The sequence below is a fragment of the Halovenus marina genome (assembly GCF_051414115.1).
Classification (GTDB): Archaea; Halobacteriota; Halobacteria; order Halobacteriales; family Haloarculaceae; genus Halovenus; species Halovenus marina.
Genome location: NZ_JBLKNZ010000001.1, coordinates 109223 through 163702, shown reverse-complemented (window position 1 = coordinate 163702; position 54480 = coordinate 109223). Strand labels below are relative to the sequence as shown.

Here is a 54480-nt window from a genome sequence, read left to right as displayed (position 1 = left end):
TACGACAGGCGGGCGAGCGAGGCCGAGTCCGTCTACGAGGGGCCGTGGGCGGACGCGGCCGCCGTGCTCGCGAAGTACAATATCGATTACATCTGGGTCGGACCGGCCGAGCGAGAGCGGTTTTCCGACATGCGAGAGTTTGCCGACCGGCCAGCGCTTTCGGTCGCCTTCGAGAACAGCGCAGTCACCATCTACGAGGTCCAGCAGGACCGTCTGTAGGCGTTTCAGATCACCCGTCAGCAACGGCTGCGTGGAGGGAAACCATCATATTCCCGGCGGGTGTACCGGGGAGTATGGCAGACAAACCCACCTCGGGAGAACTCTTCGGCGTGCCGTACAACTTCGAGAAACCGAATCTCAGCCGCCTGCTCTCTGCGCACTGGCAACCCGGCGAGGGGATGCTCGTCGAGAAGGAGTTCGGCATCGGCTACACGCTGAACCTCGCCAACTGGCGGTCGTGGGTGGTACTTGGCGTCGCCGGACTCCTCTTCTACCAGCAACAGTCCGGAGACGAGGAAAGCGAGGACGAAGACGACGAGGCCGTCGAGGTCATCGTCGACTGAACAACTTCTCACAGTACCCCCTGAATCGACGCCTATTTTCACCGTCCGCGCCTGCGACCGGTATGGTCACCTTCGTCACGACGAACCCCGGTAAGGTCGCCGAGGCCGAGGAGTATCTCGACGAACCGGTCGAGCAACTCGATTTCGACTATCCCGAACGGCAGGCCGCTGACATCGCGACTGTCGCCGCACACGGCGCACGCGCCGCCTATCGGCACGCGAACGAACCGGTCATCGTCGACGATTCGGGGCTGACAATCGACGCGCTCGACGGCTTTCCCGGCCCCTACTCCTCCTACGTCGAGGACACCCTCGGGATCGAACGGGTCTGGAACATCGCCGCCGAGGAAGGGAACCGGGGCGGAGCCTTTCGGGGCGTCGTCGCCTACTGCGACGGCGACCCCTTCGAGGCGACGCCCGAACCGGTCGATACGGACCGTCGCGGAGACGACACAGCGGCCGACGAGCGCGCAGACGCGACGACCGACGAACAGGTCAGCGAAGGCGTGCTGCCAGTGAAGCTTTTCGAGGGCGTCGTTCCAGGGACGATCGTCGAACCCCGCGGGTCGGGCGGGTTCGGGTTCGATCCCATCTTCGAGTACGACGGACAGACGTTCGCGGAGATGAGCCGCGATGAAAAAAACGCCGTCTCGCACCGTGGTCGCGCTCTCGCGAAGTTTGCCGAGTGGTATCAGGGCCGATAAGCGGCGATAGCCTCTGTTGCAGTATCGATCAGATATCGTCGTCCAATTCCTATCAGTATATTATAAACATACGGATATTGAATGTTTGAAGTTCATACACAGAGACATATATATCACGTAACAAGATTGATTCTATGCCACTGTTTACCACACTAGTGATGCATCGGTTGAACCGCGATGAACTCGATAAGCGATAGCAGGTCGACGGACGAAGGCGAACCAAGCACCGATGTGTCCGGAACGGTGCAGCAACCAGAATCGTCGGACCGCCGACTGAGTAACAAACCGTTCAAACCGAACATGACAGACCAATCAGATAGAGCGGATCGAACCCGGAGCGATGCAGCGTTAATCGAACGAATCAGAACCAACGGTATCGATCGTCGGTCTGTGATGAAAGCACTCGGTGCCGGGACTGCACTGTCGCTCGGCGCCGGCACCGCTGTCGCCGGTCACGACCAACCACACACACCACATATTGATTCACACTACGGATACTCGGCGCCAACTGACGAGCGACTCCCGGGCAAACTCCGCCCGGATCACGAGGTGGGACTGCACATCCACGAAAACGCGCTTACAGACGAGGATCCGACCACCATCCCCTTTCACTTCGCGCCGATGGGTCTCAAAGTCGACGAAGGGGATATCGTCCGGTTTGATTTTGACACACCCGAACACACGATTACGGCGTATCACGAGGGGCAGGGTCGCCAGCAGCGCGTTCCGGACGACAACCCGCCGTTTTCGTCGCCCGTGATCAGCACTGGCGGGTTCTGGCTGTACGAGTTCGACTCAGCCGGGACGTACGACCTGTTCTGTGCCCCACACGAGTTCTTCGGGATGGTCATGCGAATCGTCGTCGGTGACCCAGGCGACCCGGCGTACGACGGAACGTTCGGCCCTGCGGGACCACCACCGCAACCACGTCCGCCGGTGTCTAGGCCCGAACTGACCGCGCTGGGGATAACCAGTTTCCCCTTCCCGACTGCTGCGGAGGTTCTCGGAACGAACGTACTCAGCGTATCCAATATCGTATCCAGTGGCTCAGTGTCCGTCTCAGCGGTCGAGGCTGACCTCTGACCCTGGTATTTGTCTCCTCTCTACACTACCCGGTGACGAACACAGCCACGGTTACGCACGCGGGTCCCGGTCGGGGCCGGGGTACGGGCCGTCGTGAATGCTCTCGTAGAGCGATTCGGCATCGAAGAGCGTGGCGAATGCGTCTGGCGGTCGGACGCTCACAGTCAGTCGCTGTCCGAGGGTTTGATTCGCCCTGGCGCTCGTGAGTTGCTCGTCGAACGTGAGCAGGTGCGCTGCGTTGCCCCGGTATGCGGATGCGAGCGCCGGATGATCCTCCTTTGGGTGCTCGACAGCGACTCGCTCGCTCTCGATTTTCTCGCGCCAGTCGGCCGCCAGGTCGGCGTCGGCACAGGTGGTAATGACCGCCTCGGCGTCTGCAAGCAACGGGTCGCTCGCGACGAGTTCGACCCACGAGTGTCGTCGCACGTGGTCGAGGGCATCGCGGGACGATCCGCCGACGAGCAGATCCGCGGCGAGTACGTCGGCGTCGGCGACGACGCGCGCAGGGTTCGTCTCAGTCATCTCGCCGGTGCTCGTTCAGTGCCGTCCGAACCGCCTCGATGCTCGTCTCGGGGGCCCGCTCGAACAAGTCTGCCCAACTCATACCGAAGGTATCGATTGCCATCGACAAAAGCCCACTCGTCGGTTGGCTTATCGAATTGAAACCCCACACCCGTCACGCGTCCGTCTGACGGGCGTTTAAGTGCAGTCCCGGGCTGGCTTCGGGTGGGCGCGCACTCGAACTCGTAACCACTCCCAATCCTCCCATCGACGCGCGCCCGGATTTCTGAACCCACTTCTCGCGGTGTGAGTCACCGTCAGGCAGGTGCCTCCTCACCGCGGAGCATCGCACGCACGGCCGAGAGGTCGTCGGGGTCGACCATGACTGCGAGCGAATCGCCAGCCTTGACTGTCACGTCCGGCAGCGGAATCGACATCGGTTCGCGTTCCGTGCCGTGTGCGTAGATGCGCGCGTTGCCGGGCAACTCGACGGCGATGACTCGCTGGCCGATCACGGGCGACCCCTCCGGGACAGTCACCGACGTGACCGACAGTTCTTCAGCCAGGTCAGCGATGACGCTGAAATCTCCACCCATCAGCGCCGTCTTGGCGCCTGCAGCGCCGAGTCGCTCGGGGTAGACGATTTCGTCCACGTCGGCGGCGTACTTCTGATAGAGGTCATCGCTGTAGTCTTCGCTGATCCGAAGGACCGTTCGACAGCCCCGGGCGTCGCCGATGACACAGACGGCGAGGTTGGTGCTGAGATCACCGGTCAACCCGCCCACTGCGTCCGCGTCGTCGATTCCCGCGGCCTCGAGTATCTCGTCTTCGTTGCCGTCGCCTTCGACGACCGGGAATCCCTCTTTGCCTGCCCGGTCGACCTTCGCGGGGTCGTTGTCGACGATAGTCACGTCGTGACCCTCGCCCTGCAGTAACCGAGCGGTACGCATTCCGACCCGTCCGAACCCGACGATGACGAATTTCATGTGACACACTATGTCACCCACCCTCAAAACTGTATGCCAGGATATCGATCGGTCGAGCGGGCCTGACCGCGATTCGACACGGGTTTACTGTTCGCGGACCGACCACGAATCGATGCGAGTGACGTTTCTCGGGACGAGCGGTGCCGTCCCGACGACCGAACGCAATCCGAGTGCGCTGGCAGTCGAACGCGAGGGGGACCGTCTCCTCTTTGACTGCGGTGAGGGGACCCAGCGACAGATGATGCAGTTCGGGACGGGGTTCGATATCGACCAGATCTTTCTGACGCACATGCACGGCGACCACGTGCTCGGCGTGCCGGGACTGCTTCAGACGCTCGACTTCAACGAGCGCGAGCGACCGATTTCGATCCACGCACCTGCCGGAACGCGAAGCCGAGTCGAGCAACTCATCGCGCCGACCGGAAACCGACCGTCCTATCCCGTTCGGATAGCGCAGGTCGAACCCGGCGACGTAGCGCTCGACAGAGCGGAGTACGAAGTGCGAGCGTTTGCCGTCGACCATCAGACCGACGCAGTCGGATACGCCCTCGTCGAGGACGAGCGCAAGGGTCACTTCGACCGCGAGACAGCCGAGGAGGAGTTCGGGATCCCGCCAGGACCGAAGTACTCGAAGCTCCACGCAGGCGAACCGGTCGAACACGAGGGGGAGACGATTCAGCCCGAGTGGGTCGTCGGCCCGCCCCGCCCGGGTCGGCGGCTCGTCTACACCGGCGATACCCGACCGACCGACAGCGTCCGTTCGGCTGCGACCGATGCCGACCTACTCGTACACGACGGCACCTTCGCCGACGAACACGCGAGTCGCGCTCGCCAGACCGCTCACTCGACGGCGCGCGAGGCGGCCGAGATTGCGGCGGCGGCAGGCGCGAAACGCCTCGCACTGACCCACCTCTCGACGCGATACACCGGTCGCGCCTGGAAACTCGAAGCCGAGGCCAGTGAGGTGTTCGAGGGACGCGTGTTTCTCCCCGACGACGGGGCGGTCGCGGACGTTCCCTATCCGGATTCCGACGAGTCATTTCGGCTCACCGCTCCGGACAGTCGGTGACCCGTGTTCAGTATCGCCGCGGGTCGTCGACGACCCACTCAGACTGTCGCGCAGGTTCTGACAGCCTCCGCCAACCGTTCGATCTGAGCGGCCGGAAGTGAGTCGGGAGCGACCTGCTGTATCGGCTTTCCAGCCTGCTGTGCTCGCTCGAGTTGGTCGGACTCCGGAATCTTGGTGACTGGGCCGCCGAGCGTATCGGCGAGTTGTACTGCCCGTTCTGTCTGCTGGTTCACGTGTTCGGGGTCGACGCGATTCAGCGCCACCCGGACGAGCGGCGTCTCCACCGCACGGGCGAGTTCCCGTGTTCGGATCGCATCGGCGAGCGCTGGCCGGGTCGGTCGGGTGACCAGCACACATCCCTCTGCGGCGAACACAGGCAATCCGGCGTCGCTCCGCAGACCCGCTGGCGTGTCGATGACCACGTGGCCGTACTGACGAGCAACTGCCTCGACCGTCTCGACAAGCGCGACCGGATCGGCGGCACGGGCACCGGTGAGCGAGCGCCCGCAGGGGAGCATCGTGACGGGTCCGGTCTCTCTGATCGCCTCAACCGCCGACGCTCGACCCGCGAGCACGTCGTGAAGATCCGGGCCACGAGACTCCGGCAGATCCGCCATCCCGAGGTCAGCGTCGACGACAACCGCGTCGAGTTGCGCCCCGAGGTTGTACGCGACCGTAGATTTGCCGACGCCGCCTTTGCCGCCGGTGACCGCCAGGATCATGTGAGTCGTTCGAGTGCGTCGATCGGAATCTCCACGCGGTCGATGCGGTCGGACACCGCCCGATGGCGCTGGTCGATCTGGTCGAGCGCTCGCCGGTCGGCCTGAATCTCGGCCGCGAGCGCTCGAACGGCATCGAGACCGCCCGCGGCCTCGACCACCTCCTGGGCCTCCTGAACAGTCCCGGCTGCCGCGAGTCGCTCGGCCCGGTCGAGGCGGCGCTCGACTGCATCGAACCAGGAGAGTGCCGGACACTCCCCGTCCACGTGCTCTGTCTGTCGTGGCGTGTTCGGTCCGGCATCTCGGTCCGTCGTGTGTCGCGTCGATTCCGTCTCGTGAGTGTGGTCTTGGGACCGCGCATGTCCCGACTCGTCGCTCGGGAGCGGTACTGCGTCCCGTGGCGGCCCCGATTCCCCCAGCGTCCGCGCAAGCGCTCGCGCAGTCACGTCCTCGGCCCTATCGTGACTCCCGTTCAGTCGACCCTTGGGGGAGGTGCGATTCGTGTCCGAATCTGAAGATGCTTTTGCCGTTCCGGCGGATACGGACGTCGTCTCAGCGATGACTGCTGGCGGATCTGCCGGGTCCGCTGGCGATGCGTATCCGACCGCAAGTGCTGACTCGTCAGAAACAGTTCCGTCAAAGGAATTCTCACCCCATCCTTCGGTTGGACGCCCCTGACTTCGTGGCGGCCACACCGGTTCGATCGTACTTTCGATGCAAACGCGCTCGGCTGTGTCACTCGTCACGAGCAGTTCGACGAGTGTCACACCATCGGCGCGTCTGCACTCCCAGTCGAGCGAGGCCATAGGCCGGTTGGCCGCGCTATTGCACTTAAACCTGCACGACTGGTGTGTCGATCCACTCCCTGACAGTTGCTGGCGAGTCGAACCGGTCGCAGGCGAGGACAACCGGCGCGTCGATATCGGCGACGCGAGCGACGGCAAGAGCGGCAGTAACCGGGTCGACCTCGAACGGTTCGGAACACTGCGATTCCGGGGCTCGCTCGACCGCAGTTGCGTAGCTGTTCCGAACTTCTTCGAGCAGGTGTGCGCGTGCCTCTCGCCTGCGGTTTTCGATGCGGTCTTCGAGGCGAAGCCGTCGCTCGCGGCGGTCGCGGCGCTTCCGTCGGTTCTCTCGGATTTGCTCGAGTTGCTCTCGCGTGGCTGCAGCCGTCGTCTCAACTTCCGAGAGGCGCCTGATCGCGTCCGTCCGTCGGTCTGCCTCCGCGTCTCCGTCTGCCTGGAGACGCCCGCGCTCGGTCGCCACCGTCTCGCGGAGTCGCTCGCGCTCTGTCTCGCTTTCTGCGAGCGTCTGTCGATGCGACTGGCTGGAAACCTCGTCGACAGATATCGACTGCAACTCCTCGCGAAGGGCGACGATTTCCTCGTCGTACGGCGTCGCGTGCCCACACGTTCGCGCCGCACACGCAAGCGCCGTGCGGATGCGAAGCCCCATCTCCGGTCGGATACAGCCGACGTACTCGTGGACGGGGGATGCTGGCGCGGCGATGATCTCGACGACGCCCGTCTCGCATCGACTCCATCCGCGTCGAACCGCTCGCGCGACCGAACGCGGGTCGACAGAGCGTGACACTGCGAGAGCTGAGCCGCGGTGAACCGTCCCGTCGATCCGACAGACGAAAGCTTCGTGACCCGTCACAGTTCTGTCCCCTTCATTCGCTCGGTCGATGGATGGTCGCTCCCGGATGCGAAGGCCCCGTACGGAACGGCGTCCTGCTCGCGGTTCTCGTAGGAGCGAGCGGCCTCGCGGACATCCTCCGGAACGACCGCGAACTCGTTGAACGGTCGGGTCCGTTCGATCTGTATCGCCTCGCCGTGTTTCTCCCGCAGGCGCAACGCCTGAAACGCGCCGAACTCCGTTGTCTCCAGCAGCGCAACCCGGCCGAACTGCCGAACGACACTGTCCCCGTGTGCCCGACAGACGTTTCGCAACGACTGCCGGGCCCCCCGTGAGTACGCGATGACCAGCAGCACATCTCCGTTTCCATCGGATCAACAGTTAAATCTAACTACATCTTCGCCGGGATGAGGGACGCTACAGCAGATCCCGAGTTCGAACCTCGGACCCGCTGACCGTCGCATCGAACAGCGAGGTGACGGCGGCGACTGTCGTTCCGTCGTGTGCGCCGGGGTCGATGTGAGCGTACGTTCGCGCACCGACAGCGTGACTCTTGCCGACGAGCGTCTGGAAGAACTCGAAGGTCGTCTCGAAGTCGACGTACTGGAGCATGTCCGTCACGGAATCGAAGCAGACGACCGGCCGGTCCCACCCCGAGATGACCTGATCGATGGCAACCGTCAGATCTGTCAGAGCGCTCGGTGCTGGCAGTCGCTTCGTCTCGACGGCGTACTCTGCTGTGTCTTCGGATTCAACTGACCGCTCTCCCGTGATTTCGTCGCCGACGAGGATGACCCCGATAGTGTCGACTCCCTCCTCGACCGCTTCGAGACACTCCGCGACAGAGCGTCGGTACGTGACGAACAGCACGTCGGGGTCGGCCACGCTCCCCAGCAGCGCGGGACAGGCGTCCCTGTCCGCCGGTGGCGTCGCGACCAGTACCGTCCGTGCGTCGTCGAGTTCGGTGCCGAACTCCGCCATCGTCTCGGCGGGATAGACGACTGTCGGCTATAAACCGCTTTGTGTTCCTGTCACTCCCCGTATGCGAAAAACAGATGGAGGAACGATTCGTCGCGGAGATGCTGTCGACGTGTCGTGGTCTCCTCTGGTACTCGTGGTCTCGGCGTCGCTTCCGGCAGCCACTGGGTCTCCGTGAGACCCTATCCGATGTGCATTTCCGGGTCGACCACGTTTCAGCCACTATGAACGCGAATTCGCTGGCGACTCGCAGCTGGAACAGTACAGAGCGTCCGGTGAGAGACACATGACTGGAAAGGACGACTACTACAACAGAGCCAAACAGCAGGGGTATCGCGCCCGCTCTGCCTACAAGCTACAGCAACTCGACGAGACGACCGGACTGCTCGGTGCGGGGCGAACGGTCGTCGACCTCGGTGCGGCCCCCGGTGGCTGGATGCAGGTCGCGGCCGAGCGCGTCGGGTCCGGGACGGTCGTCGGCGTCGACCGACAGTCCATCGACCCCATCGACGCGGCGGCGACCGTCGCGTACGTCCGCGGGGACATCACCGACGAGCGCACTCGCGAGGCGATTCGCGAGACGGTCGCAGACGCGACCGGGAACACAGACGACCGCCCCGTCGATGTGGTGCTCTCGGATATGGCACCGAACATGACCGGCGAGTACGATCTGGACCATGCCCGCTCGGTCCATCTCGCCCGGCAGGCTGTCGCCGTCGCAGAGGAACTGCTGACGTCGGGGGGCGACCTCGCAGTCAAGGTGTTCGACGGCCGCGACCTCGACGATCTGCAGGCGGACATCGAAGCCGAGTTCGAGTACGTCCGTCAGGTTCGCCCGGACGCCTCCAGAGACTCCTCGTCGGAGCTGTATCTCGTCGCGAAGAATCGCCTCACTGGCCCCGTTCGCGTGGGTGACAGACTCGACGTGGAAATCGTCGACGTCGGCGAGGAGGGCGACGGTGTCGCGAAAGTCGAGGACTTCACGCTGTTCGTGCCCGACGCGGAGACTGGCGAAACAGTCGAAGTCGAAGTGACCGACGTGAAACCGCGGTTCGGCTTTGCCGAACGCGTCGAGTGACCCTGGCGGTTACTCAGTTTTTGCAGCGCTCTCGCGCTCGAGTTTTCGTACGACTCCAACTGCGAGGTAGACGAAGGGTGTGTCGAGTCCAGCGAGCAGAAGTTTGAACAGGTACTGGCCGACGATCAACTCGAAGACGGTCTCGAGCGCGAATCCCTGAAAGATGTAGAACGCGACGGTGATGAAAATCACCGTATCGAGGAACTGGCTGGACGACGTCGAGAGGAGGTTCCGGAGCCACAGCGACCGCCCCGACGTATACGATTTAATACGGTGAAATACAACGACGTCCCAGTTCTGGCTGACGATGTAAGCAAGCAGGCTCCCGGCGACGATGCCGGTGCTGGCAGCGAGTGTATCCGCGAACGGGTCCTGTGCGACCCCAGAGGCCGGGGAGATCGGTGCCCAGATGGCAAGCCAGAGCAGTGCGAGCAGCACGAAATTCATCACGAAGGCGACGTTGATCAGAATCTGTGCGGCGCGCTTGCCGTACAGTTCGGTGTAACAGTCCGAAGCGAAGAAGGTGAGCGCGTATGCGAACACCGCGGCCGGGACGAGAATGACCTCCCCGGTCACCGGAAGTGACACGGGCAGCGAGACTTCGAGGACCTTCACGGCGGTCACCTGCGCGGTGATCAGCGCGGTGACAAACAGCGCCGCGAGCGACATCTGCGAGACGCCGAGCGCTGGCTCTGTCGTCGAATGCTCACTCGCCATCGGCACCACGCTCATCGGACTCACTCGCTCCGCCGTCACTAGCCTCGCTCCCGTCGAGTCGCCCCTGTCGCTCGTCGATCTCGTCGAGCATATCCAGCGTCTTCCTGATCGACGCCCGAACCGCCTCGCTTCTGTTGACGAACTTGCCGTCCTCGCCGACGTGGTCGGCCAAGTCTGCGAGCAACTCCTCGGGCACTTCGACACTTATCTTGGGCATACCTGAGTTCGGGGCGTCACTACGTCAATAATCCTTCGATACTCTTGAGAGAGTATACGGAGAATTCATCCAGCGCTGACGGTATCGTCTCGCTCGTGGGTTGTTGTCTCGATCAGAACGGACCGACTCGGCTACAATCAATCGCAGTGTGTCTATTTCCGTTGTGGGTGCGATTCTGACTCGACGTCGACGCCGGTGACCTCGAAGCGTGCGCCGCCATCCTCGCTGTCAGTAACCCGGATCTCCCAGTCGTGCGCTGTGGCGACGGTTTCGGCGATTCGGAGTCCGAGACCGTTCCCTCCGGCGGTCGAGTAGCCCGTCTCGAATATCTGTTCGCGTTCGTCGGATGGAATCCCCGGGCCGTCGTCTGCGACGTAGAATCCGGACGCACTCTCCAGCGGGCCGACCGTGACTGTCACGCTCTCCCCGGCGTGTTCGACGGCGTTCCGGACGAGGTTTTCGAGCAGTTGCGAGAGTCGAGTCTCGTCGGCACGGACCGAAATAGCGTCGTCGACGGCGAGTGACGCATCCGCTGTGTCGACGGTCTGCCAGCACTGTCTGGTCAGGCTATCGAGGTCGATCTCTCGGCGTTCGTTCAGTTGTTCGCCCTCGCGGGCCAGCGTCAAGAGATCGCTGATCAGTGTTTCCATCCTGTCGTGTGCCTGCTCGATATCTTCGAGATGGGGGCTGTCACAGTCGTCAGTGGCAAGTTCGAGTCGGGCCTTGGCCACGTTCAGCGGGTTTCGCAGGTCGTGGGAGACGACACTCGCAAAGTCGTCCAGACGCTCGTTCTGTCGCCGAAGTTCCTCCTTCGTTTCGACGCGCTCGGTGATGTCTCGCCCCTCGACGATGAGCGAAACCACGTCCTCCTCCTCGTCGCGCACGGGTCGGATCACGACATCGACGGTCACCTCTGTCCCGTCCGGCGCGTAGTGGTCGGCCTCGAACCGGGCGTACTCGCCGTCTGCGGCCTGCTGAATGTAGTCACGCAGTTGCTCCTGCAGATCCGTCGAGTGGTCCCACCACGGCGTGTTCCAGAACTGCTCGCCCTCGACCGCTGCAAGACCCGTCTCGATGAACTCGAGCGCCGTCTGGTTGATGTTTCTGATCGTTCCGTCGGGTTCCAGAATGCCGATGAAGGTGTTCGGCGTATTGAACGTCGCCTCGAACTGTCGCTGTTTCCGCGTGAGTCGCTCCTCTCGTTCCGTGCGCTCCGTGATGTCTCTGAATATCCAGACTCGGCCGTGATTGGTTCCGTCGTCTGCCGTCGCTGGAGCGGTGTAGCGCTCGAAGATGCGCCCGTCGGAGAGATAGATCGTGTCGCGACTCGTCTCGTCGGGGTGGTCGTAGAAGTACTCGACCTGTTCGCGGAACTGTTCGGGGCGTTCGAGCCTGTCGAGCACGGATTCGACCGCTCGCTGGTCGTCGCCCGTTTCGACTACCTCGTCGGGGATGTCCCACATCTCGACGAACCGCTCGTTGTAGGTGAAAAAGTCGCGAGTCTCGTCGACGACCAGAATCCCCTGTGGGACGGTTTCGACCACCGCGTCGAGGACCGACCGCTGGTGTTCGAGTTGTCGTTTCCGGTCGTTTCTGTACTGCGACACCGCGTTTTCGATCCGGTTTGCCAACACAGAGCACTGGTCTTGCTCCGACTGCTTTCGGATGTAGTCGGTCGCGCCCGCAGAGAGCGCTTCACTCGCGACTTCCTCGGACCCCTTGCCGGTAAACAAGATAAATGGCAGGTCCGGGTCCCGCTCCCGAACGCGTTCGAGAAACGCCAGCCCGTCCATCTCGGGCAGGTCGTACTCGCTGACGATACAGTCGACCGTCTCGCCGCCGTCGATGTGCTGGTCGAGCGCGTCGCGTGCGCTCGTCGCTGTTCTGAGCGAGATCTGTTCGTGTTCTTGCTCCAGAACATCCGCAGACACGTCGAGAAACGCAGGGCTGTCGTCGACGTAAAGAACCCGGATGGGTTCGAGCATGTGTCTGACCACAACACACGCGCTATTGAAACACAGTGTACACTATCTGATAGGATCGAGACAGGTGTATCTACGATTGGGTCCAGACGAGACACGCGCCCGGTTCACCGACCGTTCTCCGGTCGAACGCGGTTGACTCGTGCGCCAAACAGGACGACGAGAGCGACGAGCACGAACAGGCCGCCAAAACTCAGACACAGATACAGGGAGACGGCGGGATAGGTCTGGACGGTCTGAACTGGGGCCTGTGGAAACGCATCGAAGAAGTCCACCAACCCAGCCCGAAAGGCAAGGTACGAGAGCGCGACCAGCACCGCTCCCAACCCGGAGACCGCACCCAGATACAGGCCGAAGGCGCGTTTCGACGGCGGCGTACCCGCGTCCCCACTCATGGGATGCGATACGCGCTATCGGCGCAAAAGTCCACCGAGTTGCCGTGGCGTTACTGCACACCGGCAGACACTGGGCACTTTCCAAACCGTAATTGTCCGTGCCCGGTTCAGTCAGCGTGATGGACTGGCTCAGCACGCGACCGATCGCTCACCGCGGCCTGCATTCGGAAGGTGTCCCAGAGAACACGCCCGCTGCGGCCCGCGTGGCGATCGATGCGGGCTATCCGGTCGAGTGTGACGTTCGGCTCACTGCCGACGGCGTTGCCGTGGTGCACCACGACCCGACGCTGGAGCGGTTGACGGGCGATGATCGCCTCGTCTCCGAGACGCCGTGGGCTGATCTACGCGGTCTGTCGGTACTCGATACCGACCAGACGGTCCCCCGTCTCGTCGACCTGCTCGATATCGTTGATGGGCAGGTTCCGCTGCTGGTCGAACTCAAGGCGACCGGTCGACCGGGACGACTCGAAGCGGTCGTCGCCGGGATTCTCGACGAGTACGACGGCTCGTTCGCCGTCCAGTCATTCAATCCCCTCACCGTGCGATGGTTCCGACGACATCGTCCGTCGTGGCCCCGCGGCCAACTGCTCTGGGAGGTCGAACCGCGCGAATGGAGTGGGTTCGAGGACCGCTTTCCCGTCGTGTGGATAGGCCAGCCTGACTTCCTCGCGGTCGAACAGTCAGCCCTGCCGTCCGATTCGCTTTCCTGCCGACGTGGGCAACTGCCCGTGCTGGCGTGGACGGTCCGAACGGACGCAGAACTGGAACGGGTCAGCCCGCACGTCGACAACGTGATCTTCGAGGACATCTCGCCCTGAGATCCGCCTCGCGCCCGGGCCTCCCTGCTCGTACTGTCGGCTGTACCATCTCGAAAATAATTCGCCACCCGGGGTGGCGAATATTTGTACGTACGTACAGCCGACAGTATCAGACAGCCAGCAGTATCAGGCGAGTTCGGCGTCGCGAAAGCGGAGATAGCCGACAAGGAGCATTCCGACGACCCACGCCAGCAAGATTACTGGCATGAACTCCCCCTGCAGGTAAAACGGCGCGTCAGCGCCGGGGAGTTGTGCGCCGTTCTGTGCTCGCTCGAAGAGCACGACGTTGCTCAGTCGACTGTAGGCAAAGGAGGGGCTCAGATAGAAGACGAACTCGTAGAGATTTGGCTTGGCCGAGAGTCCGAGTAGTTCCTCGACGATATACGAGAGGCTCTCGGCGGGGCTGACGTTGGGGACGATCCAGAAGACAGTGAAGAACATGTAGACGCCAATAACGCCCGTCATCGAGCGTGCTCGGGTGCTCGCGAGAGCAGAGATACCGACAGCGATTGCGGTGTAGACGACCGCGAAGACAGCCATAAACAGCGCCATCCCGAGGAAGGTTTCGACTGGAACCGAGGGATAGCGGACAAACAGGACGACCAGCCCGACGGCCATCGAGATGGCGACGGCGAGCACGGAGATACCTGCTCGGCTGAGAAATTTCCCGAGAACCACGTCACGGCGGCTGTTCGGAAGACCGAGGAGGTACTTGATCCGGCCAGTCTCGCGCTCGCCAGCGACCGCGAGATAACCGACCACGAGCACGACAATCGGCAGAAACCAGATCGCAATAGCCTGAATGTTCCAGAGCGCGTTCTCGGCCGGTGTCGCCCTGTCTGTCGACGTGGTCGCGAAGACAATACCGACAAAGGCGACGAACAGACCAATCGCGATCCAGAGCACATTCGACCGCCGGGCGTCCGTGAAGTCCCGCTTTGCGATGGCGAGCGCTCTCATCGGTCTCCCCCCGTGTCGAGCAGTCTACCACCATCGGCGCGAGCGGACGCGCTCTCGGCCGATTGCTCGTCTGACAGCGCATCACCGTCTGCCGAGTCACTGTCGCTCGTGTAGCTCTCGAACAGCGCCTCCAGCGACGTCTCCTCGGCTACCACGTCGGTGATCGTCACGTGCTCGTCGACCGCCCGGATCACCTCGATTTTGTCGGCCGACTCGCGGCAGGTCACCGACAGCCAGTTGCCGTCGCGCTCGACGGCGAGGACGCGCTCGCGGTCGGTGAGACCGATCTTTCCTGGTGTCTCCTGACACTCGAACTCGACGACCGGGTTCACGTCCGCGACGTCGCGGAGGCTGTCGATGGTGTCCTCGGCGACGAGTTGCCCCTCGTTGAGGATCCCGACGCGGTCACAGACCGCCTCGACCTGTTCGAGCAGGTGACTCGAAAAGAAGACCGTCGTGCCGCGTTTGGCCTCCTCGCGGATGATCTCGCGCATCTCGGCCATGCCGTTGGGGTCCAACCCCGAGGAGGGTTCGTCGAGCACGAGCAGTTCGGGGTCGCCCACGAGCGCCATCCCCAGACCGAGGCGCTGTTGCATCCCCTTCGAGTAGCCGCCGACGCGCCGTCGTCGGTCGTCATCGTCGAGACCGACCCGGTCGAGGATGGCCGCGGCGTCCACGTCGACGCCCTTGATGTCTGCGGCGAACTCGACGTGTTCGATCCCCGAGAGTCGGGGGTACAACTGCGCGCCCTCGGGCAACACGCCGACGCGCTCACGGATCGCCTGCGACTGCTCGTGTACGTCGAGTCCGAGCACCGTTGCGGAACCGCTCGTCGCGTGACTGAAATCGAAGAGGACGTTGATCGTCGTCGTCTTTCCCGCACCGTTTGGACCGAGAAAGCCGTACACCTCGCCGCGCTCGACGCGCATGTCGAGATCCTCGATCGCGGTCAGGTCGCCGTACTCCTTTGTCAACTGCGTGGTCTCGATAGCGGGGGGTCCAGCCGACATATTCTCCCGTTCACAGGCGATTGATAAACTATTCACGATAACTAAAACTGGAGTTGACCGTCGACCGGCGGCGTCACTGCATCCCCTCGGTTCGACTGGAACGCTTATTCGGCTGGCTCACGTACTCTCGTCGATGACCGAATCAGACGACGCGATCACGGTGTATTCGGACTACGTGTGTCCGTTTTGCTATCTCGGCCGCCGGTCGCTGGAGGAGTACCAGGACACCCGCGAGACGCCGCTTTCCGTCGACTGGCACCCCTTCGATCTGCGGGGACACAAGCGCGGCCCCGACGGCGAAATCGACCACTCCGTCGACGACGGGAAAGACGAGGCGTACTTCGAGCAGGCCCGACAGAACGTCCAACGGTTGCGCGAAAAGTACGGCGCGACGGAGATGCGCTCGTTCGACGAGATTCCGGATCCGGTCGACTCCTTCGACGCACAGGTCGCGTCACTGTACGTCAAATCCGAACGCCCCGACCAGTGGCTCGCGTTCGACGAGGCCATCTTCGATGCGCTCTGGGTCGACGGACGCGATATCGGGGAGACAGCGGTGCTCCGTGACTGCGCCGAGCGTGCAGGACTCGACGGATCGGAAATCGAAGCTGCCGTCACCGACGAAAGGTACCGTAACCGCCTCCGAGAGCGCTTTGCCGAGGCACAGCAACACGGCGTCACCGGCGTGCCGACGTTCGCATACGACTCACACGCCGCACGCGGCGCGGTTCCACCGGAACACATCGAGCGACTCGTCGAAGGGAACTGACGACCGAATTCTCTCGGTCTGGGTCTGTCCACAAGTGACTTACTGTGCGGAAACTACCCCCTGTTGATGACTGGCGCTACGCCCTATGGCGTCTTTTTCGACAACGACCCCGATGGACTCGTCGTTCTCGACCCGGGGTCCGGACAGGTCCGAGACTGCAACCAGCGATACAGCGACCTGACCGGTCGCGCCAAAGACGAGATTATCGGGACAGAACTCACTGGGCTCACATCGGGCGACCGACACGACAGCAGTGCCGGGCCGAGCGACCGATCCAACGGTCGTGCAGACGATATCGTCTCGGCGCTCGAACGGTCCAACGGTGAGACGCTGACAGGGGAACTACATCCGGAGTCAGGGGACGCGTTCCCCGTCGACGTTCGGTCCTCGACGGTGACCGCCGACGGCGACTCGCTCCTGCTCGTTCGCGTGAGTGCGGTCGTAGACCACGACGGGGATGGTCCCTCTGGACAGCACACAGCACGGAACGCACGGGCAGTCGACGAGGCACCGATCGGTATCACGTTGACCGATCCAGACCAGGAAGACAACCCGGTCGTGTACGTGAACGACGCATTCTGTGAGATGACTGGCTACGCCAAGGCCGACGTCCTCGGGCGAAACTGTCGGTTTCTGCAGGGTGAGGGGACAGACCCGGAGCCAGTCGCGGAGATGCGCGAGGCAATCGACGACCAGCGGCCCGTGACTGTCGAACTCCGGAACTACCGCAAAGACGGCACGGAGTTCTGGAATCGCGTCACGGTCGCTCCCGTCAGCGACGAGACTGGCGACGTGACGAACTACGTCGGCTTTCAGGAGGACATCACCGATCGCAAACGGTACGAGCAGGAACTCGAACTCTCGCATCGACTGCTGGAGACCGTCCAGAGCGGCGTGTTTCGCACCGAGGCGACGCCGGATGGGACCGTCGAGTACGCCAATCCCGCCCTCGCCTCGCTGCTCGGGGCGGACTCCCCGGACCAACTGGAGGAGTATTGCGTGGCCGAGTTCTACACCGACCCCGACGTGCGAAGCGAACTGCTCGACGCGCTTCGCAGCGGCGAGGACAGTCAGGTCAAACGCGAGGTGACACTCGAACGACTCGACGGCGAACAGATCGACGTCGTCGTCACCGCCTCGCTCGCGGAAGACGAGACGGGCACAGAGTACCTCCACAAGGTCGTTCAGGACATTACGAAGCGAAAGGAGCGCGAACAGCGCCTCGAACGCTACGAGCGACTCGTCGAGACCCTCCCGCTGGGCGTCTATCAGAACACGCCCGGACCGGAGGGGGAGTTCACGTTCCTGAATCAGGGGATGGTCGACCTGTTCGATGCCGAGTCGAAAGCTCAACTCCGGAATCGGCCGGTTCGTGACCTGTACGTCGATCCCGCAGACCGGGATGCGTTCAGCGACGAACTCTCCACAGAGGGGGTCGTCACCGACCGCGAGATCCAACTCGAAACGCTCGACGGTGACCACCTCTGGGGGGCCGTGACGGCAATCGTCAGCACCGTCGACGGGCAGACAGTCTTCGATGGGGTGATTCAGGACATCACCGAACGCAAGGAGTACGAACAGCGCCTCAAAGAACAGCGTGACAATCTCACGGTGTTGAACCAGATGCTCCGACACGACATCAGAAACGACCTGCAGGTCGTCACCGCGTACGCGAATCTGCTCGGTGACATGGTCGACGAGGACGGACGGGAACACCTCGAAACGATTACCGAAAGCACCGACCACGCAGTCGAACTCACGCGAACCGCACGAGAGATAGCCGAAGTGATGCTGTCGACAGACGAGAACTACCGGGCGATGCCGCTGGATGCGTCGCTGTCTGACGAACTCGACGAGGTCAGATCCGAGTACTCGAGCGCCGTCGTCACCGTCGACGGGGCGATTCCAGACGTGTCGGTGACCGCCGACGAGATGGTAACGTCCGTGTTTCGGAACATCCTGCAAAACGCCATTCAGCACAACGACAGGGAGGTTCCGGAGGTCCGCGTCACTGGCACAGCACACGACGAGACGGTCGTGATTCGGATCGCCGACGACGGGCCCGGGATCCCCAACGAGCGAAAGAGTGACGTGTTCGGCAAGGGCGAGACTGGTCTCGAAAGTGAGGGGTCCGGAATGGGGCTGTACCTCGTCGAGACGCTCGTCGAGAACTACGGCGGTGACGTCTGGGTCGAGGACAACGAGCCACGCGGGGCCGTCTTCGTCATCGAACTGCCCCGCGCTGGTGAGTGAAGCCACGACCGCAGCGATAACCGCCGAAGCCAGCCTGAGTTTCACCAGGTGGGAACGTCGGCAAGGTATTTATCCAGATGCGCGAGTTAGAACTATCCAAGCGCACGCACAGACCGAAACCGAGTCGCTTCCGATGCTGACGAGGTGCTTACTGGCGGAATCTCTCCAAATTCTGTATGATGGATCTGACTGACAACTCACCGGAAGAGATCGGACGGATACGAAACGGACGGGACGAACCCGAGCAGACCCGTATCTATCCGCTCGTCTCGGAGAGCGGCAACAGGCGCGTGCTGACCGAGTGGCTCGCCGACCACGACACCTACACGTGCGTCGACGAGACGCCGATAGCCGAGGCCGACTTCGACCTCTGTATCGTCGACCACGATGCGCTCGAACGCCACGAGACCGAACTCAAGCAGATCAAGTCCGACGCGTATCCCACACTCGTCCCCGTTCTCCTGCTGATGCCCGAGCGACGAACAGACGTCATCGAAGCGGACCAGGGGATCATCGCTGACAGCGTCTTCGCGACGACAGTCGACGAAATCGTCTCACTTCCGATCCGACAGACGGAACTCGAATGGCGGATCAAGGCGTTGCTTCGCCTTCGGGATCAGTCGCTCACGGCCCAGACCAACACGGAACAACTCCGTCGCTTTCGACAGGCCGTCGAAGCGTCGGGACACGCGATCTTCATCACGGACGCCGACGGCATCATCGAGTACGTCAATCCGGCCTTCGAGCAGATCACCGGCTACGACCAGGAGACAGCAATTGGAAAGACCCCACACATCCTGAACTCCGGGGAGATGTCGTCTGCCTTCTTCGCGGACCTGTGGGACACTATCCTCTCGGGAGAGGTCTGGGAGGAGGAGGTTATCAATCGCAAGCAGAATGGGGATCTGTACACCGCCTACCAGACGATTGCACCGATGACCGACGAGGCTGGCGAGGTCGAAGCCTTCGTCGCGGTCCAGACGGACATCACCAAGCGCAAGGAACTCCGGAACCGACTCAAGCGCCATCGAGATATCGTCCAGCGCCTCGAAGACCCGATCATGTTGCAGGATATGGATGGAAGCTTCCAACTCGTGAACGAGGCGGTGACCAAGTTTGCTGGCCTCGATGAAACGGCGTTGCTCGGAGAAGACGAGTCCCTGTTTATGGGTGAGGAGTCGGCAGAGATGATCGACCGACGAAAACGAGGTGTGATCAACACAGAGGAGCCAGAGACGTACTCCATCACACCGACGTTCGAGCGAACCGACGAGGAAGCGACGTTCAGCACTCGTCGATACCCGTATTACGACGAGAACGGCGACCTCGCAGGAACGATCGCGATCTGTCGAGACGTCACTGGCCTCGAAGAACGAACGAGACAACTGGAGGTGATCGACAACATCCTCCGGCACAATCTCCGAAATAGTCTCACCGTCATTCGGAACGAAGCCAGACAGGCTCAGGAGGATGTGTCGGGCGAGACAGCAACGCGTATCGAGACAATTCTCGACCACGCCGATTCGCTGGAGTCGACCGGCGAGAAGTCACGGGCTATCACGAAAGTCCTGAGCGAGGAGCCCACGCGCAAGAGTATCGGCCTCGCTGCCTCAGTCCGAGCAGTCGTCGAAACCGTCAGGACCGACCACCCGGAGGCAGAGATCACCGTCGACGCTCCCGAACACGTCATCGTCTCTGCTACGTTCAACATCGACGAGGCAATCGAGGAACTGGTGCGAAACGCGATCGTTCACAACGACAGCGAGTCACCGGCCGTCGAACTTCACGTCCGGGTCGAGGACACGGCTATCACGCTGCACGTCATCGACAACGGGTCCGGCATGAGTGAGATGGATCGGGAGGTGCTCGAAACCGGGCGCGCGACTGCAGACCTCTATCACGGCAGCGGCCTCGGTCTCTGGCTGGTCTACTGGGTCGTCAACAGGTCCGGTGGCTCGATAGCGGTAACAGATTCCGGACCGGACGGGACGGACGTGGCGATCACGCTCTCGCAAAGTGCATCCGGTGGCGACGACTCGGCGTGAGTCCCCGACGGCAGTTCACCACGCGGTCCGCTTTGTCCGCGCCTGTGAGTGGTAGATAGACGGGATCGGTTACTCGAACCGGATGAGCGGTTTGATGATCCCGTCCGCTTTCTCGTCCATCATCTCGAACGCCGTTTCGATTTCGTCGAAGTCGAACTCGTGTGTCGTCATCTTCGTTGGATCGACGCGCCCGGTTTCCAGCAGTTTCAACAGCCGTCGGATGCGCAGTCGCCCGCCGGGACACAGGTCTGTCACGATATCGATCTCGGCCATGCCGACACCCCACTCCTCACGTGGGATACGCCGGAACTCCCCTTCGCCGTGGTAGCCGACGTTCGAGACTGTCCCGCCCGGTTTGGTGACTTTGATACAGTCCTGAAAGGTCTCGTCGGCGCCGAGCGCTTCGATAGCGGCGTCGACGCCCTGTCCGTCCGTAAGGTCCATGATTCGCTCGACCGGGTCCACCTCGCCGAAGTCCACGATGTGGTCGGCTCCGTACTCCCGTGCGAGTTCCTGTCGGTGTTTGACAGTCTCGACGGCGATGATCTCACCTGCGCCCTGCAGTGCGGCCCCCTTGGTGGCCATCAGGCCGACGGGGCCTTGTGCGAACACCGCCACCGTCCCGCCCATCGGGATGTTTCCGTTTTCCGCGGCTCTGAATCCCGTACTCATCATGTCAGTCGTGTAGGCGGCCTCGTGTTCTGTGACATCATCCGGGATGTGCGCGAGATTCCCGTCCGCGTCGTTCACGTGGGCGTACTCCGCGAACGTTCCGTCCTTGACGTTTGCGAACTTCCAGCCACCCAGCGCGCCGTTCGATTGAGAGGGGTGTCCGTCCTGTGCAGCCTCGGAGTTCCAGTCCGGCGTTATCGCGCCGACTGCAATTCTATCGCCGGGCTGGAAGTCGCTCACGTCCGCTCCGACTTCCTCGACGACGCCGACGATCTCGTGGCCGAGCGTGAGATTCTCGCGCTCGCCGATCGCTCCGTGTACCGTATGGCAGTCGGACGTACAGATCAGCCCGAGCGTTGGCCGAACGATAGCGTCCGCCGGACCCGCTTCGGGCCGTTCCTTCTCCGCGATACCTGTTTCACCGATACCGTTCATGACGAATGCTTTCATGAGTTCTCACTCGAATTGTCTCGATACATTCAGCCGTCAGATTGCCCCCGCGACTCTTAGTTATGTGTTCCAAAGCGACACTCCGGCGAGGACTGTGTCCCAAGTGGCCTCCGCGCAGTCGCCACCGTGGCGTCTGTGAGAACAATCAAGCGGACGAACAATCCTCGGTCGGTTCCACGCTGATTTGGGCGAATAAGTGAATTCTACTGTGAGGTAAGACCCATCTTCGATGATCTGTCGCACTGTACTCGTGTTCCAGTCTTCCCGCCGCGCGATGCAACTGCAAAGAAACCCGTCATTTCCAGATATACGCCCTCAATACTCAAGTTTCCTCTGTCAGACTCCCTGTCTATGAATTCTCGAGTCGAAAGAGCCGTTTTCCACCAGGACGGAACGCTGTGGCTGGAACTCGTTTTAGGGCAGTTCCTTCGACGGGACAGTACCGGCGACGAGCGTATCGACCCAGATCGGAGCCAGGCGATACTGGGGGCGCTTGCCGATACAGATGGGCGAGCGATCATCGCGGCGACAGCACAGCAGCCCCGGTCTGTTTCCGATATCGTCGACGAGTGTGAAATCCCCATCGCGACAGTCTATCGCAAGGTCAACCACCTCGTCGAGATAGGCTTGCTCGAAGAGCGGATTCAGATCCAGTCGACGGGGCGAAACAAACGCCTGTTCACTCTGCGTGTGGCGGGTATCCGGGCCGAAATCACCGAGGACGGTGACGCGGCGCTTTCCTTCGTAGTACAGCAGTCTCCGGACGGGACCCCCAGTCAGCTATCGACGGACGGCGGAAGAGACACCGATGCGGAGACACAGCATCTCAAGGAACTGTTCGTCAGCGTGACCGGCACTGGCGAGTGCGTGGAGACACAGGACGGGACCGACCAGTCACGCCATCTCGACGCGAGTGCGGACGAGTCGGTTTCGAGATACATCACCGACATCGCGAAAGCGGACGGTCTGGGGGAGACGCTCCCAGATCTCGGTGAGGAAGAATAGGTGCGTGCCGTGTCGCCGTGGCCGATGTGTTTATCTCGCCGCGCCTGTCTGCGAATAGTTCTTCTCATCCAGTGATAACTCTCAGCGGCTCTTTTACTCAGTTCAGCCATACACTCACATGGGACAACATGGCGACACAATACAACCCCTTCGAGGACGTAGAACGGTTCTTCGACAGAATGGGCGACCAGTTCGAGGAGATGGCAGGCGACTGGGACGGCGGCGACCAGGTCGACCGACTGACGGCCGCTTTCGAACCGATGGCTGTTGACATCGTCGAACAGGACGAACAGTTCATCCTGACCGCTGATCTGCCCGGATTCGAGCGCGACGACATCGAGGTTCGACTCACCGACGATAGACTCCACATCGAGGCGAACCGCGAAGAGGAGACGGAGGAAGAGGAGGAGACCGGTCGCCGCATTCGCCGGGAGCGCCATCACCGGTCGATGAAGCGCTCGATTCGCCTTCCGTCGTCGATCGATTCGGAGAACACTGAGGCACGCATGAATCGCGGCGTGCTCACGGTCACGCTCCCGAAGCAAAGTTCCGGGTCGGGACACCACATCGAGATCAAGTAGCGACGACGCAGGCGACGTACAGACGGGACAGTCACGACCGGTAAGCATCGATTAGTGACGTAACTGAACGATTAGTTATATATCTTCACGAGCGAGTCTGCGTATGCCGTCTCACACGCGAACCCGACAGTTGCTCACAGTTGTACTCGTGACGATACTCGCCGCCAGTCTCGTTCCGGGCACCGCCGTCGCTCAGTCTGGCATCGGTGGAACGACAACGGTCGAGAGCGGAGAGACCGTCTCGGAGATCAGCGGCGTCTACGGAACGGTCGTCATCGAAGGAACCGTCACCGGCGACGTCTCCGGGCTTGCCGGTGACATCGTCGTCAGAGAGGGCGGGGTGATCGAGGGGGACCTCGAAGCTGCTGCGGGTACCATTCAGATCAGCGGAACCGTCATGGGGGACGTTTCGACTGGGACGGGATCGATTTCGGTCACGGAAACTGGCGTCGTCGAGGGGAACTTCGACGTCGGAGCGGGTTCGGTTCGCATCGACGGTCGGATCGACGGCGACGCGACCATCGGTGCCGACACGATTCGGCTCGGCGACGAGGCCGCAATCGCTGGCTCGCTCACCTACGACGGCGACCTGCGTGGCAATCGAGACGCCGTGGCTGGCGACATTACCCGCGACCGCTCGCTCGGCTTCGGTCTCTTCACCGACATTCAGCCGTTCGCGTCGTGGCTGTTTACGATCAGCACGTTCATCTTCAATCTCGGGTTCGGCGCGCTGTTGCTCGGCCTGTTCCCGCGCTTTTCCGACCGCATCGCAGACCGCACCGCGGCGGAACCGGTCAAGTCCGGCCTCGTCGGGCTTGGTACGCTGCTCGGGATCCCCGTGTTGCTCGTCGCGCTCGCGATAACGGTGATCGGTATCCCGCTCTCGCTGCTCGGTCTCGCCGTGTTTCTGGTAGTGATCTGGATCGGGTTGATCTATGGCCGCTTCGCCATCGGCGTCTGGGTACTCTCGCGGTTCGACATCGACAATCGGTGGGCTGGTCTCGTCGTCGGACTGCTGCTCGCTGTCGTTCTGTGGGAGGTCCCGCTTGTCGGCGGCCCGCTCAATTTCGTCATCTTCCTGCTCGGACTCGGCGCGTTCGTGCTGGCGCTCGGGAGTCGCCGTCGCCGGATCGATTCGACGGGGGGATCGACTAGTGAGTCGATCTGAGAGAACGGACCGTTCGAATGAGTCCGAACATGGCCCACCACCTCCCGTTAATATCGGAATGGTAGTGGGTTTCCTCGCTCTCACGTTCGGCATCTCGTGGAGTGGTGTGACGCTACTCCGTCTCTTCGATGTCGATCTTGGAAGCGGTGCCGGGCAAGGAATTGGTACTGTTGTCTTCATGTGGGCACCTGCCATCGCGGCAATCGCAGTTCTCCGTTTCCATCGACGATCGATTCGAGACGGATGTGGCCTCTACCTGGGACGTATCCGGTGGATTGTTCTCGCCTGGGTCGCACCGGTGGGACTGACTGCCGTGATGGTTGGCGTCGGCCTCGCGCTCCCTGACACTGCGTTTACGACCGATTATTCGGCGTTCTTGCTCGAACTTGGTCTGACCGAGGCAGACGCTTCCGAGGCGATCGTTGATCTCGAAGCAACTGGCGTGCCGCTGGTCGTTCTTCTCGGCGGGTTTGGACTCGTCCTCGGTGGAACGCTCTTTGCCCTCGCTGCGCTTGGCGAAGAACTCGGCTGGCGGGGCCTACTGCTTTCGGAACTGGCGCCGCTGGGATTCTGGAAGGTGTCGCTAGTGACGGGCCTCGTCTGGGGCATCTGGCACGCCCCACTCATCCTTCTTGGACTCCAGTTCCCGGACGAACCAGTCATCGGGATAGTCCTGCTAACGACTGCGACAGTGGCTCTGTCACCGATATACACCTACCTGACCGTCCGGGCCCGGTCGGTCCTCGGTGCGACATTTTTTCACGGGTCATTCATCCTCGGGGTATTCACGTCGGTGTACCTCGCGGACGAGAGTGAACTTGTGATTTCATCGTTTGGGGTCGTCGGAATCGTGGCCGCTGTCGTTGGTATTGCAGCGTGTGTGGCACACGACCGGCTCCGTGCAGACGAGCAAATCACCACAGGCGAGCCGCTTCGTCCGTGGTCCAGGTAGATCCGGCGATGACCGGATTTGCGAGTCCGAACTCGACAGACGACGTTGGATTCGGCATGTCGGCGTCGCACCGACGATGTACCGCTCTGAGTGTGTGTCTCCGCCAGTTCGGTTCTATGTTCCTCACTGAATCAAGCTATCTGTGGGAGCCGCCAATCGTTCGAGTCGGTCGGCGTAGGTAGGATGCGTCGAAAACAGACGTAACAGCTGCGAGACCTGCGTTTGATCGACCGTCGTCGTCTCCTCCAGCGTTGCCAACAGTGTACGAACGGCCTCGACAGATGTGCGCCTGGCCGCAATAGTGTCGGCACGGTATTCCAGCCGCCGCATCACCCAGTAGGAGACGATGCGTTCGAGAAGGATAGCCATCACCAGCCCCAGCATCGACAGCGGGACGAGCGTCTCGAACAGTGTCGTCAGTATCGCTGCGCTCACTCCGAGGACAGCTAAACTGGCACCGCCCCTGATTAGCACGTGACGTTCGTGGTGATGGGTGGCCTCGTGGGCAACCAGCGCGGCGATCTGGTCGGGCAGTAACTCCGACAGAGCGAATTCACTGACACCGACGACATCACGGAACGGGCCACCAATAGCGTAGCCGTTAATTGGTCCGTCTCTGCTGTTAGTGACGACAAGCACTTCACACCCGAACTCCGGAATCTGGTCGAGAGATTCCGCTTCGACAGCCATCGGTACACGCGTTGTGTAGTGGTAAACCGCAAATACCGGTGAAATTGCGACAGTGAGCGCGAGGAGTACGACGACACCCCAAATCCAGAGTCGAAACGGTGCCAGCAGGATCAATACTGTCGCTATGAACCACGCGGCTAGTGAGACGATAATGGCCAGCCAACTGCGAGTTGTCGCCGCGACAGCTGAGATATCTCCGCCTTGCGGAAACCACGACGCCTCCCCCAGTTCAAGTAGCTGCGAGCTCACGACCCACTGATGAACCGCAGCGGCGAAAATCGTGAAAACTAACACCGCCATCAGGAGGGCGAGTGTCGCCATGAGAGACGTGCTATCTATTCAACTCGCTATCACTTAAGACCGCTGTCTTTCACAAACACGATCTCGTCAACGGCCGGACTCGCGCTCAGTCGCGATGTAGGCCCCGACATAACCACCGAGGGCGCTGAGTGTCATGGTCCAGACAAGAGCGAGAATGAGACCGAACAGCAGGACGAGTACGAATCCACCGGGAATTCCGAGCCCTCCACCAAACATCGAGCCGGTGAACAGAAATCCGCCAAACAGGACGATCAAGAGGAGAAACGGAATAGTCGCGATGAGTCCGGATATCGCGCCGACTCTGAGCCCGTCACCGGGGTCGCCCCGCTGGAGATAGCCAGCGACGCCACCTCCCAGAACGGGGGACACGGTCGTAAACGATAGCACCACTGTGACGACAGCCCCGATAGCTGCATTCAGAAGTGTGTCTCCTTCAGCCATGTTGATACATATTCCCGGGACTGACAAAACGTTGCTGTCGGCTCCCGTCGGTGTGACCAGCCACTCGACCGGGTGAAGGTATATTGTCAATCGACACGAACTGTTGAATATGGAGGCACACGAACCAGTCCAATCCGTTCTCGAACAGATGCACCACAGCGCAAACGTCAAATCAGTGTTCGGCGAACCGATCGAAGCGAACGGCAAGACGATACTGCCCGTCGCGAAGATCAGCTACGGATTCGGCGGCGGATACGGCTCTGAGGGCGGTGCTGATATGGATGGCGACGAATCGGCAGGTAGCGATGGTGGCGGGATGGGCGGTGGACTCTCGGCCAAACCCGCTGGAGTCGTCGAGATCTCGGACGACGAAACGCGGTTTATCCCGTTTGCGAACAGAAAGAAACTCGTCGCTGTGGCGCTCGTATTCGCCCTGATCGGCTACCTCCTCGGCAGGAAGGCGTGAGCGGTGTTCTGCCGAGTGTGACTTCTTCGGTCGCCACTGCTCCGTTCGTCCTCTGAATTCAAATCCTTGCGACCATTTGCTGCTCACGTGTTGTTCGCAGCAAAATGGGCCCGGGCGGATTTGAACCACCGCATACCCGGTTATGAGCCGGGGGCTCTTACCGGACTGAGCTACGGGCCCGCGTCGTCTGCTACCCGATCGTCGAACTAAATACTATCGCATCGACACCCGACACGGAAGTCTTTTGGACGAACCGCCCCTATCTGGTTGTACTAATGGGAATCGGCGGATCGGACATGTACCGACAGCAGATCCTCGATCACTACAAGAACCCCCGCAATTACGGGGAGATCGAGGAGCCGACGTTCACCCACGTCGGCGAGAACCCGATGTGCGGTGACACCATCGAGATGGACGTCGTGCTCGACGACGACGAGGAGACCATCGAACGCGTCGCCTTCCGCGGCGACGGCTGTGCAATTTCACAGGCCTCTGCCTCGATGCTCTCCGAACGACTGCAGGGCATGGCTGTCGACGAGTTACGAGAGATGGACCGGGACGACATCACGGAGATGCTCGGCGTCGAGATCTCGGCGATGCGGATCAAGTGTGCTGTCCTTGCCGAGAAAGTCGCACAGGACGGCCTCGAAATCTACTTCGGCGAGAAGGATCTCGACCAGACGACAACCGAAGAGTAGACCGTTTTGCGGTCGGTTGTTGCGGAGCAGTCGCGGTTTGCTGACCACGGAGCATCCGCGCCGCAGGCGCGGTTCACCGGTCACGACCGCAGGGAGTGACCGGCCAGTTTTATACTAAATTTTGCGACTGAGTGGTTCGCTCAAAGAGCGAACCCGAAGGAGTAAAATTTAGGCGAAGGCGATAGGCGTCCCGGGCGTGTCTTCGCTTTCCTTGACTTTCTCCAGAGCGTCTTGGAAGTCCTGCATCCGGATCGTGGTGCGGTCGTCGCGGATGGCGAACATCCCGGACTCGGTCGCGAGCGAGGCGATTTCGGCACCCGAAAAGCCCTCGGTGTCGCTGGCGAGCGAGACCAGATCGACGCTGTCGTCGAGATTCATCCCCTCGGTGTGGATTTCGAGGATGCGCTGGCGGCCGTCCCAGTCGGGTTCGGGCACTTCGATGAGGCGGTCGAAGCGGCCGGGGCGCAAGATAGCGCGGTCGAGCATGTCGAAACGGTTCGTCGCGGCGATGATGCGCACCTCGCCGCGGTCGTCGAAGCCGTCCATCTCCGAGAGGAGTTGCATCATCGTCCGCTGGACTTCAGCGTCGCCGGAGGTTTTCGACTCGGTTCGCTTGGCCGCGATAGCGTCGATTTCGTCGATGAAGATCACGGCGGGCTGGCGCTCGCTCGCAAGCTGGAACAGATCCCGAACCAGGCGCGCGCCTTCGCCGATGAACTTCTGGACGAGTTCCGAGCCAGCCATCTTGATGAACGTGGCGTCGGTCTCGTTGGCGACGGCCTTCGCGAGCATCGTCTTGCCCGTGCCCGGCGGACCGTGCAAGAGTACGCCGGACGGCGGTTCGATGCCGACCTCTGCGAACCGTTCCGTGTCGAGCAGGGGCTGTTCGACCGCCTCACGAACTTCCCGGATCTGGTCAGTGAGTCCCCCGATGTCGTCGTAGGTCACGTCCGGGCTGGCGTCGATTTCCATCGCTTGCGCCCGTGCGTCGGTCTCGGGTTCGAGGATCGTCTGGATGCTAAATGAGTCGTTGATCGCAACGCGGTCACCGGCTTCCAGATCCTCGCGAAGCCGTGGCGAGACTTCGGTCAGGACCTCCTGATTGTTGCCGTGCTGTTTGATGACGACGCCGTCGTCGAGCAACTCCTCGGCGGTGGCGACGTACAGCGACGAAGACTTCAGCGTCTCGTTTTCCCGTTTGAGCGAATCAACCTGTTCGGAGAGGTCGCGCTTTCGCTCGCGGGCGTCATCGAGTTGGTTCTGTAGCGTTTCGTGAACGTCCAGGACGTCGAAATAGTGTTCCCGAAGCGCCTCCAGTTGCTCGTCTTCCGGCAGATCCGGGTCGAGATCAAGTCGTGGGCGGTCGGGAAGTGAGGGACTGCGAGACATCGCGTTAGACTATCTTATAGCGTGGGGAATATAGACTCTTTGGGAGAGAGACGATACTGGTTCCTGAACCTACTGAAGCTGTTCGAACTCGTCGAGATACTCGCCGTAGACGTTCAGGGCCTTCTCGATTGGGTCACTCGTCGTCATGTCGACACCCGCGGCGTCGAGCAGTTCGAGCGGATAGCCATGGGACCCGCTCTGGAGGAATTCGCGGTAGCGGTCTGCGGCCGCCTCCTCTTCCTGAATCGCCTCGACGAGCGCGACGGCCGCGGAGATGCCAGTCGAGTACTGGTAGACGTAGAAGGCACGGTAGAAGTGGGGGATCCGCATCCACTCGCGGGCGATGCGGTCGTCGAGAACTGCTGGCTCGTAGTAGTCGCCTTTGAGTTCCCGGTAGAGGTCGTCGAGTCGGTCTGCGGTCAGCGCCTCGCCGGAGGCGGACAGTTCGTGTGCGCGCTGTTCGAACTCCGCGAACATCGTCTGTCGGTACAGCGTCGACCGGAACCGTTCGAGGTACTCGTTGAGGACGTGTCGACGCAGTCGCTCGTCCTCGACGGTGTCGAGCAGGTGATGGGTCAGCAGCGTCTCGTTGACCGTCGAGGCGATTTCGGCGATGAAGATGGTGTAATCGGCGTAGACGTACGGTTGGGCGTCGCTTGCGAGTTCCGAATGCATCGAGTGACCGAGTTCGTGTGCGAGTGTGAACATCGACTCCACGTCGTCCTGATAGTTCAGCAGGATATACGGCTGTGAGTCGTACGTGCCGCTACTGTACGCGCCGGACTGTTTGCCTTCGGTTTCGTAGACGTCCACCCAGCGTGAATCCAGCCCCTCGGCGAGTCGTGACTGGTAGGCCTCGCCCAGCGGTGCGACCGCTTCGGTGACGTACTCCCGTGCCTCGTCGTAGGGAACGTCCGGACTCTCCTCTTCGACCAGCGGGACGTACAGGTCCCACATGCGCAGGTCGTCGCCGTCGATTCGGTCCCGTTTCAGGTTCGCGTGCTGGTGGAGGTAGTCGAGGTTGTCCCGCACCGTCTCGACGAGGGTATCGTACACCTCGACGGGGATGTTTGGGCCATGCATGCTCGCCTCGCGGGCGCTGTCGTAGTTGCGTGCGGCGGCGAGTTTCTCGTCGGTCTTGACGCTGTTCTGGTAGGCCGTTCCGACCGCGTTGCGGACAGTCTCCCACTCGTCGTAGAACTCCTCGTAGACGGTCTGTCGGAACGCCCGATTCGGGTGTTTCTGCAGTGTGGTGAAGTTCGCCAGTGTGATTTCCCGAGCATCGCCGTCGGGATGCTCGACGACGGGAAACTCCATATCCGCGTTCGCAAGCATGTTGTAGATCTCGCCGCTCGCGCCGGTCACCTCGCCCAGTTCCGCGAGTAGATTCTCGACTTCCGCCGAGCGGGTGTGGGGTTTCATCCGGAGGATGTCGTCGAAGTAGTGCTCGTAGACCGCGAGTTCCGGTTCGGCATCGATCAGATCCGCGACATCGGGTTCGGTGAGTTCCTGCAGCTCTGGCTCGATGAAACTCGCCGCGCTCCGGGCCTCAGAGACGAGCGACCGGGCCCGTGTCGACATCGCCTGTGTCTCGCTCTCGCGGGTGTCCTCGTCCTTGCGCATCCGCGCGTACGCCGAGACGTCCGCAACCGACCGCATCAGGTCCTCGTAGGTTTCGAGTAGAGCGAGCAACGTCTCGGCGTCCTCCGTAGCCTGCCCCTCGAACGCACTGATCTCGGGTATCTGTGCTTTGGTCTCCTCGAAGGCCTCTTCCCACTCCTCGTCGGTCGCAAACAGCGACTCCAGATCCCACTTGTACTCCACTGCAATCTCCGTGCGCTCGGATACCGAACTCATTACGTGGCCTTTGACTGCTCGCTACGTAAGCCTTCTCTCAGAAGTTGGGTCTGGCTGTGAAACGGACAGCGGCTGAGAGAAGACACACCAGGAAAGCCCCACCTGTTCGAGTCGGGGGGCTCACTGTCGTTGGAGAGTACAACGCTCTCTCGTGACTGAGCGAAGCTTCGATCGCTACGGCTTCGCCCAACATGTTGGGCAAAGTCTGAACCCAACAGTCAGCTACCCATCCAGTATGGGACGCAACGATACGCTTTCAGTCGAACGCCCAGCAACCGAGACAAATCTGCGTCGTTATTTGTTCGGATTGGTTCCGACGGCACTCGGAGTGGCCACCAGGGGTTCTTAGATGTCGCCGTTGAATAGTCAAAGCGGGATGAACCGACCACCGTGGCTCGCAGAGTCAGCCTATCCGTTCGATTCACGGTACTTCGAATCGGATGACGGGCGTCTGCACTACGTGGATGAAGGAACGGGCCACCCGATTGTCCTGGTACACGGGACACCAACGTGGTCGTTTCTCTACCGGAACCTCATCACCCCGCTGTCACGGGACTACCGGGTGATCGCAGTGGATCACCTCGGGTTTGGGCTCTCGGAGACACCGACCGACGCGGGGTATACCCCGAAGGACCACGCCGACCGGCTCACCAGTTTTATCGACTCGCTGGACCTGGGGCAGTTCACGCTCGGAGTACACGATTTTGGCGGGCCAATCGGGATGTCCTACGCGATCAACAAACCCGAAACTGTGTCTCGTCTCGTGGTATTCAACACGTGGTTGTGGTCACTGAAGGATAGTATCACTATCAGAGCAACGTCGCGACTGATGCGTGGCTGGCTCGGTCGACTCTTTTACTGTCGATACAACGGCTCACCTCGGTTTCTGCTGAAATACATGTGGGGTGATGAGTCGCCCCTCACCGACGAGATACACCAGCACTATACGGCTCCATTCCCGTCTGCGGAGGATCGTGTTCCGCTCTGGGTCCTCGCGCGGGAGTTGATCGGTTCCTCGGGCTGGTACGAGTCGCTGTGGCAGCGACGTTCACAGATCGCGCAAAAACCTGCTCTCGTCGCATGGGGTCTCAAAGATCCGTCGTTCGGTGAATCGTATCTCGACAGATGGGAATCAGCGCTGTCCAACGAAACGGTTCATCGACTTCCGGAGACCGGTCACTTCGTGCCCGATGAAGCCGCAGACCGCGTCGTACCGCGACTGCGGGAGTTTCTCGCAGAATCGTAACCGAAACCCGGTTCTTGTTCCATTCGGAGTACTCTGTCAGAGAAGGTCACCGAGCGCGTAGACGGTGCTGTGGCCGGTGACTTCGACGTCCACGACGTCCCCCAACCCGACGCCCTCGCGCTCTGCGTCGGGGATTGCAATCTGCCGATAGGCCCGGTCGTAGCCGACCATCGACTCGTCGGTACCGTCCTCGACTATCAGCACCTCCCGTTCTGTGCCGACCATCGACTCGTGGGCCTCAGCGACGATATCCATCTTCACGTCGACCATCTCGCTGGAGCGTTCCTTCTTGAGCGTGCCGCCGAGTCCCTTCATGTCGGCGGCGTCGGTGCCGGGCCGCTTCGAGAAACGGGTGACGTTGACCTTCTCCGGCCGGGTCTCGCGGAGGAGCGCAAGCGACTGCTCGTGGTCGCGGTCAGTTTCGGTCGGAAAGCCGACGATGAAATCTGTCGAGAGCGTCCACTCCTCCAGCGCCGCGTCGAAGGTTTCGACGACGTCGACGTACTCGGAGACGGTGTGCTGGCGGCGCATCTCCGCGAGCACGTCGTCGCTGCCCGACTGCACCGGGATGTGCAGGAAGTTGTAGAGTTTGTCGTGGCTGGCGAAGACCTCTGCGAGTTCCTCGCGGATGCCGTAGACGCCCTTCGGATTGGCCATCCCGACGCGCACCTGAAACTCGCCGTCGACCTCCTCGCAGATGCGTTCGAGCAGTCGGTGGAGTTTCCGCTCGCCGTCGTCCATCCCGTAGACGCCGGTGTCCTGTCCGGTGATACGGATTTCCTTCGCGCCTGCGTGGACGAGCGCGCGGGCCTTCTCGACGTTTTCCTCGATGGGGGGTGAGTCGATTTTGCCGGTGGCCCGTTTCGTGATGCAGTACGAGCAGTCGCTCGTACAGCCCCTGGCGATTGGCAGGATGCCGACGACGCCGTCGAGTACTGGCTCGGCGTCGGGCGTGGGCGTTGGGCACTCCCCGTTGCGGACGTGCTCGGGCACGTCGTCCCAGTGGAGTACCTCTGCGTCGATGTCGGCCGCCTCGAACTGCTCGCCCTGTGCGAGTGCCATACAGCCAGTAACGACGAGGTCGGCGGGCGTCTCCTCGTCGAGTTCCTTCGCCCGACGGAGCATGTTGTGTTCGGTCTTCTCGACGACCGTACAGGTGTTGAGAATGGCTACATCGGCCCGTTCGGGCGTCTCGACGGGATGGTGGCCGCCCTCGCGGAGCGCCCGCTCGATCTGTCGGCTCTCACCCCGGTTCGAGGTACACCCGTACGTCTCGATGTGATACCGGGCCATCTACCTCATCTGTGTCTCGGGCGAACTAAAGGCCGACGCTTTTGCGCATTCGGGGGGTCGCGCCTGAGAGAACCGCACTACCGCTCGCGATACTCGTCGAGAATCTGATCGCCACTGGACGCGCCGATTCGCTCGGCCCCGGCGTCGAACAGTTCCTTGGCGAACGACCACGAGCGGATGCCGCCGCTGGCTTTGACCGGGAGATACTCGCTCAGGAGTCGGACGTCTTCGGCAGTCGCGCCGCCGTCGCTGAAGCCAGTCGCAGTTTTGAGATACGCCGCGTCGGCCTCGACTGCGATCTCCCCGATTCGGTGGAGCTGGTCGTCAGTGAGCAGCGGCGCTTCGACGATGACCTTGACCGGGACGGGAACGGCGGCGACGACTTCCGTGAGTTCCTCCCGAACCACGTGGTCGGTTCCGGCGCGAAGCTGTCCGACGTTACAGACCACGTCGAGTTCCGCCGCGCCGTCCTGCCACGCATTAGTCGCCTCGGCACATTTCGTCTCTGACGAGTGCTGGCCGTGGGGAAAGCCAACGACCGTCGTCACCGCCAACTCGGGTGCATACGAATCGGCCCGGTCGACGTAACACGGCGGCACACAGGCGCGCATCCCGTACGCCTCGGCGGTGTCGAGGACGGTCTGTACGTCGTCCCACGTCGTCGTCGGCCCCAGAACGGTGTGCTCGATGCGCGACGCGATGTCGTTCATACCGGCATCAGGCGGGCCAGTCGTATAGCTGTGCCGCCGAAGTTCGCCCGCAGCCGACTGACTCTGGTTCGTCGCGCAGACGGACGCGAACGGCGATTTCGAGGGCACTCGACCGGAAGGGTTTTGATGCGAGCCGCGCCACTGAGGCGATATGGTGGAACCGTTCGGTGGGTTCGAGATACCGGTGATACATCTCGCGACCGTACTCGTCGTCTCCGGTATCATCGGGGTTATGCTGTATGCGATCAGTCCGCCCGTCACGCAACGAACCGTCGTCGGCTTCGTCCCCTGGATGGTCTCGGGGTCCGCACTACACGTCTTCTATCAGCTCGGGGAGCGATTCGGGGACGTGTACCCCGAGCCGCTCGCGCCGCTGTTTTCCGCACCGACAGTGTATCTGACGACGTTCGCCTCGATGGCGCTCATCTGGCTGGTCTGTGTGATGGTGCTCCCGCGTTCCGACCACGGTGACAGAGTCGCCCGATATCTGCTCATCACTGGCAGCGGGACTGCGCTCGCGCTCATCGGCCTGCTCGTCTGGCAGGGAATGACGTCGGACGTGCTTGACTTTCAGCCCGTCCTGCCGGTACTCGCCCTGCTCGCGTCGCTCGTCGTGACCTTCGTCGTCTACATGCTCGTCGGTGCCTGGCGAACGTATATCATCGCTGAAGCGCGCTACGTCGGGGCACTGGCTCTCTTTGCCCACCTGTTCGACGCCATCACGACTGCAGTCGGCGTCGACCTGCTCGGGGCGAGTGAGCGGTCGGCGATCCCTCGCCGGATTCTCGAATTCGCCGCGGGTCTCCCGACCGAAGCGACGCTCGGATCCGGTTGGCTGTTCGTGCTGGTCAAACTCGCCGTCGCAATCCTCATCGTCATCGCCTTCGCGGATTACGTCAGCGACGAACCGACCGAGGGGAACCTGCTCTTTGCGCTTATCATCGCCGTCGGCCTCGGCCCTGCGGTCAACAACTTCTTCCTATTTGCTCTCAGCGTCGGTGCGGAGGTTCCCGACTATGCGGCTATCTAAGCGACGCATTCCCTCGCGGAATGGCCACCAGTTCGACTGGGAGCGACGCCCGATGACGACGTTTTAGTGTGGGTCGGTCGAAGTCGTTTCCATGGGAAAGCAACCGCATCTACTCGTCTCCGAGGGTGACCTGGCCGATATCGCGCTCGTGCCGGGCGACCCCGGCCGCGTCGACCGCATCGCGAGTCAGTGTACCGACGCCGAAACCGTCGCGCAGAACCGCGAGTACAAACTCGTCAACGCCACCTACGAGGGACGAGAGATTACGATCTGTTCGACGGGGATCGGCGCGCCGTCAGCAGCCATCGCGGCCGAGGAGCTGGCGGCGGTTGGCGTCGAGACGCTGGTCCGCGTCGGCACCTGCGGGGCACTCCAGTCCGGCATCGCCATCGGTGATATGATCGTCGCAACTGGTGCGGCCAAGGACGAGGGCACGACGAAGCGCTATGAGTCCGAGACGGTTCCGGCCGTCCCCGACTACGAGGTGCTGTCGACGCTCGCGGACGTCGCGACCGAAAACGAAGACCGGGTACACGTCGGCCCCCTCGCCACCGACGACGCCTTCTACGCCGAAACCGACGAGTACGTCACCGACTGGGAACAGGCAGGGCTGCTCGCGGTCGAGATGGAAGCCGCCGCGCTCTTCTCGCTCGCTCGCCGCAAGGGGCTCTCCGCCGGTGCGATCTGTACCGTCGACGGCAACCTCGTCGAGGGGACACAGAAAGGGGAGACCGACGACGAGGAACTGCCCGAACAGGCCCACCGAAACGTCGAACGGGCGATCACCATCGCGCTCGACGCCGCGACCCGACTGTAGCTATCGACCAGAACCGCTCAGGTCGGCAGTTCAGCAGTCTCTTCCTCGTCACCGTCCCCCTCGAATCGGGGGTGGTCGTCGAACCGTCGGAGCATCGCCAGCCGGAAGTACAGCGTCCAGAACGCGGCAAGGAAAACGGTAACGGCCAGTATCGGCCCGTTTCCCACAATCTCGAATTCCGAGACCAGATACGTCCCAGAGAGGACAGCACCGACATTATAGACGAAGACGATACCGTCGTGTTTCGTAACTGAGAGCCGACCGGCAAGCCCCGTCGATTCACTCATACCCGAACTGTCGGGGCCGACACAAAGTATCTTGTCCTCGCTGGAGTCGAAGGATACGCCCGATTTGAACACAGCGGATGAATGAGGGAACTAATCCAAGAGGAGGTCTTGAATACAAAATCTTTTCAAGACGCGAGCCGTACGAGCGGACACCACCAGGTGATCGTTTGTGCCAAAGATGGAAACAGCCGCGTTCGAGACCGATCTCAGCCTATTCAAGTACGACAATCTCGAACAGCTTCCGCCGGCGTACCGTGACCTCGACGAAGACGAGCGCACCGAGCGAATCGAGGCGGCGCTCGCGGAACTGGGCGACGACGTCGTCGTGCTCGGTCACAACTACCAGCGCCGCGAAATCGTCGAACACGCCGACTTCATCGGTGACTCCTACCAGCTCTCGAAGGAGGCCGCAAACGCCGACGCCGACTACGTCATCTTCGGCGGCGTGACGTTCATGGCCGAGTCCGCCGACATCATCACCGACGACGACCAGACGGTCATCCTCCCGAGCATGGAGGCGTCCTGCCCGATGGCGGGCATGGCCGAGGCGCTCCAGGTCGACGCCGCGTGGGCCGAACTCACCGCCGAAACCGACGAGCGGATCATCCCGATCACCTACATGAACTCGTACGCGGACCTGAAGGCTTTCTGTGCCGAGCAGGGCGGGCTGGTCTGTACCTCCTCGAACGCCCACAAGGCCTTCGAGTACGCCTTCGAGCACGGCGACAAGGTGCTCTTCTTGCCCGACAAACATCTCGGCGAGAACACCGCACACCGTCTTGGCATGGCCGAGGAAACCGCCGAGTGGGACCCGTGGGACCCAGAGAGCGACGCCGAGACCGCCGCCGACCACGACATCATCCTCTGGGAGGGGTACTGTCAGGTCCACGAGCGCTTCCGGGTCGAACACATCGAACAGATCCGCGAGAAACACCCGGACGCGAACGTCGTCGTCCACCCCGAGTGTCGCCGCGAAGTCGTCGAGGCCGCCGACGTGACCGGCAGCACCTCGACCATCTGCGAGACCATCGAGAACGCAGACCCCGGCGAGACGTGGGCCATCGGCACCGAAATCCATCTCACCAACCACCTCTCGCGGTGGCACCCCGAGGTGAACGTCCTCCCGCTGTGTGGGGACGCCTGTATGGACTGCAACGCGATGCGACAGATCGACCCCAACTACCTGACGTGGGTGCTCGAAGAACTCACCGAGGGCCGGGAGCGAAACGTCATCGAGGTCGCGCCCGAGGAGAAAGAACTCGCACAGGTCGCCCTCGACCGGATGCTAGAGATCTGAACCCGCTGGAGCAAACAGAGAATGACACAGAGACCGCAGCAGACGGACGTACTGGTCGTCGGTGCTGGCATCGCTGGGCTGTCAGCAGCGCTTGCCGCAGACCGCGCTGGCGCTGACGTGACTGTGGCGACGAAAGCCGAACGCCCGGAGGATGCCTCCACGTGGTGGGCACAGGGCGGCATCGCCGTCACCCGCGACGACCCCGAGCAGTTCAAATCGGACGTCCTCGAAGCCTCCGCAGACACCGCAGACCCCGACGCAGTGGACGTGCTCGTCGAGAACGCAAACGACGTCGTCCGGGACGTGCTCGTCGAGACTGTCGGCATCGAGTTCGACACGAACGGCTCCGAGTACGCCTACGGGCGGGAGGCGGCCCACGACGAGGCCCGGATCCTCCACGTGAACGCCGAAACTGGCAAGCACGTTCACGTCCCCTTCCTGAACTACGTCGCCGACGAGACCGACGTACGGATACTGGAAGACACCGCCGCGCTCGAACTCCTTCGCCACGAGGGCGACGTGTACGGAGCGATCCTCGAACACGACGGGGAGTGGGGGCCGACCTTCGCCGGATCGACCGTACTCGCGACCGGCGGGATCGGCGCGCTCTACCCCCGCTCGACCAACCCCGACGACGCGACCGGCGACGGCATCGCGATGGCCGCACTCGCTGGCGCAGACGTCAAGGACATGGAGTTCATCCAGTTTCATCCCACCGCCTGTCACACCGACGCGGGCACCTTCCTTATCAGCGAGGCCGTCCGCGGCGAGGGCGGCCTGCTGCGCAACGCCGACGGCGAGCGATTCATGCCCAAGTACCACGAGGACGCCGAACTCGCGCCGCGGGATGTCGTCGCGCGCGCAGTCCGAGCGGAGCGCGACCGGACGGGAAATGTCACACTTGACGTCTCGAATCTCGACTTCGCCGCAGAGTTTCCCGACCTCGCCGACAAGTGCGACCAGCACGGCGTGGACTGGGAGACGGGCATTCCAATTGCGCCCGCACAGCACTTTCTCTGTGGCGGCGTCAGCGTCGACGACCGCGGCCGAACCTCCCTGTCGCGGCTATACGCCGTCGGGGAGTGTTCCCGCACCGGCGTCCACGGTGCGAACCGCCTCGCCAGCACCTCCCTGCTCGAAGGGCTTGTCTGGGGCCAGCGAGCGGGCGAAGACGCCGTCGGCAACGCAGTCACCGAAATCGAACCACCCGAGTTGCTCCAGCGGGACCCACCGCTTCCCGACACGTTCGCCGCGGAGAAGTTCCAGCGACTGCGCCGGGTGATGGACGAGCAGGTCGGCATCGAGCGCACCACGGAGGGGCTGCAGCGCGCACAGAGCGTGCTCCGCCGACTCAAAGGCGAGGTCGACGCCTACACCCGCACGCGGACGTCGCGCTCGCTGTACGAACTTCGGTCCGCAGCCATCGTCGCCTTGCTCGTCACGCGTGCCGCGGCCGAAAACGACCAGTCGATCGGCTGTCACTACCTGGTCGACGCGGAGACGCCGACTGCGGGGTCTGACTGACGATGCCGGTCACCGACCGACAGGTCGAACGCTGGCTACACGAGGACCTTGGCCATCACGACGTGACCAATCAGGTGCCCGGAGAGACGGAGGGGCGACTCGTCGCACGTGAGTCCGGAACCGCCGCTGGGCTCGACGCGGCGAGTGCAGTCTTCTCGTATCTCGACGTGGGCGTCTCCCGCTCCGTCGACGACGGCGACCAGATCGATGCTGGCGACGTGGTTCTGTCGGTGTCCGGGTCCGCCCGGGACGTGCTACGGGGAGAACGCGTCGCGGTCAATATCGCCGGGCACGCCTCGGGAGTCGCCACCCGAACCCGCGAGGCCGTCGACGCCGCACGCGAGGTCTCTGACTCGGTGCGAATCGCTGGCACCCGAAAGACCACCCCCGGTCTCCGCGGCGTCGAGAAGCGGGCTATCGCGGCGGGCGGCGGCGACACTCACCGACTCGACCTCTCGCATATGGTGATGGTCAAGGACAACCACATCGCCGAGATGGGCATGGACGGCGCGATCGATCACTTCCGGGAACGCGTCTCCTTCGCGACGAAAATCGAGGTCGAAGTCGAGCGACCCGAGGACGGCAAGCGCGCGGCCGAGGCAGGGGCCGACATCGTCATGTTCGACAACTGCTCGCCCGCAGAGGTCGAGCGCGGCGTCGACTCGCTCCCAGAGTGCACACTTTCGGAAGCGAGCGGCGGCATCACGCTCGCGGACGTGCCCGACTACGCTGCGGCTGGCGTCGACGTCATCTCGATGGGGTCGCTGACACACTCCGCGCAGTCACTCGATTTCTCATTTCGGACGGGGTGACTGGTCTCACGACGAGTCGCTCGACGAGGGCGGCGGTCCCGCACCGCTCTCGATAGGTGACTCCCACAGCAGGATTGCGACCGACCCGACCACGAGGACGCCGCCCGCAACCGAGAGCGCTACGAGCGGCGACACGGCGTCCGAGAGGACGCCACTTCCGATCTGGAAGGGAGTGACGGTCAGCGCGCTCACCATCGCGAGCGCACTCAGGACAGTCGCTCGACCGAGGGTCTCGATGCGGTCGTTCACGTACTGGCCCGCGAGCACCCGGGTCGGTTCGACGGCGGCCCAGCCGACAAACAGCGCGGCGAGCGCGACCCAGTGGACGAAATACATCGCGACGAGCAACGAACCGACGAGAAGCGGCGTCCCGACGAACCACCCGCGAAGGCCGACCCGATCACGGATCGCGTCGATCCGATAGCTGACCCCCGCGGAGGCGAGATTGATCGCCGCGTAGTACACGCCCAGAAGCGCCTCGACGTTGTCTGGGGCGACTCGGAGGGAGACGTCACCAGCCCGGATCGGAACCGGCACCGCGATTGCGAGATCGGGGTCCAGTCCGGTCACGACGGACTCGAACACCGGCTGAAGGAAGATAAAGACGAGATACGTGACCGCCGAAAACAGCACGTAGTAGTACAGAATGAACGAACGAAGGCGGCGCTGGCCGAGTGCGGTTGTGACGACAGTCCAGGCGTCGCGGAGTCCCATCTCGCTCGATCCGCTTTCCTCGTAGGTCTCCGGTTCGTCGAGCGTGACGAGGACGAGCAGTCCGAGCCCCGTGAACAACGCGGCCGCGAGAAACGGATAGGCGAGGTCGAGACCGCCGAGATAGCCGCCGACGAGCGAGGCGACGATACCGACTGCTAACGTGACCGACTGGCCACGACCCCGGACGCGAGCGAACTCCTCGGTCGCAGAGACGTCCGTGAGCGTCTCGTAGACCCAGGCGTCCTCCGTTCCGGAACGGAAGTTGTAGCCGAGCGACCACGAGATAAAGAGGACGGCAAAGACAGGAAAGGACTGCGCGAACGCGAGTGCGACCAGCGTGGCCGTGATGAGTCCCGTGCCGACGAGAAGGCTGTTCCGACGGCCGATCCGGTCACCGACGTAGCCGGTCGGAATCTCACCGAGCACTGTCGTCACGTTGTACAGCGCTTCGAGGACGACGACGTGAGTGAACGAGAGGCCGTGCGAGAGGATGTAGAGGTACATGATCGGCCGATAGAACTCGACTGCCTCCGTGGCTTTGAACAGATAGTACTTGAAGACAGCACGAGACACCGTCATCGTCGGGTGCGACTCTCTCGTAATGGGTAAGTGATCCGAAACCCGGTGGTTTCACCGCTTGTCTCGCTCGATTTCCCACGAGCGGGTCCAAATACCGCTTGTGCTGGGAGCGAGAGTCCTGCTCTCTGAGAACAACGAAAACTGCTATTTCGCTGCCCGTTCATGGGCCAGGTGATGGAAACGGAGAAATCCCCGCCAGACGACGAGGGTTCGGTACTGTATCTCGAATCTGACGAGATCGACCCGATGGAGACGTTCTGTACGGAGGTGTTCGACGAGGCGAACGACGGGGCGTATCGGGTCGTGCAGTTGACCGCGACGGAGTCGTTCGAGTCACTGAGCGACGCGCTGAACACACAACTGGAACACATTCGCGACCCGTCGGAGGCGGCCGTCATCATCACGACGCCACAGACAGAAGACGAATCTACGACGACCGAAGTCGGGGCGGGGACGCCGCTGTACGGGTTCCGGGTGAGTCCACAGGACCTGACTGGCATCTCCGTGGCGTTCTCGCGTCTCGTCGACGACTGGGAGGAGACGGAAGGATCGATCAAGATCTGTCTGCGAGACATCGAGTCGCTGCTTCCCTACCACGACCCGGATCTTGTCTATCGGTTCCTGAATACGGTCCTGGCGACGCTGCAGGGGAGCGGGGCCGACGTTCACGCGCACTTCCGACCCGCTGCGACCGACGAACGGACGCTCCGGTTGATCGCGTCCCTGTTCGATCACGTGGTCGATACAGACGAGTCGACGCTCGCGTCAGTGGCGGAATCGTCGTCAGATGGCAACCGTGAGACAGCAGATCAGACTGACTCCACGACGGACACACAGACCGACGAGACAGGCGACAGCGCCGCGGCGGCTGAAGGTAGCAGGAGCGCGACGACGAGATCGACGACTTTCTCGCAGACCAGGGGTACGGAGTCCTCGCGTTTGGCGGTTCGCCCCCGTATGCGATTCCGATGTCGTACGGCTACGACCCGGAAGAGTGCGTCCTGTACAGCCACATGTCCACGTTCGAGGGGAGCGAAAAGCAGGCCCGGTTCGAGGAGTCGGCAGACATGTCGATGGTCGTCGTGCGATACGAGCGCCCCGACCGCTGGCAAAGCGTCGTGGTCGAGGGGACGCTGTCCCGGCTATCCGACGACGACGTTCGTGAACGGAACGTCCTCGATGCGTTCACCAGTAGCGAACTCGCATCCGTCGACGTATTCACGCGGGATCTCTCTGAAGTCTCGTTCGACTGGTTCGCGCTGACGCCGACGGCGCTGAGCGGTCGACAGAGCAGGAGATAATCCAATTCAGGCGAAGGTGTCGTAGGTCGGCTGCTCGTGGTCGCCGGGGAACGAATCGACTGGGACGGACACCTGCTCGCCACTGTCCATGTCCTTGAGCGTGATTTCGTCGTTTTCCAGGTCCTGTTCGCCAACGATGACGACTGTCTCGGCGTTGATCGAGTCGGCGTAGTCCAGTTGCGCGCCGAAACTCCGCCCGGAGACGTCCGATTCCACGACGTGCCCGCGCTCGCGGAGTTCGCGGGCGATGTCCGCGGCGACATCACGTGTGTCCCCGACCTGCAGGACGTAGTAATCGGTCGTCAGCGACTCGTCGGGCCAGACGCCCGCCCGTTGACAGAGCAGGGAGAGCGTGGCGTACCCGGGCGCGAACCCGACTGCTGGCGTCGGTTGCCCACCGAAGCCCTCGATCAGGTCGTCGTATCGCCCGCCGCCGAAGACCGCACGCGAGACCTCCCCGGTCGAGTCGAAACACTCGAAGACGACGCCGGTGTAGTAATCCAGCCCGCGAGCGGTCGTCAGCGAGAGCGTACAGTACTCCCGGACGCCGAAATCCGCCGTCGTGTCGAGGACGGCCTGCAAATTCTCGACGGCGGCTTCGACCCGGTCAGTCCCGGCGAAGGCGACCAGTTCGTCGAGGTCGTCCTCGGCGGTTTCGAGCAGGTCGTCGAACTCGGAGACCTGCGCGTCGGTCAGTCCCGCCTCGCGGAGCAGGGTGGCGTACTCGTCGGGATCGACCTTCTCGCGCTTGTCGACTGCGCGGATCGCATCGCGCGTGTCTATCGTTCCTTCGAAGGAATCGAGCAACCCGCCGAGGATATCCCGATGAGAGACCCTGAAGTCGAAGTCAGCATCGGTCAACCCCAGTTCCGTCAGCGCGTCCGCGGCGACGGCGAGGATTTCGGCGTCTGCCGTCGGGTCGCTGGAGCCGAAGATATCCACGTTGGTCTGATAGAACTCACGGAAGCGGCCCTGCTGGACCTGCTCGTACCGCCAGAACGGCCGTGTCGAGACCCACTTGATCGGCTTGGACAGTTCCTGCTGTCTGGCGACGACCATCCGCGCCGCCGTCGGCGTCAACTCCGGCGTGAGTGCGACGTCGCGGCCGCCCTTGTCCTCGAAGGCATACAACTCCTCCAGAATCTCCTCGCCGCTCTTGTCGGCGTACATCTCGGCGGGTTCGAGCGCGGGCGTCGCTATTTCCCGGAAGCCGTACCGCTCGGCGGCCCCCTCGACAGTGTCCATGACCTCCCGCCGGGCGCTCATCTCCGCCGGGTAGAAGTCGCGAAATCCCTTGATGCGGTCGTACATGTCCCCGGATTCGGGGAGGGGGCGCTTGAACCCTTCCCTCCGGGGCAGACGTGTGACTCGTCGGTAGTGATGGCACTTGCCCGTCCAGTACTTATTACAGACGGGCAGTCAAAGTGTGCCGTATGGCAGCGTCCGACACAGATCGGGACGTCGGGACCAACATCGAGGGAGAGCGACCCGACGTCGAACCGACCGTCGAAACAGACGACGCGACCATCACCGACGATTCCGAACTCGAACGGACGCTCGGATTGACGGGTGGACTCGCCATCGGCATCGGGACGATGATCGGCGCGGGCATTTTCGTCTTTCCCGGACTGGCCGCGGGCGACGCTGGCCCCGCGGCAGCGGTCTCGTTTGCCATCGGCGGCGTCATCGCGTTGCTCGTTGCACTGCCGACTTCAGAACTCGCGACGGCGATGCCGAAAAGCGGCGGCGGCTACTACTTCATCTCCCGTGGGTTGGGGACACTTCCGGGCGCAGTCGTCGGCCTCTCGCTGTGGTTCGGTCTCGTCTTTGCGACGGCGTTCTATCTGGTCGGCTTTGGCTACTACGCGGTCGATGCGCTCGCCGAACTCGGTATCGAAGTGAGCGAACAAGTCGTCATCCCGGTCGCGCTCGTCGCTGGCGGTGGGTTCACCGTACTCAATCTCACGGGAACGGAAAACGCCGCCAGACTCCAGAACGGTGTCGTCGCGCTGTTGCTCTCGATTCTCGTCGTCTTTCTGGGCTTTGGCGTGCTCGATTCCGTTGGGCTGGTCGGCGAGCCGACCGCTCCGGAGCAGTTCGCGCCGTTCGGGTACGTCCCGGTTCTCTCGGTCGCCGCGCTCGTTTTCACCTCCTATCTCGGCTTCGCGCAGGTCGCGACGGTCGCTGGCGAGATGAAACAGCCGGGGCGAAATCTCCCGCTCGCGATGGTCGGGTCGGTGCTCATCGTGACGGTGCTCTACGTGGCGACTATCTTCGTCGCGACGAGTTCCTTCGGCGCGAATCGGCTGGCGCGCGAGGGCGAGACGGCGATGGTCGCTGTCGGTCGGGACCTGCTCGGCCCGGCGGGTGCCTTCGCCATCGTCTTCGGCGGCCTGCTCGCGACCATGTCCAGCGCCAACGCGTCGATTCTCAGCACCTCCCGTGCGATCTACGCGGTCGGAAAGGACGCCATCCTCCCGGGCTGGACGAGTCGGATCAACCTCACGTACGGCACGCCACACGTCGCACTCGGGCTTGCCGGTGGGCCGATACTCGTGCTGACCGCGACCGGACAGGTCGAAATTCTCGCAGAAGTCGCCTCCTTCCTGCACCTGATCATGTACGGGCTGATGTGTGTCGCGCTCCTCGCACTCAGGCGAGACGAACCGGAGTGGTACAACCCCGACTTCCGGGTGCCGGGCTACCCCGTCGTCCCAATTTTGGGCGCGCTGGCGAGTTTCGCGCTCATCCTGTTTATGGATCTCGCCTCACAGCTTATTGGGCTCGGGATCATGGTCGCGACGGCCTGCTGGTACTACTATTACGCTCGGGACGTTAGACTCAAGGGGGCCCTCTAATGACGCACGTGCTCGTTCCGGTCGCGGTGCTCGACGGCGAGACAGTGTCGAGTGGACTCATCGATCTGCTGGGAACCGTCAACGTCACCGTCCTCGGCTATCACGTGCTCCCCGAGCAGACACCGCCAGACCAGGCGCGCGCCCAGTTCGAGGAGCGAGCGACGAGCGCGCTCGAAGACATCGCCGAGGAGTTCCGGGCCGCGGGCGGTGACGCCTATCACCGACTCGTGTTCACCGGCGACCGCCGCCAGACGATCGACCGCGTCGCAGCCGAAATCGGGGTCGACGCCTACGCCGTCACGGGCGCGACCGGCGCGGTCGATAGGCTGCTCGTTCCACTGTCGGGTTCTGTCGCCGTCTCGCGGATACTGGCCTTCGTCGAGTCGCTCGTTGGCGGCCGACCGATCGGAGTGACGCTGCTGGCTGCGGGTTCCGTCCCCGAGTCACGACTTGACGAATCAGCGGCGACGTTGCGCGAGGCTGATATCGAGACGGAGACACGGATGGCCGCAGGCGACCCCTTCGACGCACTCGTCGAGGCGATTCCTGGTCACGACGCGGTCGTGATGGGCGAAGCCGCCCCCTCACTGGCGTCGCTTTTGTTCGGCGAGGAAAGCGAGCGCGTCGCCGCTGCGACGGTCGGACCCGTGCTGGTCGTCCGTCGGGAGTCCGCAGAGGAAGTATCGGAGTCCGAGGCAGAGACCCAGTGACGGCGACGTGCAGTGTTATCGCCAGCCAGTTACGCGAGACTGTGTGTGTTCGGGAAAACAGTTCTTGACCGCCTCACAGCCGTGTTCGTCCCGAATCAGCGCGCGCAGTTCCGTCTCGTAGTCGCCCTTGTCGACGGTCGCTGACGGGCCAGTTTCGACGGTAAAGAGGTCGGCGACGAAGGCGTCGATAGCCCTCCGGCCGACGCCCGCGAGCGGGGCGAGATGGGCGACGTCGTACCGGTCTTCGAGGCTCTGTGCCAGCGGTCGGTCGACCGTCGGCACGCGGTCGTCCCGGCGAGTACCGTCGGCAACCGCCGCGAAGTCGAGGGCGGCACAGCGTTCGAGAGCGTGCTCGTGTACCTGCTGGATACCGTTGCGAGGATAGCCGTCGCCGACAATCTGCTCGACGGCAGACCGAGCCACGTCAGCGTCGAGGTCGACCCGTCGAACGGGATAGCCGAGTTCGGTCGCCGTCGCCATCGCGTGCTCGTGGTCGTCTGTAACCCCGAACGTACAGCAAAGGAGCGTCACCTCGCAGTGGTCGTCGAGCCAGGCAGCCGCGAGCGAGGAATCCTTTCCGCCGCTGTAGAGCAGCCCAGTCTCCATCACCGGCGCTTGATGTCGAAGCTCTTCGAGTCCGGCGTCAACTCCTGCAGGAGCTTTTTCATGTCCTCTTCCTCGATCTGTCCCTGCAGGCGGCCGCTCTGAGCGAGCGCGACGACCTGCTGTTCGACGCGTTCGCCGACCTGTGGCTTCGACATCTTGACCGTGTTGAGTCGCTTTCGCGCGCCATCCGAGAGGTTCTGTCGCAAGATTGCCTTGCGCTGGGCCTCGGCCTGCTGGCGCTGGGCTTCGGCGGCGTCGCCTTCGCCCTGTTCTGCCTGCTCTTTGAGCTGTTCCATCTTCTCCTCTCGAAGCTGTTCGAGTTCCTCGTCGTTTGGCTCTCCACTCATATCCATACGTTGTCCAGTCTCGGGCAAAACCATTTCGGAGCACTCTCCCGGCGGAACTCGACAGGCGATTCGGTGAGCACCTCCCGGACAGCCAAAGACAGATAGTCGTTCACCTCCAACAGAGCCACATGAGCGAGCGCGACTCGCAGATCCAGCGAGAGTTCGAGATTGGGGTCGACGAGCGCGCTCGCCCCGCCGAGGACAGCGAGGAGAGTCAGGGCCGCCTCGAATCGCTCATCTCTCCGACTGCCGTCCTCGTCGCGGTTGTGCTTTCGGTGCTCGGAACCCTTCTTGTCGGGTCGGTGCCGCTCCTTGGCTTTGGCGGCGAGTTGCTCGGGGTCGCAGTCGCGGGATTTCTGTATGGGCTCGTCGCCAACGCCCGGCACTATCTCGAACTGGCGCTCGCTGGCGCGCTCGTCGGCGGCGGGTTCGCACTGCTGGGCAATCTCGTGCTCACCCTGCTCGGCGCGGGTATCCCGCTCGTGGCCGTCGGCGTCGTCGGCGGCGCGGTCGCTGGCGTCGTCGGCCACTACTTCGGGCGTGACCTGCGTGACGGACTTACGCGCGAAATCTAGCCGCAACGGCGGTATCGTGGGGTTGTGCAACGCGGTGTCGCCCCGTCAGTCGAGTCGCCACCTGCGCCCGTCACGAACGACGACCCCGTCCGCTGCGAGGTCGTTCAACACCTCCTCGACGACGCCCGCCGGGGCGTTCACCCTGTCGCGGATCTGTTCGACCGTCGCGCCGCCGTCAGCGACGGCCAGCAGCACGTCCACTACCAGCCGCGAGTCCTCGCCCGCCTCCTCGGCGAGACGCTCGCGTAACTCCGCCATCTGTCCCTGCACCCATCGCTTCACCAGCGACAGCTCTCTGTCGAGCTGTTCGAGTTCGTGCAGGTCACCCGCCAGTTCACCGAGTGTCCCTTCGTGTTCCCCGCTTCGACTCGTTCGATCGACCTGAACGTTCAGCCGACGGCAGGACGTGATATCCAGCCGCGAACTCGCCGGATAGGCGCTTTTCGTGCCGAACTCGTAGGGCGATACTGTCACCTCCAGCTGGATATTCCGTGCGATAGAGAAGTACTTGCGCTGGCGGTCGTCGGTGCGACTCTCGACGAGCCCGGCGTCTTCGAGCTTCTGCAGGTGGTCGATGACCGCCTTCGGACTCACGCCGAGAAAGTCGCTGATCTCGGTCACGTAACAGGACCGCTGGGCCAGCAACCGCAGGATCCGCCGTCTGTTGGCGTTGCCAAGCAGATCCAGAAATTCGGCGGAGTCCATTTACGTTTCGTAAGCTCTCCACATTAAAAAGCTTTCCTTCACGGGAGTGCTGCTACGGAGCCTGGTTTTGCATCGTCCAGACGCCACCGGCGGCAGCGCCAGCGGCGACGAGCGCGGAGATAATCCCGTTGATGATAACCCCTCCAAAGGCGATGCTCGCGCCATCGATGGTGAGGGTTCCGATGAACGAAACGAGAACGAACGCGACGAGGACACCTGCACCGACCGCGGCCGCGGCGACTTTGAGCGGGTCTTCGTCGGTTGTCCGTAGCTGTTCGTGCAGGTACGCTCCAAGAAAGACCGCGAGTACCACTGGGACGAGACCACCGACCACCAAGATGATCATACTATACATGAGAGCCCCGAAGCCCCCACCGAGACCGGTTCCGCTCGCTTCGAGGAGCGGCTCATCGATCGCGTCGAACAACAGCAACACGAGGCCAGCGCCCGCGCCGCCGATGGCAAACAGGAGCGTGACGAACTTCGCCCACTCCTGAAGTACAGGGGAGATATCGACGCCACCCGATCCACTCTGCCCGTTCGCCGGTCGTCCCGGTGTTTGTCCCCCGCGAGGCTGTCCGTCTTGCTGCGTCGGTGGCTGCCCATCCTGCGGTGCGCTCGATGGCTGCCCGGTCTGTTGTCCGCCCTGCCCGCTGCGCGGAGTGTCCTGTTTCTGACCGCTCTGTCCACCGCCGTGGTCACCTTGTGTGTCAGGTTCGTCAGACATCATCTCCACTGTGTTTCAGCAACCATATATATCTAGTGTATTACTATCTCGCAACTATCATGCACCGCGGCGCGAATCCTCACAACGAGCGGTTTGGCTGTCCAGACCCCGACCCACGCTCGGGCGAACCCCGATTAGACCCATCATCGGGCTGCCCTGTACTGTCTTCAGGCGGACCCTGATCGGATCCGTCATCGGGCTGCCCTGTACTGTCTTCAGGCGGACCTCGATCAGATCCATCGTCCGGCGGACCCGTACTGTTCCCTGGCGGTCCGGCGTCCGTGTTATTTCCCGGCGGGCCTGGGTCGGTTCTGTTCTCAGGTGGGCCTTGCCGGGAATCGTTCTCGGCTGGGGGTCCCGCACCCCGGTCTGTCCCATTTGGCCCAGCGTGATCAGGTGGACCACGTGGCGCGTCAGTGATGTTCCGGGCACGTTCGGCAACCTCCGGCCCGCGGAGGCCGGACGCGTGTTGCCGCAGGTTCGCAAGCCGGGAGTCGTTGACGCCAGCGTTCCGGGCCGTCTCGGCCGTTCGATTGATCGTCGCTTCGAGTGCGACTATCTGCCCTCTGACGGCACTTGCGCGGGCCTGATAGCTGGGTCCAGTCCCGTTCGTCCGCGTCCGATTGAGCTCCGCAATTCGCCGTTCGAGTTCGCCGAGGCGCTCCTCCAGCTGTGTGACGCGCTTCTCGACAGCATCGGTGACCGCACCTGACCGCTCGACTGCGACCTCCCAGAGCCCGGTCTCGACAGAAGCGTTAACGCTTGCGGCTGTCGACTGGCTAAACGCCGTGAGCTCGGTTCCGAACCCCTCGTCACCGTTGTCCGTGTCCTGAGCCAGTGGAACGCTGCCGAGCACCGGCGACGCGAGCGCCGTCCCGCCCACCACCAGTACAAGCACCAACAGTACATGGGAGACCCGCATACCACTGAGTAGTCCCGTCCCCGACATAAATCCGCTCTCCGTTCGTTCCGTTTACGTTCCGGTGAAACGCGCTTGGATGGTCCAAGAGCGTTTATCAGCCCTGCAGAAAGAGCAGCTTTGTCGATCGATCTGTCGATGGCACCGTCGGATTGTGCCATCGCTGACAGTGCTGGTCAGCAACGCGGTCACCATCGACACGAGAGACAAAACGCCAGTTCTCGTAGACGAGAACGTCGTGATAAGTCTTTCCCGGAGCGTTTATTGGTACCAACCCACAAGGAAGAGTGTATCGCATGTTCGAGCAATTCTCAAGCGGCTATTACCTCGGCCGACTCTACGTCGAGCCGGGAACGGGCGAGAGGGCATCGATGTGCCAGGCACAGCACGAACAGGTCAACGAGCAGTTGTACGCTGACCGGGAGATCAGACCGCTCGACAGACCGCTCGTCATGAAACTCGGGACGACACACATCGCTGTCGAGGGGGACGCGGATACGCCTGCGGACACGCTGAGCGTTCCGGAGTCGGTTCTCGATGCGGCTGGCGTCGAGAACCCACCGACACTCAGCGAGGTGTTGCTCGCGAAGGAAGCGCGGGCGCGACAGCTACTCGCGCTCGGCCGGTCGGCCTGATCGCGCGCCGGTCAGACACGAGCGACACAGTGGTCGCTGTCGCCGGGTTTAAGACGCTTCCAGTCCCGGATGCAGGTGATGCTCGACGACCTGCTCGGCCGGACAGCGCTCAAAGAGCGAATCGAGGACCTCGAAGCGGACCGGAACAGTCTCGAACAACAGCTTGCGGCCGAACAGGAGCGTCGTGCGGACGCAGTGACCGAAAAGCAGGAAGCACAGCGCCGGGCTAACCGCCTCGAAGACCGGATCACCCAGCTCGAAGACCGCATCGACCAGATCGAATCCGACGAGACATCTGTCGCAGTCCGCCACGAGGATCGCATTTCGGATCGCCGACTCGACGCGGTGCTCGACCGACTGGAGTCGTTCGAGACCGGACCACAGGGCGCGTTTACCACCTTCATCGAAGCGGGCCGTGACCTTCCCGATGACGCTCGAGAGGCGTTTGGCGACCGGACGACGCTCGTCTCCCGGGCGACGCCCTGTCTGGCGATGACTGACGACGCCTCCATCGTGAGCGTCTGTCTCCGCCCGCCGGTCGCACCCGAGCCGTTTGCCGTCTGGGAAGACGAGTTCCGGATCGACCGCGAGTGGTTCCAGCCCCGGGGCGAGTACACGCTCGCGCTCGTCCGGTCGGATCTGTTCGCGATGGGAACCTACCGCGGGACGGAGCGGACGGCATTCCACGGGTTCGACAGCGAACTCAAGAGCCAACACTCCAAGGGCGGGTTCTCACAGGCACGATTTGAGCGACTGCGCGACGAACAGATCGACAATCATCTGGAGCGGTGTCAGGAGGCGCTCGACGAGCGGGAGACAGACCGCCTGTACGTCGTCGGCGAACGCACCGTCCTCGGGGAGTTCATGCATCTGGCCGACGAGACTGCGACCGTCGATGCGACCGGCGACCCCGAGGATGCGCTTCGCTCGGCATGGGAGGACTTCTGGAGCGTCGAGTTTCGGGTGGTGTGACCCGATCAGTTCCTGCGGTGGTTCTCGTCTCGAGACACGATAACTAAAACGACCGTTTTCGCCTACAGAGCCAGTTTATCCGTGGCACGTCTGGGTGCAAACACGATGAAGCGACGACGATTCCTCGCTGGCGCAGGCATCGCCCTCTCCGTGATCTCTGCCGGTTGTCTCAGTTCTGGCAGCACCGATCCGAACGACGACGGGAACACCACCGACGGGACTGACGATCAGAGCAACTCCGCCGACGGGAGCGCAGATGACGGAAGCGGGGACGGCACAGACGAAAAGACGCCACCACAGGGGGACGATGATGACCGTTCGATCGATGGGCGCGTGCACAACAGGACAGACACGACGCGGACGGTTTCGGTCACTATTTTCGACGGCGAGACGAAACGCTCTGCAGACGATGTGACCGTCGGGCCGGGAACCTCTGAGGCGCTTCCGGCAGTCGGCACTCCCGGGATGTCACTGACATTCGAGGTGAACGTCGATGGAACGACTGCGCGCAAAACCATCGACTTCGATGTCGAGAATACTCCGGAGCGCACGGATGGGTACGTCGATATCGCCTACACGGCTGCGGAAACAATCGAGATCATCTTCACGCCGATCGAGGAACTCACCGGAAACGACGTTGACACACCGCCCTACGAGATAGAAGAGCCACCGTGTAATGGCCCTGAGGATGAACAGCCGGTGTGGCTGTGTGAAAATATGTCTGCCGAGCCGTCGCTCGACTTCGAGCAAGCCGAGACAGGGTCATCAGTTCTCCAATACGGCGGGCTCCGTCACATGCCCCAGTCCACCAACACACAGGTGTACGTGACAGTCCTGACTGATGCGGACGATATCGACCGCGTCTACCCCGACTGGGGGAACGATGCAATCGCGCTGATCGAGTCGACGGAGTTCGAGTCAGAAGCTGTCCTCCTCATCGAGACTGCCTGGGGGTCCGGATCCGTGACGCCGCACCTGAAGCGAATCGAAACAACAGACGAGGGTATTCACGCGTTTGGCTGTTATCGGCGTCCCTGTGTGAGAACCGACGACTACACCACACGAACGGCCGTCGCCCGGTTCGAGCAACCTGAGACGCTCGATTCGACAGCAGTGAGTCTCACCGTCAGCGCCGACTCTCAGGTCACAATCGACGCGACCGAGACGGTTGTCACCGCGACGGATCTGTGATTGACCGTTCGCCCGCCATCGGCGTGGCCCTGCGGTAGGCTTAACCGGGCGGGCGTCTCGGCTTGGAATATGCGCGTCGCCATCCTCGCTCACGACCAGTTCCCCGGCCACGCGAAGACGGCTGTCGGGATTCTTCGGTACAGCGACCACGAGGTCGTCGCCGTGCTCGACCGAGCGACCGCAGGGGACCGCGTTGCCGACCACCTCCCAGACGTGCAGGACGCACCCATCGTCGAGCGCATGGCCGACGCGCCCGCGTGCGATGCGCTCGTCATCGGCATCTCACCAATCGGCGGCGCGTTCGACGACTCGTGGCGGCCCGACGTCCGCGCGGCCCTCGAACGCGGCTGTGACGTGGTCTCCGGGCTGCACCATTTTCTCTCCGAAGACGAGGAGTTCGCCACGCTCGCGACCGAACACGGCTGTGACCTTCGCGACGTCCGCAGACCGCCAGCGGACCTGTCGGTTGCGGCGGGCACCGCTGGTGACGTGGACGCCCGCACGGTCCTCACGGTCGGAAGCGACTGCTCGACGGGGAAGATGACCGCCACCTTCGAGTTGCGGGACGCGGCCCGCGAGCGCGGCCTCGACGCGGCGGTCGTTCCGACCGGACAGACCGGTATCATGGTCGCTGGCTGGGGGATCGCAATCGACCGGACGATCGCGGATTTCGCGGCCGGTGCGACCGAGCGTCTCGTCGAGCAGGCGAGCGACCACGACATCCTCTTCGTCGAGGGACAGGGCGCGCTCGCGCATCCCGCGTACTCGGGGGTGACGACCTCGATTCTCCACGGCGCACAGCCGGATTCGCTGGTGTTCTGTCACCTCCCCGGCCACGACGCCGTCCGCGAGTACGAGCGGTTTCAGATCCCGGACCCCCGATCCTACGCCGACCTGTACGAACAGGTGAGCGCACCAGTCTCGGGGGCGACTGTCGACGCTGGCATGCTGAACACGCAGTCGCTCTCACCCGAGGAAGCACAGACTGCGGTCGAATCGTTCGCGTCGGATCTTGGCGTTCCTGCCACCGATCCCGTGCGGTTCGACGCCGACGACGTGCTCGATGCGGTGCTCTGAGAGCCGGTCCGAGTTGCCGCTGTTCGTCGCCACTCAGAGCGTGCCGCGCAGTCGCTCGATCTGGTCGCTGTCGTGGCCGTACAGTACGGTCGCGTCGGTTCGTCGCTCGCGGTCTTTGAGCGTCCGAATGCTCTCGGCCAGCGCCTGTGAGTCGTGAATCAGGCTCGACCCCATCGCTCGGCCTGCCTCGTAGTTTTCGGCGAGAAAGGCCACGTCGCCGCCGATCAGCACAGTTCCGGAGTCGGCCTCTATCGCCGCGCCAAGTTGGCCCGGCGTGTGTCCCGGCAGGTGAAGCAACTCGATTCCGGGTAGGAGTTGTCGCTCGCCGTGAACCACCTCCCAGTTCAGGTCGAGGTCGAAATCGGCTGCGAGG

General features: G+C 62.6%; 59 protein-coding genes, 1 tRNA gene and 1 pseudogene (2 of these 61 only partly in view). 31 read left to right on the top strand and 30 right to left on the bottom strand.

Annotated features, from left to right (window positions below; genetic code table 11):
• The 4 genes from ACMGFL_RS00895 to ACMGFL_RS00880 all read left to right on the top strand — a co-directional run.
• Positions 1-219: the end of a DUF2298 domain-containing protein gene (locus tag ACMGFL_RS00895; protein ID WP_436933642.1), read on the top strand. The gene continues 2136 nt to the left of window position 1, outside the view; 219 of the gene's 2355 nt are visible here — the last part of the coding sequence; its start codon lies beyond the left edge, outside the window; the stop codon is at positions 217-219.
• 74 nt (positions 220-293) lie between these two features.
• A complete protein-coding gene (locus ACMGFL_RS00890; protein WP_436933641.1) occupies positions 294-563 on the top strand; it encodes a DUF5808 domain-containing protein in 270 nt (89 codons plus the stop codon).
• 62 nt (positions 564-625) lie between these two features.
• Positions 626-1267 carry a non-canonical purine NTP pyrophosphatase gene (locus tag ACMGFL_RS00885; protein ID WP_436933640.1) on the top strand — a complete coding sequence of 214 codons (642 nt, stop codon included), beginning with the start codon at positions 626-628 and terminating at the stop codon, positions 1265-1267.
• A gap of 393 nt (positions 1268-1660) precedes the next feature.
• Positions 1661-2350 carry a cupredoxin domain-containing protein gene (locus tag ACMGFL_RS00880; protein ID WP_436933639.1) on the top strand — a complete coding sequence of 230 codons (690 nt, stop codon included), beginning with the start codon at positions 1661-1663 and terminating at the stop codon, positions 2348-2350.
• A gap of 51 nt (positions 2351-2401) precedes the next feature.
• Here ACMGFL_RS00880 and ACMGFL_RS00875 read toward each other — a convergent pair whose 3' ends face one another.
• Together ACMGFL_RS00875 and ACMGFL_RS00870 are read right to left on the bottom strand one after the other, a co-directional pair.
• On the bottom strand, positions 2402-2872 hold the full coding sequence (locus ACMGFL_RS00875) for a DUF7384 family protein (protein ID WP_436933638.1): 471 nt from the start codon (positions 2870-2872) through the stop codon (positions 2402-2404).
• 296 nt (positions 2873-3168) lie between these two features.
• A complete protein-coding gene (locus tag ACMGFL_RS00870; protein ID WP_436933637.1) occupies positions 3169-3837 on the bottom strand; it encodes a potassium channel family protein in 669 nt (222 codons plus the stop codon).
• A 112-nt stretch (positions 3838-3949) separates the two neighbouring features.
• On the opposite strand from ACMGFL_RS00870, the gene rnz reads away from it, so the two are divergent.
• Entirely contained in the window at positions 3950-4906 is a 957-nt protein-coding gene (gene rnz, locus ACMGFL_RS00865; RefSeq protein ID WP_436933636.1) for a ribonuclease Z, read from the top strand.
• A 38-nt stretch (positions 4907-4944) separates the two neighbouring features.
• On the opposite strand, the gene ACMGFL_RS00860 is transcribed toward rnz, so the two are convergent.
• The 5 genes from ACMGFL_RS00860 to ACMGFL_RS00840 form a co-directional block, all read right to left on the bottom strand.
• On the bottom strand, positions 4945-5628 hold the full coding sequence (locus ACMGFL_RS00860) for a MinD/ParA family ATP-binding protein (RefSeq protein ID WP_436933635.1): 684 nt from the start codon (positions 5626-5628) through the stop codon (positions 4945-4947).
• Positions 5625-6431 (bottom strand): DUF7857 domain-containing protein, encoded by an 807-nt coding sequence (locus ACMGFL_RS00855; protein WP_436933634.1) that lies wholly within the window; start codon positions 6429-6431, stop codon positions 5625-5627. Before ACMGFL_RS00855 ends, ACMGFL_RS00860 begins: the two co-directional genes overlap by 4 nt.
• A gap of 25 nt (positions 6432-6456) precedes the next feature.
• A complete protein-coding gene (locus ACMGFL_RS00850; protein ID WP_436933633.1) occupies positions 6457-7284 on the bottom strand; it encodes a DUF7856 family protein in 828 nt (275 codons plus the stop codon).
• Positions 7281-7619 (bottom strand): DUF7855 family protein, encoded by a 339-nt coding sequence (locus ACMGFL_RS00845; protein WP_436933632.1) that lies wholly within the window; start codon positions 7617-7619, stop codon positions 7281-7283. Before ACMGFL_RS00845 ends, ACMGFL_RS00850 begins: the two co-directional genes overlap by 4 nt.
• A 61-nt stretch (positions 7620-7680) precedes the next feature.
• Positions 7681-8244: a DUF7504 family protein gene (locus tag ACMGFL_RS00840; RefSeq protein WP_436933631.1), complete on the bottom strand. Its 564-nt coding sequence runs from the start codon at positions 8242-8244 to the stop codon at positions 7681-7683.
• Positions 8245-8527: 283 nt separating this feature from the next.
• On the opposite strand from ACMGFL_RS00840, the gene ACMGFL_RS00835 reads away from it, so the two are divergent.
• On the top strand, positions 8528-9319 hold the full coding sequence (locus ACMGFL_RS00835; protein WP_436933630.1) for an RlmE family RNA methyltransferase: 792 nt from the start codon (positions 8528-8530) through the stop codon (positions 9317-9319).
• A 9-nt stretch (positions 9320-9328) separates the two neighbouring features.
• On the opposite strand, the gene ACMGFL_RS00830 is transcribed toward ACMGFL_RS00835, so the two are convergent.
• From ACMGFL_RS00830 to ACMGFL_RS00815, 4 genes are all read right to left on the bottom strand, one after another.
• Positions 9329-10036 carry a queuosine precursor transporter gene (locus ACMGFL_RS00830; protein ID WP_436936402.1) on the bottom strand — a complete coding sequence of 236 codons (708 nt, stop codon included), beginning with the start codon at positions 10034-10036 and terminating at the stop codon, positions 9329-9331.
• On the bottom strand, positions 10026-10253 hold the full coding sequence (locus tag ACMGFL_RS00825) for a ribbon-helix-helix domain-containing protein (RefSeq protein ID WP_436933629.1): 228 nt from the start codon (positions 10251-10253) through the stop codon (positions 10026-10028). The genes ACMGFL_RS00830 and ACMGFL_RS00825 overlap by 11 nt, the downstream gene beginning before the upstream one ends.
• A gap of 152 nt (positions 10254-10405) precedes the next feature.
• On the bottom strand, positions 10406-12238 hold the full coding sequence (locus tag ACMGFL_RS00820) for a PAS domain-containing sensor histidine kinase (RefSeq protein ID WP_436933628.1): 1833 nt from the start codon (positions 12236-12238) through the stop codon (positions 10406-10408).
• A 104-nt stretch (positions 12239-12342) separates the two neighbouring features.
• Positions 12343-12630 (bottom strand): hypothetical protein, encoded by a 288-nt coding sequence (locus tag ACMGFL_RS00815; RefSeq protein WP_436933627.1) that lies wholly within the window; start codon positions 12628-12630, stop codon positions 12343-12345.
• A 119-nt stretch (positions 12631-12749) separates the two neighbouring features.
• Between ACMGFL_RS00815 and ACMGFL_RS00810 the strand changes: the two genes are divergently transcribed.
• Positions 12750-13448, top strand: coding sequence for a glycerophosphodiester phosphodiesterase family protein (locus tag ACMGFL_RS00810; protein WP_436933626.1), 699 nt, complete (start codon positions 12750-12752; stop codon positions 13446-13448).
• Between the two features lie 126 nt (positions 13449-13574).
• Here the strand turns inward: ACMGFL_RS00810 and ACMGFL_RS00805 are convergent, their stop codons facing one another.
• Complete coding sequence (locus tag ACMGFL_RS00805) at positions 13575-14408, bottom strand: ABC transporter permease (RefSeq protein ID WP_436933625.1); 834 nt, start codon at positions 14406-14408, stop codon at positions 13575-13577.
• Positions 14405-15418, bottom strand: coding sequence for an ABC transporter ATP-binding protein (locus ACMGFL_RS00800; RefSeq protein ID WP_436933624.1), 1014 nt, complete (start codon positions 15416-15418; stop codon positions 14405-14407). The genes ACMGFL_RS00805 and ACMGFL_RS00800 overlap by 4 nt, the downstream gene beginning before the upstream one ends.
• A 133-nt stretch (positions 15419-15551) precedes the next feature.
• On the opposite strand from ACMGFL_RS00800, the gene ACMGFL_RS00795 reads away from it, so the two are divergent.
• The 3 genes from ACMGFL_RS00795 to ACMGFL_RS00785 all read left to right on the top strand — a co-directional run bounded on the left by ACMGFL_RS00795 (position 15552) and on the right by ACMGFL_RS00785 (position 20485).
• Positions 15552-16187, top strand: coding sequence for a DsbA family oxidoreductase (locus ACMGFL_RS00795; RefSeq protein WP_436933623.1), 636 nt, complete (start codon positions 15552-15554; stop codon positions 16185-16187).
• Between the two features lie 66 nt (positions 16188-16253).
• Positions 16254-18440 carry a PAS domain-containing protein gene (locus ACMGFL_RS00790; protein WP_436933622.1) on the top strand — a complete coding sequence of 729 codons (2187 nt, stop codon included), beginning with the start codon at positions 16254-16256 and terminating at the stop codon, positions 18438-18440.
• Between the two features lie 176 nt (positions 18441-18616).
• Complete coding sequence (locus tag ACMGFL_RS00785) at positions 18617-20485, top strand: PAS domain S-box protein (RefSeq protein ID WP_436933621.1); 1869 nt, start codon at positions 18617-18619, stop codon at positions 20483-20485.
• 69 nt (positions 20486-20554) lie between these two features.
• Here the strand turns inward: ACMGFL_RS00785 and ACMGFL_RS00780 are convergent, their stop codons facing one another.
• On the bottom strand, positions 20555-21607 hold the full coding sequence (locus tag ACMGFL_RS00780) for an NAD(P)-dependent alcohol dehydrogenase (protein ID WP_436933620.1): 1053 nt from the start codon (positions 21605-21607) through the stop codon (positions 20555-20557).
• A gap of 351 nt (positions 21608-21958) precedes the next feature.
• Between ACMGFL_RS00780 and ACMGFL_RS00775 the strand changes: the two genes are divergently transcribed.
• The 4 genes from ACMGFL_RS00775 (at position 21959) to ACMGFL_RS00760 (ending at position 25313) form a co-directional block, all read left to right on the top strand.
• The gene (locus tag ACMGFL_RS00775) at positions 21959-22612 is read left to right on the top strand and encodes a helix-turn-helix domain-containing protein (RefSeq protein WP_436933619.1); all 654 of its coding nucleotides are present in this window, start codon (positions 21959-21961) and stop codon (positions 22610-22612) included.
• A 128-nt stretch (positions 22613-22740) separates the two neighbouring features.
• Positions 22741-23193 carry an Hsp20/alpha crystallin family protein gene (locus ACMGFL_RS00770; RefSeq protein ID WP_436933618.1) on the top strand — a complete coding sequence of 151 codons (453 nt, stop codon included), beginning with the start codon at positions 22741-22743 and terminating at the stop codon, positions 23191-23193.
• A 103-nt stretch (positions 23194-23296) separates the two neighbouring features.
• Complete coding sequence (locus tag ACMGFL_RS00765) at positions 23297-24361, top strand: bactofilin family protein (protein ID WP_436933617.1); 1065 nt, start codon at positions 23297-23299, stop codon at positions 24359-24361.
• Between the two features lie 64 nt (positions 24362-24425).
• On the top strand, positions 24426-25313 hold the full coding sequence (locus tag ACMGFL_RS00760) for a CPBP family intramembrane glutamic endopeptidase (protein WP_436933616.1): 888 nt from the start codon (positions 24426-24428) through the stop codon (positions 25311-25313).
• A 123-nt stretch (positions 25314-25436) separates the two neighbouring features.
• Here ACMGFL_RS00760 and ACMGFL_RS00755 read toward each other — a convergent pair whose 3' ends face one another.
• Entirely contained in the window at positions 25437-26324 is an 888-nt protein-coding gene (locus ACMGFL_RS00755; RefSeq protein ID WP_436933615.1) for a M48 family metalloprotease, read from the bottom strand.
• Positions 26325-26390: 66 nt separating this feature from the next.
• A complete protein-coding gene (locus ACMGFL_RS00750) occupies positions 26391-26765 on the bottom strand; it encodes a DUF5518 domain-containing protein (protein WP_436933614.1) in 375 nt (124 codons plus the stop codon).
• Positions 26766-26874: 109 nt separating this feature from the next.
• On the opposite strand from ACMGFL_RS00750, the gene ACMGFL_RS00745 reads away from it, so the two are divergent.
• Positions 26875-27231 carry a spore germination protein GerW family protein gene (locus ACMGFL_RS00745; RefSeq protein ID WP_436933613.1) on the top strand — a complete coding sequence of 119 codons (357 nt, stop codon included), beginning with the start codon at positions 26875-26877 and terminating at the stop codon, positions 27229-27231.
• Positions 27232-27336: 105 nt separating this feature from the next.
• Here ACMGFL_RS00745 and ACMGFL_RS00740 read toward each other — a convergent pair.
• Positions 27337-27411: transfer RNA gene (locus ACMGFL_RS00740), tRNA-Ile, on the bottom strand.
• A 95-nt stretch (positions 27412-27506) separates the two neighbouring features.
• Here ACMGFL_RS00740 and sufU point away from each other — a divergent pair.
• Complete coding sequence (gene sufU, locus ACMGFL_RS00735; RefSeq protein ID WP_436933612.1) at positions 27507-27929, top strand: Fe-S cluster assembly sulfur transfer protein SufU; 423 nt, start codon at positions 27507-27509, stop codon at positions 27927-27929.
• Positions 27930-28097: 168 nt separating this feature from the next.
• On the opposite strand, the gene pan2 is transcribed toward sufU, so the two are convergent.
• Complete coding sequence (gene pan2, locus ACMGFL_RS00730; RefSeq protein WP_436933611.1) at positions 28098-29318, bottom strand: proteasome-activating nucleotidase Pan2; 1221 nt, start codon at positions 29316-29318, stop codon at positions 28098-28100.
• Positions 29319-29387: 69 nt separating this feature from the next.
• Complete coding sequence (pepF, locus tag ACMGFL_RS00725) at positions 29388-31175, bottom strand: oligoendopeptidase F (RefSeq protein ID WP_436933610.1); 1788 nt, start codon at positions 31173-31175, stop codon at positions 29388-29390.
• Between the two features lie 376 nt (positions 31176-31551).
• Here pepF and ACMGFL_RS00720 point away from each other — a divergent pair, with 376 nt between their 5' ends.
• Positions 31552-32421 carry an alpha/beta fold hydrolase gene (locus ACMGFL_RS00720; RefSeq protein ID WP_436933609.1) on the top strand — a complete coding sequence of 290 codons (870 nt, stop codon included), beginning with the start codon at positions 31552-31554 and terminating at the stop codon, positions 32419-32421.
• Between the two features lie 36 nt (positions 32422-32457).
• On the opposite strand, the gene ACMGFL_RS00715 is transcribed toward ACMGFL_RS00720, so the two are convergent.
• Together ACMGFL_RS00715 and deoC are read right to left on the bottom strand one after the other, a co-directional pair.
• Positions 32458-33714, bottom strand: a complete 1257-nt coding sequence (locus ACMGFL_RS00715; RefSeq protein ID WP_436933608.1) for a tRNA (N(6)-L-threonylcarbamoyladenosine(37)-C(2))-methylthiotransferase — start codon at positions 33712-33714, stop codon at positions 32458-32460.
• 77 nt (positions 33715-33791) lie between these two features.
• Positions 33792-34424, bottom strand: coding sequence for a deoxyribose-phosphate aldolase (deoC, locus tag ACMGFL_RS00710; protein WP_436933607.1), 633 nt, complete (start codon positions 34422-34424; stop codon positions 33792-33794).
• A gap of 151 nt (positions 34425-34575) precedes the next feature.
• On the opposite strand from deoC, the gene ACMGFL_RS00705 reads away from it, so the two are divergent.
• Together ACMGFL_RS00705 and ACMGFL_RS00700 are read left to right on the top strand one after the other, a co-directional pair.
• Positions 34576-35454, top strand: a complete 879-nt coding sequence (locus ACMGFL_RS00705) for a DUF63 family protein (RefSeq protein ID WP_436933606.1) — start codon at positions 34576-34578, stop codon at positions 35452-35454.
• A 91-nt stretch (positions 35455-35545) separates the two neighbouring features.
• On the top strand, positions 35546-36271 hold the full coding sequence (locus ACMGFL_RS00700; RefSeq protein ID WP_436933605.1) for a nucleoside phosphorylase: 726 nt from the start codon (positions 35546-35548) through the stop codon (positions 36269-36271).
• A gap of 17 nt (positions 36272-36288) precedes the next feature.
• On the opposite strand, the gene ACMGFL_RS00695 is transcribed toward ACMGFL_RS00700, so the two are convergent.
• Positions 36289-36558, bottom strand: coding sequence for a DUF8074 family membrane protein (locus ACMGFL_RS00695; RefSeq protein WP_436933604.1), 270 nt, complete (start codon positions 36556-36558; stop codon positions 36289-36291).
• A 178-nt stretch (positions 36559-36736) separates the two neighbouring features.
• Here ACMGFL_RS00695 and nadA point away from each other — a divergent pair, with 178 nt between their 5' ends.
• Genes nadA through nadC form a run of 3 tightly spaced genes read left to right on the top strand, consistent with a single transcriptional unit; the run spans position 36737 to position 40191 of the window.
• Positions 36737-37855: a quinolinate synthase NadA gene (gene nadA / locus ACMGFL_RS00690; protein WP_436933603.1), complete on the top strand. Its 1119-nt coding sequence runs from the start codon at positions 36737-36739 to the stop codon at positions 37853-37855.
• A 21-nt stretch (positions 37856-37876) separates the two neighbouring features.
• Complete coding sequence (locus ACMGFL_RS00685) at positions 37877-39379, top strand: L-aspartate oxidase (RefSeq protein WP_436933602.1); 1503 nt, start codon at positions 37877-37879, stop codon at positions 39377-39379.
• 2 nt (positions 39380-39381) lie between these two features.
• Positions 39382-40191, top strand: a complete 810-nt coding sequence (gene nadC, locus ACMGFL_RS00680; protein WP_436933601.1) for a carboxylating nicotinate-nucleotide diphosphorylase — start codon at positions 39382-39384, stop codon at positions 40189-40191.
• 6 nt (positions 40192-40197) lie between these two features.
• Here nadC and ACMGFL_RS00675 read toward each other — a convergent pair whose 3' ends face one another.
• On the bottom strand, positions 40198-41484 hold the full coding sequence (locus ACMGFL_RS00675; protein WP_436933600.1) for an MFS transporter: 1287 nt from the start codon (positions 41482-41484) through the stop codon (positions 40198-40200).
• 162 nt (positions 41485-41646) lie between these two features.
• Between ACMGFL_RS00675 and ACMGFL_RS00670 the strand changes: the two are divergent.
• Positions 41647-42216 (top strand): annotated as a pseudogene (locus ACMGFL_RS00670) (DUF7504 family protein); the annotation flags it as partial.
• 164 nt (positions 42217-42380) lie between these two features.
• Positions 42381-42785 (top strand): pyridoxamine 5'-phosphate oxidase family protein, encoded by a 405-nt coding sequence (locus tag ACMGFL_RS00665; RefSeq protein ID WP_436936401.1) that lies wholly within the window; start codon positions 42381-42383, stop codon positions 42783-42785.
• Positions 42786-42791: 6 nt separating this feature from the next.
• Here ACMGFL_RS00665 and hisS read toward each other — a convergent pair whose 3' ends face one another.
• The gene (gene hisS, locus ACMGFL_RS00660) at positions 42792-44096 is read right to left on the bottom strand and encodes a histidine--tRNA ligase (RefSeq protein WP_436933599.1); all 1305 of its coding nucleotides are present in this window, start codon (positions 44094-44096) and stop codon (positions 42792-42794) included.
• A 122-nt stretch (positions 44097-44218) separates the two neighbouring features.
• Here hisS and ACMGFL_RS00655 point away from each other — a divergent pair, with 122 nt between their 5' ends.
• The gene (locus ACMGFL_RS00655) at positions 44219-45643 is read left to right on the top strand and encodes an APC family permease (protein ID WP_436933598.1); all 1425 of its coding nucleotides are present in this window, start codon (positions 44219-44221) and stop codon (positions 45641-45643) included.
• Positions 45643-46353 (top strand): universal stress protein, encoded by a 711-nt coding sequence (locus tag ACMGFL_RS00650; RefSeq protein ID WP_436933597.1) that lies wholly within the window; start codon positions 45643-45645, stop codon positions 46351-46353. The genes ACMGFL_RS00655 and ACMGFL_RS00650 overlap by 1 nt, the downstream gene beginning before the upstream one ends.
• A gap of 15 nt (positions 46354-46368) precedes the next feature.
• Here ACMGFL_RS00650 and ACMGFL_RS00645 read toward each other — a convergent pair whose 3' ends face one another.
• Together ACMGFL_RS00645 and ACMGFL_RS00640 are read right to left on the bottom strand one after the other, a co-directional pair.
• Positions 46369-46959 carry a DUF7411 family protein gene (locus tag ACMGFL_RS00645; protein ID WP_436933596.1) on the bottom strand — a complete coding sequence of 197 codons (591 nt, stop codon included), beginning with the start codon at positions 46957-46959 and terminating at the stop codon, positions 46369-46371.
• Positions 46959-47306 (bottom strand): DNA-binding protein, encoded by a 348-nt coding sequence (locus ACMGFL_RS00640; RefSeq protein WP_436933595.1) that lies wholly within the window; start codon positions 47304-47306, stop codon positions 46959-46961. Before ACMGFL_RS00640 ends, ACMGFL_RS00645 begins: the two co-directional genes overlap by 1 nt.
• Positions 47307-47434: 128 nt before the next feature.
• Here ACMGFL_RS00640 and ACMGFL_RS00635 point away from each other — a divergent pair, with 128 nt between their 5' ends.
• Complete coding sequence (locus ACMGFL_RS00635) at positions 47435-47881, top strand: DUF8526 domain-containing protein (protein ID WP_436933594.1); 447 nt, start codon at positions 47435-47437, stop codon at positions 47879-47881.
• Positions 47882-47926: 45 nt separating this feature from the next.
• On the opposite strand, the gene ACMGFL_RS00630 is transcribed toward ACMGFL_RS00635, so the two are convergent.
• The 3 genes from ACMGFL_RS00630 to ACMGFL_RS00620 form a co-directional block, all read right to left on the bottom strand.
• Positions 47927-48586 (bottom strand): ArsR/SmtB family transcription factor, encoded by a 660-nt coding sequence (locus tag ACMGFL_RS00630; protein WP_436933593.1) that lies wholly within the window; start codon positions 48584-48586, stop codon positions 47927-47929.
• Between the two features lie 52 nt (positions 48587-48638).
• On the bottom strand, positions 48639-49313 hold the full coding sequence (locus tag ACMGFL_RS00625; RefSeq protein ID WP_436933592.1) for a hypothetical protein: 675 nt from the start codon (positions 49311-49313) through the stop codon (positions 48639-48641).
• 79 nt (positions 49314-49392) lie between these two features.
• On the bottom strand, positions 49393-50235 hold the full coding sequence (locus ACMGFL_RS00620) for a hypothetical protein (protein ID WP_436933591.1): 843 nt from the start codon (positions 50233-50235) through the stop codon (positions 49393-49395).
• A gap of 293 nt (positions 50236-50528) precedes the next feature.
• Here ACMGFL_RS00620 and ACMGFL_RS00615 point away from each other — a divergent pair, with 293 nt between their 5' ends.
• The 4 genes from ACMGFL_RS00615 to ACMGFL_RS00600 all read left to right on the top strand — a co-directional run bounded on the left by ACMGFL_RS00615 (position 50529) and on the right by ACMGFL_RS00600 (position 54107).
• Entirely contained in the window at positions 50529-50867 is a 339-nt protein-coding gene (locus ACMGFL_RS00615; protein ID WP_436933590.1) for a DUF5802 family protein, read from the top strand.
• A gap of 78 nt (positions 50868-50945) precedes the next feature.
• Positions 50946-51839: a Vms1/Ankzf1 family peptidyl-tRNA hydrolase gene (locus tag ACMGFL_RS00610; RefSeq protein ID WP_436933589.1), complete on the top strand. Its 894-nt coding sequence runs from the start codon at positions 50946-50948 to the stop codon at positions 51837-51839.
• Between the two features lie 105 nt (positions 51840-51944).
• Entirely contained in the window at positions 51945-53030 is a 1086-nt protein-coding gene (locus ACMGFL_RS00605; protein WP_436933588.1) for a hypothetical protein, read from the top strand.
• A 69-nt stretch (positions 53031-53099) separates the two neighbouring features.
• Positions 53100-54107: an N-acetyltransferase DgcN family protein gene (locus ACMGFL_RS00600; protein ID WP_436933587.1), complete on the top strand. Its 1008-nt coding sequence runs from the start codon at positions 53100-53102 to the stop codon at positions 54105-54107.
• A gap of 33 nt (positions 54108-54140) precedes the next feature.
• Here ACMGFL_RS00600 and ACMGFL_RS00595 read toward each other — a convergent pair whose 3' ends face one another.
• A protein-coding gene (locus ACMGFL_RS00595) for an N-acyl homoserine lactonase family protein (protein WP_436933586.1) crosses the window boundary here: on the bottom strand, positions 54141-54480 show its end. Its footprint extends 455 nt past the window's final position; only the last 340 of its 795 coding nucleotides appear in the window; its start codon lies beyond the right edge, outside the window — the gene reads right to left on this strand; the stop codon is at positions 54141-54143.

Excerpts from the sequence above, each read along its gene's own strand:
- ACMGFL_RS00890 (WP_436933641.1), top strand. The coding sequence starts at position 294 with ATGGCAGACAAACCCACCTCGGGAGAACTCTTCGGCGTGCCGTACAAC.
- ACMGFL_RS00885 (WP_436933640.1), top strand. The coding sequence starts at position 626 with ATGGTCACCTTCGTCACGACGAACCCCGGTAAGGTCGCCGAGGCCGAG.
- ACMGFL_RS00880 (WP_436933639.1), top strand. The coding sequence starts at position 1,661 with ATGAAAGCACTCGGTGCCGGGACTGCACTGTCGCTCGGCGCCGGCACC.
- ACMGFL_RS00875 (WP_436933638.1), bottom strand. The coding sequence starts at position 2,872 with ATGACTGAGACGAACCCTGCGCGCGTCGTCGCCGACGCCGACGTACTC.
- ACMGFL_RS00870 (WP_436933637.1), bottom strand. The coding sequence starts at position 3,837 with ATGAAATTCGTCATCGTCGGGTTCGGACGGGTCGGAATGCGTACCGCT.
- rnz (WP_436933636.1), top strand. The coding sequence starts at position 3,950 with ATGCGAGTGACGTTTCTCGGGACGAGCGGTGCCGTCCCGACGACCGAA.
- ACMGFL_RS00860 (WP_436933635.1), bottom strand. The coding sequence starts at position 5,628 with ATGATCCTGGCGGTCACCGGCGGCAAAGGCGGCGTCGGCAAATCTACG.
- ACMGFL_RS00855 (WP_436933634.1), bottom strand. The coding sequence starts at position 6,431 with ATGGCCTCGCTCGACTGGGAGTGCAGACGCGCCGATGGTGTGACACTC.
- ACMGFL_RS00840 (WP_436933631.1), bottom strand. The coding sequence starts at position 8,244 with ATGGCGGAGTTCGGCACCGAACTCGACGACGCACGGACGGTACTGGTC.
- ACMGFL_RS00835 (WP_436933630.1), top strand. The coding sequence starts at position 8,528 with ATGACTGGAAAGGACGACTACTACAACAGAGCCAAACAGCAGGGGTAT.
- ACMGFL_RS00830 (WP_436936402.1), bottom strand. The coding sequence starts at position 10,036 with ATGGCGAGTGAGCATTCGACGACAGAGCCAGCGCTCGGCGTCTCGCAG.
- ACMGFL_RS00825 (WP_436933629.1), bottom strand. The coding sequence starts at position 10,253 with ATGCCCAAGATAAGTGTCGAAGTGCCCGAGGAGTTGCTCGCAGACTTG.
- ACMGFL_RS00820 (WP_436933628.1), bottom strand. The coding sequence starts at position 12,238 with ATGCTCGAACCCATCCGGGTTCTTTACGTCGACGACAGCCCTGCGTTT.
- ACMGFL_RS00815 (WP_436933627.1), bottom strand. The coding sequence starts at position 12,630 with ATGAGTGGGGACGCGGGTACGCCGCCGTCGAAACGCGCCTTCGGCCTG.
- ACMGFL_RS00810 (WP_436933626.1), top strand. The coding sequence starts at position 12,750 with ATGGACTGGCTCAGCACGCGACCGATCGCTCACCGCGGCCTGCATTCG.
- ACMGFL_RS00805 (WP_436933625.1), bottom strand. The coding sequence starts at position 14,408 with ATGAGAGCGCTCGCCATCGCAAAGCGGGACTTCACGGACGCCCGGCGG.
- ACMGFL_RS00800 (WP_436933624.1), bottom strand. The coding sequence starts at position 15,418 with ATGTCGGCTGGACCCCCCGCTATCGAGACCACGCAGTTGACAAAGGAG.
- ACMGFL_RS00795 (WP_436933623.1), top strand. The coding sequence starts at position 15,552 with ATGACCGAATCAGACGACGCGATCACGGTGTATTCGGACTACGTGTGT.
- ACMGFL_RS00790 (WP_436933622.1), top strand. The coding sequence starts at position 16,254 with ATGACTGGCGCTACGCCCTATGGCGTCTTTTTCGACAACGACCCCGAT.
- ACMGFL_RS00785 (WP_436933621.1), top strand. The coding sequence starts at position 18,617 with ATGATGGATCTGACTGACAACTCACCGGAAGAGATCGGACGGATACGA.
- ACMGFL_RS00780 (WP_436933620.1), bottom strand. The coding sequence starts at position 21,607 with ATGAAAGCATTCGTCATGAACGGTATCGGTGAAACAGGTATCGCGGAG.
- ACMGFL_RS00775 (WP_436933619.1), top strand. The coding sequence starts at position 21,959 with ATGAATTCTCGAGTCGAAAGAGCCGTTTTCCACCAGGACGGAACGCTG.
- ACMGFL_RS00770 (WP_436933618.1), top strand. The coding sequence starts at position 22,741 with ATGGCGACACAATACAACCCCTTCGAGGACGTAGAACGGTTCTTCGAC.
- ACMGFL_RS00765 (WP_436933617.1), top strand. The coding sequence starts at position 23,297 with ATGCCGTCTCACACGCGAACCCGACAGTTGCTCACAGTTGTACTCGTG.
- ACMGFL_RS00755 (WP_436933615.1), bottom strand. The coding sequence starts at position 26,324 with ATGGCGACACTCGCCCTCCTGATGGCGGTGTTAGTTTTCACGATTTTC.
- ACMGFL_RS00750 (WP_436933614.1), bottom strand. The coding sequence starts at position 26,765 with ATGGCTGAAGGAGACACACTTCTGAATGCAGCTATCGGGGCTGTCGTC.
- ACMGFL_RS00745 (WP_436933613.1), top strand. The coding sequence starts at position 26,875 with ATGGAGGCACACGAACCAGTCCAATCCGTTCTCGAACAGATGCACCAC.
- sufU (WP_436933612.1), top strand. The coding sequence starts at position 27,507 with ATGGGAATCGGCGGATCGGACATGTACCGACAGCAGATCCTCGATCAC.
- pan2 (WP_436933611.1), bottom strand. The coding sequence starts at position 29,318 with ATGTCTCGCAGTCCCTCACTTCCCGACCGCCCACGACTTGATCTCGAC.
- pepF (WP_436933610.1), bottom strand. The coding sequence starts at position 31,175 with ATGAGTTCGGTATCCGAGCGCACGGAGATTGCAGTGGAGTACAAGTGG.
- ACMGFL_RS00720 (WP_436933609.1), top strand. The coding sequence starts at position 31,552 with ATGAACCGACCACCGTGGCTCGCAGAGTCAGCCTATCCGTTCGATTCA.
- ACMGFL_RS00715 (WP_436933608.1), bottom strand. The coding sequence starts at position 33,714 with ATGGCCCGGTATCACATCGAGACGTACGGGTGTACCTCGAACCGGGGT.
- deoC (WP_436933607.1), bottom strand. The coding sequence starts at position 34,424 with ATGAACGACATCGCGTCGCGCATCGAGCACACCGTTCTGGGGCCGACG.
- ACMGFL_RS00705 (WP_436933606.1), top strand. The coding sequence starts at position 34,576 with ATGGTGGAACCGTTCGGTGGGTTCGAGATACCGGTGATACATCTCGCG.
- ACMGFL_RS00700 (WP_436933605.1), top strand. The coding sequence starts at position 35,546 with ATGGGAAAGCAACCGCATCTACTCGTCTCCGAGGGTGACCTGGCCGAT.
- ACMGFL_RS00695 (WP_436933604.1), bottom strand. The coding sequence starts at position 36,558 with ATGAGTGAATCGACGGGGCTTGCCGGTCGGCTCTCAGTTACGAAACAC.
- nadA (WP_436933603.1), top strand. The coding sequence starts at position 36,737 with ATGGAAACAGCCGCGTTCGAGACCGATCTCAGCCTATTCAAGTACGAC.
- ACMGFL_RS00685 (WP_436933602.1), top strand. The coding sequence starts at position 37,877 with ATGACACAGAGACCGCAGCAGACGGACGTACTGGTCGTCGGTGCTGGC.
- nadC (WP_436933601.1), top strand. The coding sequence starts at position 39,382 with ATGCCGGTCACCGACCGACAGGTCGAACGCTGGCTACACGAGGACCTT.
- ACMGFL_RS00675 (WP_436933600.1), bottom strand. The coding sequence starts at position 41,484 with ATGACGGTGTCTCGTGCTGTCTTCAAGTACTATCTGTTCAAAGCCACG.
- hisS (WP_436933599.1), bottom strand. The coding sequence starts at position 44,096 with ATGTACGACCGCATCAAGGGATTTCGCGACTTCTACCCGGCGGAGATG.
- ACMGFL_RS00655 (WP_436933598.1), top strand. The coding sequence starts at position 44,219 with ATGGCAGCGTCCGACACAGATCGGGACGTCGGGACCAACATCGAGGGA.
- ACMGFL_RS00650 (WP_436933597.1), top strand. The coding sequence starts at position 45,643 with ATGACGCACGTGCTCGTTCCGGTCGCGGTGCTCGACGGCGAGACAGTG.
- ACMGFL_RS00645 (WP_436933596.1), bottom strand. The coding sequence starts at position 46,959 with ATGGAGACTGGGCTGCTCTACAGCGGCGGAAAGGATTCCTCGCTCGCG.
- ACMGFL_RS00640 (WP_436933595.1), bottom strand. The coding sequence starts at position 47,306 with ATGAGTGGAGAGCCAAACGACGAGGAACTCGAACAGCTTCGAGAGGAG.
- ACMGFL_RS00635 (WP_436933594.1), top strand. The coding sequence starts at position 47,435 with ATGAGCGAGCGCGACTCGCAGATCCAGCGAGAGTTCGAGATTGGGGTC.
- ACMGFL_RS00630 (WP_436933593.1), bottom strand. The coding sequence starts at position 48,586 with ATGGACTCCGCCGAATTTCTGGATCTGCTTGGCAACGCCAACAGACGG.
- ACMGFL_RS00625 (WP_436933592.1), bottom strand. The coding sequence starts at position 49,313 with ATGTCTGACGAACCTGACACACAAGGTGACCACGGCGGTGGACAGAGC.
- ACMGFL_RS00620 (WP_436933591.1), bottom strand. The coding sequence starts at position 50,235 with ATGCGGGTCTCCCATGTACTGTTGGTGCTTGTACTGGTGGTGGGCGGG.
- ACMGFL_RS00615 (WP_436933590.1), top strand. The coding sequence starts at position 50,529 with ATGTTCGAGCAATTCTCAAGCGGCTATTACCTCGGCCGACTCTACGTC.
- ACMGFL_RS00610 (WP_436933589.1), top strand. The coding sequence starts at position 50,946 with ATGCTCGACGACCTGCTCGGCCGGACAGCGCTCAAAGAGCGAATCGAG.
- ACMGFL_RS00605 (WP_436933588.1), top strand. The coding sequence starts at position 51,945 with ATGAAGCGACGACGATTCCTCGCTGGCGCAGGCATCGCCCTCTCCGTG.
- ACMGFL_RS00600 (WP_436933587.1), top strand. The coding sequence starts at position 53,100 with ATGCGCGTCGCCATCCTCGCTCACGACCAGTTCCCCGGCCACGCGAAG.